The 57,671-nt window shown below is 67.6% G+C and carries 50 protein-coding genes and 1 pseudogene (1 of these 51 running past the window's edge); 25 read left to right on the forward strand and 26 right to left on the reverse strand.

The window, feature by feature from the left end; translation table 11 throughout:
• The 3 genes and pseudogenes from U0R18_RS11360 to U0R18_RS11370 all read left to right on the forward strand — a co-directional run.
• A pseudogene (locus U0R18_RS11360) lies at positions 1-185 on the forward strand (DUF3631 domain-containing protein); the annotation flags it as partial.
• A gap of 996 nt (positions 186-1,181) precedes the next feature.
• On the forward strand, positions 1,182-2,033 hold the full coding sequence (locus tag U0R18_RS11365) for a phage major capsid protein (RefSeq protein ID WP_526368317.1): 852 nt from the start codon (positions 1,182-1,184) through the stop codon (positions 2,031-2,033).
• A gap of 229 nt (positions 2,034-2,262) precedes the next feature.
• Positions 2,263-2,478, forward strand: coding sequence for a hypothetical protein (locus U0R18_RS11370; protein ID WP_526368319.1), 216 nt, complete (start codon positions 2,263-2,265; stop codon positions 2,476-2,478).
• A gap of 406 nt (positions 2,479-2,884) precedes the next feature.
• Here the strand turns inward: U0R18_RS11370 and U0R18_RS11375 are convergent, their stop codons facing one another.
• From U0R18_RS11375 to U0R18_RS11385, 3 genes are all read right to left on the reverse strand, one after another.
• Positions 2,885-5,944: an Eco57I restriction-modification methylase domain-containing protein gene (locus tag U0R18_RS11375; RefSeq protein WP_526368321.1), complete on the reverse strand. Its 3,060-nt coding sequence runs from the start codon at positions 5,942-5,944 to the stop codon at positions 2,885-2,887.
• Positions 5,945-6,094: 150 nt separating this feature from the next.
• Positions 6,095-6,319 (reverse strand): hypothetical protein, encoded by a 225-nt coding sequence (locus U0R18_RS11380; protein ID WP_526368323.1) that lies wholly within the window; start codon positions 6,317-6,319, stop codon positions 6,095-6,097.
• Between the two features lie 345 nt (positions 6,320-6,664).
• The gene (locus U0R18_RS11385; protein WP_526368325.1) at positions 6,665-8,029 is read right to left on the reverse strand and encodes a flavin monoamine oxidase family protein; all 1,365 of its coding nucleotides are present in this window, start codon (positions 8,027-8,029) and stop codon (positions 6,665-6,667) included.
• 100 nt (positions 8,030-8,129) lie between these two features.
• Between U0R18_RS11385 and dcd the strand changes: the two genes are divergently transcribed.
• Entirely contained in the window at positions 8,130-8,705 is a 576-nt protein-coding gene (gene dcd, locus U0R18_RS11390) for a dCTP deaminase (RefSeq protein WP_526368327.1), read from the forward strand.
• Here the strand turns inward: dcd and U0R18_RS11395 are convergent.
• Positions 8,689-9,372, reverse strand: a complete 684-nt coding sequence (locus tag U0R18_RS11395; RefSeq protein WP_526368329.1) for a mycothiol-dependent nitroreductase Rv2466c family protein — start codon at positions 9,370-9,372, stop codon at positions 8,689-8,691. The two genes, dcd and U0R18_RS11395, sit on opposite strands and share 17 nt — an antisense overlap.
• Before the next feature lie 188 nt (positions 9,373-9,560).
• Between U0R18_RS11395 and U0R18_RS11400 the strand changes: the two genes are divergently transcribed.
• From U0R18_RS11400 to U0R18_RS11415, 4 genes are all read left to right on the forward strand, one after another.
• Positions 9,561-11,285: a DUF7159 family protein gene (locus U0R18_RS11400; protein WP_526368331.1), complete on the forward strand. Its 1,725-nt coding sequence runs from the start codon at positions 9,561-9,563 to the stop codon at positions 11,283-11,285.
• A gap of 78 nt (positions 11,286-11,363) precedes the next feature.
• The gene (locus U0R18_RS11405; RefSeq protein WP_526369465.1) at positions 11,364-12,695 is read left to right on the forward strand and encodes a UDP-glucose dehydrogenase family protein; all 1,332 of its coding nucleotides are present in this window, start codon (positions 11,364-11,366) and stop codon (positions 12,693-12,695) included.
• A gap of 10 nt (positions 12,696-12,705) precedes the next feature.
• Positions 12,706-13,425, forward strand: coding sequence for a maleylpyruvate isomerase family mycothiol-dependent enzyme (locus tag U0R18_RS11410; protein WP_526368333.1), 720 nt, complete (start codon positions 12,706-12,708; stop codon positions 13,423-13,425).
• A 6-nt stretch (positions 13,426-13,431) separates the two neighbouring features.
• A complete protein-coding gene (locus U0R18_RS11415) occupies positions 13,432-13,785 on the forward strand; it encodes a nuclear transport factor 2 family protein (RefSeq protein ID WP_526368335.1) in 354 nt (117 codons plus the stop codon).
• Here the strand turns inward: U0R18_RS11415 and U0R18_RS11420 are convergent.
• Both U0R18_RS11420 and U0R18_RS11425 read right to left on the reverse strand, forming a co-directional pair.
• Entirely contained in the window at positions 13,754-14,989 is a 1,236-nt protein-coding gene (locus U0R18_RS11420; RefSeq protein ID WP_526368337.1) for a YibE/F family protein, read from the reverse strand. The genes U0R18_RS11415 and U0R18_RS11420 overlap by 32 nt on opposite strands.
• A gap of 17 nt (positions 14,990-15,006) precedes the next feature.
• A complete protein-coding gene (locus U0R18_RS11425; RefSeq protein ID WP_526368339.1) occupies positions 15,007-16,299 on the reverse strand; it encodes a pyridoxal phosphate-dependent aminotransferase in 1,293 nt (430 codons plus the stop codon).
• Between the two features lie 137 nt (positions 16,300-16,436).
• Between U0R18_RS11425 and U0R18_RS11430 the strand changes: the two genes are divergently transcribed.
• Positions 16,437-16,874 carry a hypothetical protein gene (locus tag U0R18_RS11430; RefSeq protein ID WP_526368341.1) on the forward strand — a complete coding sequence of 146 codons (438 nt, stop codon included), beginning with the start codon at positions 16,437-16,439 and terminating at the stop codon, positions 16,872-16,874.
• Positions 16,875-16,961: 87 nt separating this feature from the next.
• Here U0R18_RS11430 and U0R18_RS11435 read toward each other — a convergent pair whose 3' ends face one another.
• The 3 genes from U0R18_RS11435 to U0R18_RS11445 all read right to left on the reverse strand — a co-directional run bounded on the left by U0R18_RS11435 (position 16,962) and on the right by U0R18_RS11445 (position 24,587).
• On the reverse strand, positions 16,962-19,868 hold the full coding sequence (locus U0R18_RS11435) for a (Fe-S)-binding protein (RefSeq protein WP_526369467.1): 2,907 nt from the start codon (positions 19,866-19,868) through the stop codon (positions 16,962-16,964).
• Positions 19,869-20,061: 193 nt separating this feature from the next.
• The gene (iniR, locus tag U0R18_RS11440) at positions 20,062-22,524 is read right to left on the reverse strand and encodes an isoniazid response ATPase/transcriptional regulator IniR (protein ID WP_526368343.1); all 2,463 of its coding nucleotides are present in this window, start codon (positions 22,522-22,524) and stop codon (positions 20,062-20,064) included.
• The gene (locus U0R18_RS11445) at positions 22,521-24,587 is read right to left on the reverse strand and encodes an Hsp70 family protein (RefSeq protein WP_526368345.1); all 2,067 of its coding nucleotides are present in this window, start codon (positions 24,585-24,587) and stop codon (positions 22,521-22,523) included. The genes iniR and U0R18_RS11445 overlap by 4 nt, the downstream gene beginning before the upstream one ends.
• A 189-nt stretch (positions 24,588-24,776) precedes the next feature.
• Between U0R18_RS11445 and U0R18_RS11450 the strand changes: the two genes are divergently transcribed.
• The 3 genes from U0R18_RS11450 (at position 24,777) to U0R18_RS11460 (ending at position 28,580) form a co-directional block, all read left to right on the forward strand.
• Positions 24,777-25,319: an Rv0340 family IniB-related protein gene (locus tag U0R18_RS11450; RefSeq protein WP_526368347.1), complete on the forward strand. Its 543-nt coding sequence runs from the start codon at positions 24,777-24,779 to the stop codon at positions 25,317-25,319.
• A 174-nt stretch (positions 25,320-25,493) separates the two neighbouring features.
• Entirely contained in the window at positions 25,494-26,663 is a 1,170-nt protein-coding gene (locus U0R18_RS11455) for an IniB N-terminal domain-containing protein (protein ID WP_526368349.1), read from the forward strand.
• An 84-nt stretch (positions 26,664-26,747) separates the two neighbouring features.
• Complete coding sequence (locus tag U0R18_RS11460; RefSeq protein WP_526368351.1) at positions 26,748-28,580, forward strand: dynamin family protein; 1,833 nt, start codon at positions 26,748-26,750, stop codon at positions 28,578-28,580.
• Here the strand turns inward: U0R18_RS11460 and U0R18_RS11465 are convergent.
• Positions 28,570-29,037 (reverse strand): hypothetical protein, encoded by a 468-nt coding sequence (locus U0R18_RS11465; RefSeq protein WP_526368353.1) that lies wholly within the window; start codon positions 29,035-29,037, stop codon positions 28,570-28,572. The two genes, U0R18_RS11460 and U0R18_RS11465, sit on opposite strands and share 11 nt — an antisense overlap.
• A gap of 48 nt (positions 29,038-29,085) precedes the next feature.
• Between U0R18_RS11465 and U0R18_RS11470 the strand changes: the two genes are divergently transcribed.
• The gene (locus tag U0R18_RS11470; protein ID WP_526368355.1) at positions 29,086-30,588 is read left to right on the forward strand and encodes a dynamin family protein; all 1,503 of its coding nucleotides are present in this window, start codon (positions 29,086-29,088) and stop codon (positions 30,586-30,588) included.
• A gap of 10 nt (positions 30,589-30,598) precedes the next feature.
• Here U0R18_RS11470 and U0R18_RS11475 read toward each other — a convergent pair whose 3' ends face one another.
• Both U0R18_RS11475 and U0R18_RS11480 read right to left on the reverse strand, forming a co-directional pair.
• Complete coding sequence (locus U0R18_RS11475; RefSeq protein ID WP_526368357.1) at positions 30,599-31,216, reverse strand: hypothetical protein; 618 nt, start codon at positions 31,214-31,216, stop codon at positions 30,599-30,601.
• A 24-nt stretch (positions 31,217-31,240) separates the two neighbouring features.
• Positions 31,241-32,173 (reverse strand): LLM class F420-dependent oxidoreductase, encoded by a 933-nt coding sequence (locus U0R18_RS11480; RefSeq protein WP_526368359.1) that lies wholly within the window; start codon positions 32,171-32,173, stop codon positions 31,241-31,243.
• Between the two features lie 179 nt (positions 32,174-32,352).
• Here U0R18_RS11480 and U0R18_RS11485 point away from each other — a divergent pair, with 179 nt between their 5' ends.
• Entirely contained in the window at positions 32,353-32,667 is a 315-nt protein-coding gene (locus U0R18_RS11485; RefSeq protein WP_526368361.1) for a WXG100 family type VII secretion target, read from the forward strand.
• Here U0R18_RS11485 and U0R18_RS11490 read toward each other — a convergent pair.
• From U0R18_RS11490 to U0R18_RS11505, 4 genes are all read right to left on the reverse strand, one after another.
• On the reverse strand, positions 32,656-32,904 hold the full coding sequence (locus tag U0R18_RS11490; RefSeq protein WP_526368363.1) for a hypothetical protein: 249 nt from the start codon (positions 32,902-32,904) through the stop codon (positions 32,656-32,658). The genes U0R18_RS11485 and U0R18_RS11490 overlap by 12 nt on opposite strands.
• 5 nt (positions 32,905-32,909) lie before the next feature.
• Complete coding sequence (locus U0R18_RS11495) at positions 32,910-33,200, reverse strand: hypothetical protein (RefSeq protein ID WP_526368365.1); 291 nt, start codon at positions 33,198-33,200, stop codon at positions 32,910-32,912.
• 94 nt (positions 33,201-33,294) lie between these two features.
• On the reverse strand, positions 33,295-34,761 hold the full coding sequence (locus U0R18_RS11500; RefSeq protein WP_526369469.1) for a WXG100 family type VII secretion target: 1,467 nt from the start codon (positions 34,759-34,761) through the stop codon (positions 33,295-33,297).
• Positions 34,762-34,880: 119 nt separating this feature from the next.
• Positions 34,881-35,459 carry a hypothetical protein gene (locus U0R18_RS11505; protein ID WP_526368367.1) on the reverse strand — a complete coding sequence of 193 codons (579 nt, stop codon included), beginning with the start codon at positions 35,457-35,459 and terminating at the stop codon, positions 34,881-34,883.
• A gap of 178 nt (positions 35,460-35,637) precedes the next feature.
• Here U0R18_RS11505 and U0R18_RS11510 point away from each other — a divergent pair, with 178 nt between their 5' ends.
• Complete coding sequence (locus U0R18_RS11510) at positions 35,638-37,302, forward strand: DUF8189 domain-containing protein (protein WP_526368369.1); 1,665 nt, start codon at positions 35,638-35,640, stop codon at positions 37,300-37,302.
• Here the strand turns inward: U0R18_RS11510 and U0R18_RS11515 are convergent.
• Positions 37,299-38,696: a serine hydrolase domain-containing protein gene (locus U0R18_RS11515; RefSeq protein ID WP_526368371.1), complete on the reverse strand. Its 1,398-nt coding sequence runs from the start codon at positions 38,694-38,696 to the stop codon at positions 37,299-37,301. The genes U0R18_RS11510 and U0R18_RS11515 overlap by 4 nt on opposite strands.
• Positions 38,693-39,241 carry a DinB family protein gene (locus U0R18_RS11520; RefSeq protein ID WP_526368373.1) on the reverse strand — a complete coding sequence of 183 codons (549 nt, stop codon included), beginning with the start codon at positions 39,239-39,241 and terminating at the stop codon, positions 38,693-38,695. Before U0R18_RS11520 ends, U0R18_RS11515 begins: the two co-directional genes overlap by 4 nt.
• 110 nt (positions 39,242-39,351) lie before the next feature.
• Between U0R18_RS11520 and U0R18_RS11525 the strand changes: the two genes are divergently transcribed.
• Positions 39,352-39,726 carry a DUF488 domain-containing protein gene (locus U0R18_RS11525; RefSeq protein ID WP_526368375.1) on the forward strand — a complete coding sequence of 125 codons (375 nt, stop codon included), beginning with the start codon at positions 39,352-39,354 and terminating at the stop codon, positions 39,724-39,726.
• 23 nt (positions 39,727-39,749) lie between these two features.
• Here U0R18_RS11525 and U0R18_RS11530 read toward each other — a convergent pair whose 3' ends face one another.
• Together U0R18_RS11530 and U0R18_RS11535 are read right to left on the reverse strand one after the other, a co-directional pair.
• On the reverse strand, positions 39,750-40,136 hold the full coding sequence (locus tag U0R18_RS11530; protein ID WP_526368377.1) for a DUF7715 family protein: 387 nt from the start codon (positions 40,134-40,136) through the stop codon (positions 39,750-39,752).
• A complete protein-coding gene (locus U0R18_RS11535) occupies positions 40,136-40,411 on the reverse strand; it encodes a hypothetical protein (RefSeq protein WP_526368379.1) in 276 nt (91 codons plus the stop codon). Before U0R18_RS11535 ends, U0R18_RS11530 begins: the two co-directional genes overlap by 1 nt.
• Positions 40,412-40,604: 193 nt before the next feature.
• Here U0R18_RS11535 and dnaK point away from each other — a divergent pair, with 193 nt between their 5' ends.
• Genes dnaK through U0R18_RS11555 form a run of 4 tightly spaced genes read left to right on the forward strand, consistent with a single transcriptional unit; the run spans position 40,605 to position 44,701 of the window.
• The gene (gene dnaK, locus U0R18_RS11540) at positions 40,605-42,467 is read left to right on the forward strand and encodes a molecular chaperone DnaK (RefSeq protein ID WP_526368381.1); all 1,863 of its coding nucleotides are present in this window, start codon (positions 40,605-40,607) and stop codon (positions 42,465-42,467) included.
• Positions 42,464-43,081 (forward strand): nucleotide exchange factor GrpE, encoded by a 618-nt coding sequence (gene grpE, locus U0R18_RS11545; RefSeq protein WP_526368383.1) that lies wholly within the window; start codon positions 42,464-42,466, stop codon positions 43,079-43,081. The genes dnaK and grpE overlap by 4 nt, the downstream gene beginning before the upstream one ends.
• Positions 43,082-43,126: 45 nt before the next feature.
• Complete coding sequence (dnaJ, locus tag U0R18_RS11550) at positions 43,127-44,308, forward strand: molecular chaperone DnaJ (RefSeq protein ID WP_526368385.1); 1,182 nt, start codon at positions 43,127-43,129, stop codon at positions 44,306-44,308.
• A gap of 6 nt (positions 44,309-44,314) precedes the next feature.
• Positions 44,315-44,701 carry a heat shock protein transcriptional repressor HspR gene (locus U0R18_RS11555; RefSeq protein WP_526368387.1) on the forward strand — a complete coding sequence of 129 codons (387 nt, stop codon included), beginning with the start codon at positions 44,315-44,317 and terminating at the stop codon, positions 44,699-44,701.
• A 4-nt stretch (positions 44,702-44,705) separates the two neighbouring features.
• Here the strand turns inward: U0R18_RS11555 and U0R18_RS11560 are convergent, their stop codons facing one another.
• The 3 genes from U0R18_RS11560 to U0R18_RS11570 are packed head-to-tail and all read right to left on the reverse strand — an operon-like array spanning position 44,706 to position 46,898.
• Positions 44,706-45,863 (reverse strand): FAD-binding oxidoreductase, encoded by a 1,158-nt coding sequence (locus tag U0R18_RS11560; RefSeq protein WP_526368389.1) that lies wholly within the window; start codon positions 45,861-45,863, stop codon positions 44,706-44,708.
• Positions 45,864-45,901: 38 nt separating this feature from the next.
• Positions 45,902-46,570, reverse strand: coding sequence for a GAP family protein (locus U0R18_RS11565; RefSeq protein WP_526368391.1), 669 nt, complete (start codon positions 46,568-46,570; stop codon positions 45,902-45,904).
• Positions 46,571-46,580: 10 nt separating this feature from the next.
• A complete protein-coding gene (locus U0R18_RS11570; RefSeq protein WP_526368393.1) occupies positions 46,581-46,898 on the reverse strand; it encodes a hypothetical protein in 318 nt (105 codons plus the stop codon).
• A gap of 164 nt (positions 46,899-47,062) precedes the next feature.
• Between U0R18_RS11570 and clpB the strand changes: the two genes are divergently transcribed.
• The 5 genes from clpB (at position 47,063) to U0R18_RS11595 (ending at position 53,207) form a co-directional block, all read left to right on the forward strand.
• Positions 47,063-49,609, forward strand: coding sequence for an ATP-dependent chaperone ClpB (clpB, locus tag U0R18_RS11575; protein ID WP_526368395.1), 2,547 nt, complete (start codon positions 47,063-47,065; stop codon positions 49,607-49,609).
• 100 nt (positions 49,610-49,709) lie between these two features.
• Positions 49,710-51,080 carry an alpha/beta hydrolase domain-containing protein gene (locus U0R18_RS11580; RefSeq protein WP_526368397.1) on the forward strand — a complete coding sequence of 457 codons (1,371 nt, stop codon included), beginning with the start codon at positions 49,710-49,712 and terminating at the stop codon, positions 51,078-51,080.
• Positions 51,081-51,139: 59 nt separating this feature from the next.
• A complete protein-coding gene (ttfA, locus tag U0R18_RS11585; RefSeq protein ID WP_526368399.1) occupies positions 51,140-51,907 on the forward strand; it encodes a trehalose monomycolate transport factor TtfA in 768 nt (255 codons plus the stop codon).
• Between the two features lie 22 nt (positions 51,908-51,929).
• Complete coding sequence (gene pyrE, locus U0R18_RS11590; protein ID WP_526369471.1) at positions 51,930-52,475, forward strand: orotate phosphoribosyltransferase; 546 nt, start codon at positions 51,930-51,932, stop codon at positions 52,473-52,475.
• A 3-nt stretch (positions 52,476-52,478) separates the two neighbouring features.
• Positions 52,479-53,207 (forward strand): hypothetical protein, encoded by a 729-nt coding sequence (locus tag U0R18_RS11595; protein WP_526368401.1) that lies wholly within the window; start codon positions 52,479-52,481, stop codon positions 53,205-53,207.
• A gap of 2 nt (positions 53,208-53,209) precedes the next feature.
• Here U0R18_RS11595 and U0R18_RS11600 read toward each other — a convergent pair whose 3' ends face one another.
• The 3 genes in view from U0R18_RS11600 to U0R18_RS11610 are tightly spaced (each overlapping or abutting the next) and all read right to left on the reverse strand, a layout consistent with a single transcriptional unit that may run on beyond the window.
• Entirely contained in the window at positions 53,210-55,057 is a 1,848-nt protein-coding gene (locus U0R18_RS11600; protein WP_526368403.1) for a putative bifunctional diguanylate cyclase/phosphodiesterase, read from the reverse strand.
• Positions 55,047-57,191, reverse strand: coding sequence for an Rv1355c family protein (locus U0R18_RS11605; protein WP_526368405.1), 2,145 nt, complete (start codon positions 57,189-57,191; stop codon positions 55,047-55,049). Before U0R18_RS11605 ends, U0R18_RS11600 begins: the two co-directional genes overlap by 11 nt.
• Positions 57,188-57,671, reverse strand: the 3' portion of a protein-coding gene (locus U0R18_RS11610) for a hypothetical protein (RefSeq protein WP_526368407.1). The gene runs 263 nt beyond the window's last position; only the last 484 of its 747 coding nucleotides appear in the window; its start codon lies beyond the right edge, outside the window; it ends in the stop codon at positions 57,188-57,190. The genes U0R18_RS11605 and U0R18_RS11610 overlap by 4 nt, the downstream gene beginning before the upstream one ends.

Raw genomic sequence — 57,671 nt, forward strand, 5'->3', positions numbered from 1 at the left:
ATCCCGACTTCTGGGACGCAGGAAGTGGTTACGGGCGTGCCATCAACGCCCAACGGCTAGGTCGAATGCTCAATCAGGCCGCCAAGATCCATAGTGTTCGCGAGCGACGCAACGGACCACGCGGGTTCAAGCGTGCGCAGTTTCAACTTGCATGGACGCGACTGGGCATCGACCGGGGGGTATGACTCGGAGCACTCGGTGCACTCGGACAGCTCGGAGCGCCATTCTTGATCCGAGTGCTCCGACTGATCCGAGTGTTCCGAGTGCGTTGAAGGGGGTCAACATGCGAGAACGTGAAATACCCCTTGAGCGCGCGAATTGTATTATTGATGCGAAAGGAGGTTGTTCGTCAATGGCATCGAACAATTACCAATACGCATTTTCCGGGTCGATATTGAGTGAGGACAGCTCGGTGTATTCCTATGGCAGGGTTCAGATCGAGTTTCCACACGATGCGCTATGTCCTGATTGCACTACCCCAGTCGTATGGGTCGAGGACGACGAGCCTGACCATCCGTACATTGGCCACGTCTATCACGATGCCACTTGCCGCTACGTCCGCGATGGCACAGGCGAGGTTGCGCCAGGTCGGAAGTACCGATGACGTACGACGCCCGACTTCTGCGAGCCGATCACATCAACCTGCAAGACGGAATTGTGCTTGACGTAGACGGCGTCCCGTGCGGTGTGGGCAACGATACGAAGATCCCCCTGAAACCATTCAACCCACTCGACGAGCCCGAGGTCTACGACGTGTCGCTAGAACTTCCCGAGGTGGGACAGGAAACAGTCGACTTTTGGCGCAACGCACAACGGCGCCCACCGAAGGACGATTAGAGCGCCCTCAGTGCGTTTGTGCGCTCCGTTTAATTGCGCGACGAGTGAATAGTCGCACGGGAATTTCAGGCGACCGTAGCGTACACGTCGCTATTGAACCTCGAATTTCGAGCGATTACATTGGTCGTTACGCCCACCGCGCGGCAAGCGGTCGTCCGACAGGACGTTAAACAAGGAATGTGCCGACGGGCCTTGTACGGATATCTCCAATAGAAACTCTCCCATGAGCGCACGCGTGCACTGCGCTATGACCCGCTGACGAACCGGCAGCGCGAGGCGATGGGAAACACCAATCATTCATCGAGTGCGCTGAAGCGTGCTCTCTCCCAAAGGAACACAACATCATGACTAAGGTCATTACCCCTACTAGCCCCGAGGCATGGGCGCTAGATGTACTCGGCGTCGCTCCCGAGCAGACGATTCCACAGTCGATTCTGATTCAGGCGACGACTAAGGCCGGCGAGGTAGAAGGTGACGACGTCTTCGTACGCGTGCCGATGATCAACCTGGATGCCGACACCGGCTTCGTGCCCGAGGGCAACGACATTCCCGAGGCTGACCCCGACCTGTCGGAATTGGTCATCGCCACGGGCAAGATCGCTGTCCTGGTGCGGATTTCGCGTGAGCAGTTGGTACAGCCCGCTGCTTCGGAGGTCGTCAGCAATGAGATTCGACGGTCGGTGCTCAAGAAGGTCGACTGGGCATTGCTGCAACAGCCCGCTCCGACTGCACCGTCCACGTTCCCGCCCGCAGGCCTGATCTCTCACGCGGTGTACGCGGGTGTGGTCCAGGACAACCTGGATGCGGTGGTCGATGCCGTCGCATTCATCGAAGGTCTGGGCGGGTCGTGCACCAACATCATCGCGGCACCGGACGCATGGGCCAAGCTGGTCAAGCTGAAGACGGCTACGGGATCAAACCAGTCGCTCATCGGTGCGGGCACGGAATCGGCACAACGAACGCTGCTCAGCATTCCGGTCAACGTCACCAGTGCGATGACCTCAGGGCAGATCCTCGCGGTCGACAAGACCAAGACCCTGTCCGCTTATGGGTCGATCCAGGTCGCACGAAGTGAGCACGCCTACTTCAACTCCGATTCGTGGGCACTGCGCGCCACGCTGCGATTCGGGGCTGGATTCACCGAAGTGGGCGCGGGCTTGCTGCTCGACGTTGGTCCGGTCGACGAGACGCCGTAACAATTGAATAGCTCCACCCTCGTGCTGCACCAGGCGGTGGTGCGCCGACCTCGAAGGGCGATGCTCCCCAACCTACTGGCATCGCCTTTCTTGGTGGGTGACCCAACATGAGATGTAGCAGTAGTACCTCGCACATGCGCTGCACGCGTATGGTGTGACCTGTTGCAGTGCAGTAAGATTGACGTTCTGTGCTGTTGGGTTGTGATGTCATGTCTCTTACGATTGATGCATGACGAACACGACCAGCCCCCTCGAAATCTATTCGATCAACGATGCCGACGAATCCGACCCTGACCCCATCTACGAAGGCGACCATGAAGGCATGATCAAGGCCTTTGGTGATGTGTCCCTTGACTTTCTGTTTCACGATGACGACATGGGCACGAACGTCTACAACGTCGTACGCGCCGATGGGGTCGTGCTCGGTGTCGCGTACCGCGACTGACCACACACCACCCGACCGCCTGCACCCGCGCCTCACGCGTGCGTGTGGGCGTTCTGGTATGCGCGCTAGGCCAACGACCCTGGCACCCACCCCCTCGTACGGCACTGGCGGGCGCCGCAGGGTCTTTGACGCTCGCACTGTGTACGGGTTACGAAAGTTTAATTGAAAAGGCTTCGTATATATGCGATTTCGGCTACTACCTCGCCGTATTCGCTCTCAAACTCGCTATTGCACCCTCGAATTAATCGCGGTATACGCGTGTGGGCGCGCTCAGAGCGCCTGTGCGTGCTCCGCGCATTGCGCCGCGTGTGGCGCGTCATTGCGCACGTGTGCGGGCGCACACGTTGCCCTCAGGTACCCAAGATCACAAGTCTGCAGGAGCTGTGCGATGCGGTGGTGCTGCCCGTTAGTAGGACCTCATCAGTTTGCCTACACCGAACAGAGTCGCCACCAGATCGGCAACGAGTTGTTCCTTTTCGCCGATCACGTCGGTGAGCTTGCGGTGCTCCAACTCCTTCGAGGTGAACCACTCATGCAGCTCGGCAGCACCATGGACGCTTAGGCCTTTAATCCTCTTCCGAACCTTCGTGAATCCCGCACCAACGAGATCGCCTGTCCGGCTGGGTATGACGCCGTATTCATCGCGCAGGAAGCTGTTCGACGTGTCCGCGAAGGATGATAGCGCGGCATAGGCATCGGTCAGATCGCGCGCCGCCGCGACGATCTTCTTGTGAGCTGGTCGCGAGGAATCGTATGTAACATAGGGCAAGTCGCGGATACCGCCTGGCTTGACATTGATGTACCCGCCCGCCATCGCCTCGCTGTTGTACATCTCCTTGAAATATGCCGTCATCACCGGGCTGTTCAGCAACGCTGTTGCATAGAACAATTCGTCAATATCGTCGGTCGTGACGAGCACCGTCGACTTGCCCGCGTAATACGCCTTGTGCGGGTCGGGGAATGCCTCAATCACGGTCGCCATGCCCGCGATGATGATCCGCGGATGGTGGAGCCACGGCTTCTGTGGCGCGGTGGCTTCGGTGATCACCGGGGCGTCATAGGACTTCTTGATGTACTGCGTACGGTACTTGCCCCACGTCGTCGTGTACCGATCGATGGTGCCAGTGTTGATGAATTTCAACTGCTTGGCTGTGGGATGACGCGAATCGACCAGCCTATCCGCCACCAAATAAGCCTCATTGACCGTTGCCGCGGAATGGACCTCAAGGCTCTGGCCCAGCCGGTCGAATTTCGACAGTGCTGCCAACAGTTTCCGGTCCTTCGCCAGATATTCGGTCCAGTTGACGGTGTAGGTCGGCATGAATTTGCCGGGCTCTTGGACCAGTGGATCCAGGCTCCGGGTCACGGTGACGCGCCGGTCGTCGGCGCCGATGTCGCCACCTTTCCGCACCACCAAGATGACCGGGTACACGTCGGCGTCCGCGAATACCTTCTCGCGCGATACATCAACGATCTCCTCGAGCTGAAAACTCGAATCAATATGCGAACGAAGGGTTTTGGCGTAGTCAGCTCCCAATACCTTGTTCGGGATGATGTAGCTGAACCGGGCGTTCGGCTCATCCTTCAGCATGGACAACGCCTTCTCGACAAATGGTACGAACAGGTCCCAGTTGCCGGAGGCTGTGTCGTAGTGGTTCGCGATCCACTGCCGCTCGGTCGGGATGTTGAGGACCATCGTCTCGGAGTCCACGTAGGGCGGATTTCCGAGCACCACGTCGAAGTACGGAACGTTCGGAAAGGCAGTTTCCCAGTCGAATGCCTTGTCCCCCACGATCCGTGGAGCGTCGATCAGGCTGTTGCCCGCCTTGATGTTGTCGTCGAGGAACGTCAGCGGCTTGTTCTTTTGAGCGGTCTTCAGCCACAGGCTAAGCTTTGTGATCTCGACGGATTCCTCGTTCACGTCGACGCCGAACAGGTTCTTGCTCAGGATGTCTCGGACGTACTCATCGAGGCTGGCGAAGTTGCCGCCGAGGATCAGGTCAACACGTTGATTTTCCGCGAGCAGGTAATCGAAGACGGCCACGAGGAACGCGCCGCTGCCGCAGGCCAGATCCAACACCTTGATGTTCTGCAAAATGTCCTGATAGGCCAAATAGGCTGTCCGCTCGCGGTTCGCGTAGTTTTTCTCGGTCAACCCGCTGTGGAGCCGGTACTCGTCGCGGAGCCTGTTCTCCGCCTCTCGAAGGTATGCACCCACGGTGCTGCGGACCATGTATCGGACGATCGGGTCGGGCGTGTAATAGATACCGTCTCGCCTGCGCCTGCCAAGGGGCTCGGTTTCCGGTAGCTGTATGTCGAACGGGTGGTCGTTGTTCCATATCAGGCGCCGGAGTTCCTCGAGATCGGTAATCGACTGCTCGAAAACGTGGCCAAGGATATTGACCGGCAAATCGTCGGCATAGTTGTAGTTGCCGAGCCCGGCGAGGTGGCGCAGCGGGCCGTCCGAAATCACCAGCTGGTCGAGCGCCGCGTTCTCTTTGAACAGGCCGCCGTTGTAACCGTCAGGGATGCCCAGCCGCTTGCTGCCCTTGTCGATGCGGCTGAAGAAGAGCTTGAATTCTTCCCACATGTCGCCACTGCTGTGGGGCGAATCCTCCGCCCACTGCACGACCCGCGTGAGGGTGTCGTCGGGGAGCAGGCCCCCATCTTCTGCGAAGCAGATGAACATGAACCGGTCGATGATTGTCTGCGCGTACTGGATGGCGTCGTCGAAGTGCGAGTGCATATCGGGGTTGTTGCGCCAGATGTCGCGCAACAGGTCGAGGCGAAGGTCGCGGTAGTCGGCATAGAACCGCTTGCCGATGTCTTCCTGCTCCTGGCGGATGTCGCTCAGCAACAGCTCGGTGTTCGACTTGCCGTGCGCCGCGGTGAAGTTGTCGGCGTGCATCAAGACGTACCAGGTCTTGAACTTCAGGTAGTCGTCCGCCGGGTCGATCAGATCCGCCAGCGTCCAGACCTCGCGGTCGAGCTGGTTGTCGTTGTACAGGCGGAACTCGTAGAAGTTGCTGACGACGACGAAGGGACAGGAGCGGTACTGCGTCTTGTAGTTGAACCCCTGCTGGACCGGACTCTGGTTGCGCTTGCCTTGCTGCGGCCGGTCGAGGTTCACCGACGCGCCTTTCAGCTCGACGACCGCGAAGATGTTGTCGACGCCCGCTGGGGTGTCGGTGTGGCGGATTACCGCGTCGGGGAAGTCGCCAGTGGCCGACGTGTCCTTCGGCTCGAACGTGTACGGGTTGGCCGGCTTCTCCTTGTAGCCGAGGATCTTGATGAAGAAGTCCCTGTTATATGCCTGCTCGCGGCTCGTCTCCTTGTCGGTTTTCAACGAGCCGTGGTGATAGTCGTCGTACCAGGTCCGGACAAGGTCGATCGCCCACTGCACCTGATCGGTCGGAATCTTCTCCGCCCTTTCGCGCAGTCTGTTCTTGCCGAACAACCTCGCCATACCCTCAAGCTTAGAGGGACGGTACGAAGCATCCGCCGTGATCCACGCGAGCAAGTCGCTCGTCGAGTGGTCGGACTCTCTCATGATCCAATCGTCAAGATCGGTGCCGACAATTAAGTGACCGCCCGGTGGGTTATACACACCCCGGAATCACGGCCGGGCCGCCCGAGTGATCTTCGCGGCCTCGCGCTCAGCGGCCCACTTCGTGAACTTGGCCTTCAGCTGCGTGACGTCCTTGGTGGCGAACGAGTAGCGCGACCCCGATCCCACACCTTGCGCTGTGGCGCGCAGGAACACACGCAGCGTCTTCGGGTCGGTGCCCAGGCGTTCGGCGACGGCCTTGGTGGTCAACGAGTTGTCGGCGGGTGTGGTCATTGTGCGCTCCTTAGTTAGATGTGCTTACTAAGCAACGCTAAGAGACTTCGGGAGCGAGTCCAAAATAGGACTTGTGACCTGCGAGGTTGTCACATTCGATGTTGCAACCGACGTCACCAGACTGTGCGAAACGACATCGAACGACACTGAACGCAAAACACGTGAAATGGGCAGCAAGGCAACGACTTTGAACGTACGCAGGGATACGTCATCGGACGCGTCAAGGCAGCTTGGGAAGCTGATGTTCTGCCATTGAACTACATCGGCACTGCTGAGGAAGGATAGCAACCCGCGGTACACCCGCTGCAACGCGCGGGTCCGGGCGGGGGAGCGCCAGACGTGAAGCTATCCGGCCAACCGCAGCTCATGCTCGACCACTTCGGCCGCCGCCCGCTCACCGGAGCGCACCGCGCCGTCGATGAACCCGTACATGACGGGCGAGGATTCCGTTCCGGCCCAATGGATTCGGCCGCACGGCTGCCGCAGCGCCGGCCCGAACTCGGTGAGCACGCCGGGCGGTGCGTGGGCGATCATCCCACCGCCCGAGTAGCGCTCCACCGTCCAGTTGTGTTCGACGTAGTCGATCGGCGACATCGCCTTCTGGCCGAAGCGCTCCGCGACCGCCGCCAGGACCGCCCGGCGGCGTTCGGCGTCGGACAGGGTGCACAGGTGCCGCGCTTCGGGGCCCTCGGTGATGACGGTGAGAACCCCCGGACGGCCGACGTCGGTGCAGGAATCGATGGTCAGGTTGGCCGGCGAGCCCGGCGAGAACGACTGGCCCGAGAGCCCGTCGGCCCGCCAGAACGGCTCGTCGTAGACCAGGGCGATCTTGAAGACCGCACCGCTGGGCATCCGCTGATGCAGGAAGGACCGATCCACCGACAGCATCGGTTCGTACCGGATCTGCGCGGCGATGGAGACGGGCACGGCGACGATGACGCGGCGTGCGCGTACCTCCATCCTCTCGGAGCGCACGGTGGCACCGGCGGCGTCCTGGCTGATCGTGTGCACCGGCTGCGACAGGTGGACGGTGTCACCGAGCACGGCGGCCATCTTGCGGTGGATCGCACCCATGCCGCCCACCGGCCGCGCGTCCTCGGCGGCGTCCTTGACGCCCAGCACGAAGCTGGGGCCGCCGGCCGACGCCATCTGGTGCAGAACGAAGAGCAACGACACTTCCGAGGCCGCCGAGGTGTACAGGCCGGACACGGCCGACTCCAGCAATTGCCGCGCCGGCGTCGATAATGTGTTGCCGTCCAACCACTTCGACCATGTCAGCTGATCCCACTTGCGGGCCTTGGGCGCCTCCCACGGCGCGTCGAGCGGGATCGATCTGCACATCTGCGTGAGTTCCAGGAAGACCGCACCGATGTTGGCGACGGCGAACGGACTCATGGACAACGGGATGGTGCCCTTGTAGCGGTAGGACTTGCCGTCGACGTACATCATCGCCTTGCCGTCGACGTACTGCTTGTAGCTGGGCACCCCGAACTCGTTCATCAGCGCGTAGATGCGGTCCTGGCCGGGCCCGATCCACGCGCCGCCGCGGTCGATCCACGTCCCGTCGTCACGCGTCACCGTGAAGGTGCGACCGCCCACCCGGTCGCGGGCTTCCAGGAGCGCCACCGTGTGGCCGCCCTGCTGAAGTCTCAGTGCGGCGGTCAGACCGGCGAAGCCGGCGCCCACCACGCAATAGTCCACGTCATCCATGACGTCCCCCGAATCGACGCTGTGTACGTATTGTCCGCGGCCACGCGGGCCCTGGTGGCCGAATCCGGATGTTCGAGTGGGCAGCCGATACGCTCACCGGGTGCTGCTCTCCGATCGCGACATCCGCGCCGAACTGGCCGCCGGGCGCCTGGGCATCGACCCGTTCGACGACAGTCTGATCCAGCCGTCGAGCGTCGACGTCCGCCTGGACAACCTGTTCCGGGTGTTCAACAACACCCGCTACACCCACATCGACCCCGCGCAGCGGCAGGACGACCTGACGACGCTGGTCGAACCCAAGGAGGGCGAACCGTTCGTCCTGCATCCGGGGGAGTTCGTGCTCGGGGCGACGCTGGAGCGCTGCACCCTGCCCGACGATCTCGCCGGCCGGCTGGAGGGCAAGTCGTCGCTGGGGCGTCTGGGGCTCCTCACCCATTCGACGGCCGGGTTCATCGACCCCGGCTTCTCCGGGCACATCACGCTCGAACTGTCGAACGTCGCGAACCTGCCGATCACGCTGTGGCCCGGGATGAAGATCGGCCAACTGTGCCTGCTGCGGTTGACCAGTCCGGCCGAACATCCCTACGGCAGTGCGAAAGTCGGCTCCAAATACCAGAACCAGCGTGGCCCGACGCCGTCGAAGTCCTACCAGAACTTCATCAAGCTGGATCAGTGAGTTTGGTCAGGTCGATCACTTCGCCACGATTGATGCTGACCCAGTCCCGGCCGTCGATGTAGGGCTTCAGGCTGCGCCCGATCAGCGCGGCATCGGCGGCCGTCTTGGGCCGCTGCAACTCGTAGACGTGCGGCAGCTCGGCCATCCCGGAGACGACCTCCCACAGTCGCAGGGCTGCCGGTCCGGTCGGCGGATCCACCAGGACGGGACCGAACAGGCACTGATCGCCGAAGAACAGCGTGGGCACGCCGAACCCGCCGGCGTCGATCACGCGCTGATGGTCGGCCCGCACCTCATCGTGGGTGGTCGGATCGGCCAGGGCCGCGTCGAAGACGTCGTCGGCAGCGCCGATCTCCGCGAGGAGCCGCCGCGCGACCTCGGGATCGTGCGGTTTACCGCCCAGCGTGTGCAGCTCGTGGCCGATCGCCGCGTACCACCGGTCCAGCAGCTCCGGATCGATCCGCCGCAACAGCGCGCCGATCCGCATCAGTGACCAGCCGTACGACCAATCACGCTCCCACGGGTGCTTCTTGCCCTCGACCCGGTTGACCTCTTCGAGGCTGAAGAATCGCCAGTCGACCGCGATGCCCAGCTGAGCCCGGACATCGCGGATCCACAACGAGGTCTGGTACGCGAACGGGCACATGGGATCGAAATGGAAATCCACCCGTCCAGCATTGCACGGGTACGGTTGTAGCTACCGGACTTCGGGGGTCCCGGTGGACGCGGGAAACATAGCGGATTCATAGCCGATGCTGCTGTAACGCTGCAGGTGGCGGCGTCGATATAGGTTCAAGGGGCCGTGTGCCCGCAACGTCCGAAGCAGATCATGCAGCAAACACGGATGGAGGGACAGTGGACATCGCACTCGGTGTGTCGATGACGCCCACGACGGTCCGCATAGCGCTGGTTGAAGGGGAAAACGCCGACGGCGTGACGGTTGATCATGATGTCTTCGACATCAACGCCGAGGGGTCGTCGGCAACCGCTCCTGAGCAAGTTGTCGCCGCCATCCAGGGCACCCGCGAGAGCGCCGCGGAGGGCGGGCATCGGCTGGCCGCCACCGGCGTTGCGTGGCGTGATCACGACGACGCGGCCCGGCTTCGCGAGGCCCTGGCCGCCCAGCACATCGACGACGTCCTGCTGGTCTCCGAACTCCATGCCGCCGGTGCGCTGGCCGAGGTCGCGGGTCGCGCCGTCGGCTACCAGCGCACCGCGCTGATGCTCCTGGACGGTGACACCGCCACCGTCGCAGTGGTGGATACCGCCGACGGCTCGATCACCCGGGTCGAGCGGCAGGACCTGCACACCGAGAACGCGGTGGCACGGCTGACATCGATGGTCAGTGCGCTGGAGAACCTCGATCAACCGCCGGAGGGCGTGTTCGTCGTCGGATCCGGGCTCAGCGTCAGCGCGCTGAAGCTGCAGCTGGAATCCGCCACATCCCTGCCGGTCAGTGCCCCCGATGAAGCCGGGGTGGCATTGGCCCGCGGTGCCGCTCTGGCCAGCGCGCGAGCGCCCAAGTTCGAGGCCGCGACCATCGCCGCCGGACATTCACCCGACGACGACGGCACCACCGCCGGCGCGGTGGCACTGGCCTACAGCGATATGGGTCCCGACCCGGATGATCTCGCGCTGGCCGACGAGCCGATTGCCGTCGAACCCATGGCCCTGGAGACGCTCGCTCCGCCGGTACGCAAACCGTTCCTGCTGGTGGGCAGCGCGATGACGGCCCTGTTCGTGGTGGGCGTCGCGGCGTTGGTGATCTCGCTGGCCGTGAGCATCCGCCCGACGGTGGACCAGCGGCCCAACCCGGCCGAGTCCGCCGTCGTCGCACCGCACATCCCGGCGCCCGTCGCCGCGGTGCCGGCCGCGCCCGTCGCGCCGTCGGTGCCCCCCGAGACCATCCCGGCGCCCGTGCCCGTCGTGCAGGAGGCACCCGAACCGCAGGCGCCGCCACGCACGGTGTTCGTCGAAGCACCTGTGCAGGCCGCACCCGCGCCCGCCGCGCCAGCTCCCGCACCCGCTCCCGAAGCGCCCGCCCCGGCGCCCGCCGCAGTTCCGGCTCCAGCCCCGGCCGCGCCCGCCCCGGTGATCGCGCCCGTGCCGGTCATCGCTCCCGTCATCCCGGCGCCGGTGTACATGCCCCGATTGCCGAGCTTCCGGTGGCCGTGGGAACAGCAGCAGACCACGCCGCCGAAACAGCAGTGGCCGGGACAGCAGAGCCCGCCGTCGCAGCAATGGCCCGGACAGCAGACCCCGCCGTCGCAGCAGTGGCCGGGGCAGCAGGGGCCGGGTCAGCAGAGTCCGCCGTCGCAGGAATGGCCGGGTCAACAAGGCTCGTCGCCGTCGCAGGAATGGCCGGGTCAGCAAGGCTCGTCGCCGTCGCAGCAGTGGCCTGTGCAGCAGAGCACGCCGAAGCAGACTGCGCCGCAATGGGATCCGCCCCAACAGCAATCGCCCAGCCAACAGTGGCCAGGCTCCAGCTCAGGTAGCCACGGTTCCGGCGGCGGAAGCGGGCCCAAGGGTGGAGGTTCGGGCAGCGACAGCCCGTTGTGGCCCTGGAACTGGGGACGCTAACCGGCTGGTCACCTGGCGTTAGCCTGGTGATCAGTGTCCCGACGCGATCAGCTCACCCGGCGCGCCTATACAGGAGCCATGCGTTGCACCGTCTTCGGTACGGGCTACCTGGGGGCCACCCATGCAGCCGGGATGGCCGAACTCGGTCATGATGTGCTCGGTGTCGACATCGACGCCGGCAAGGTCGCCAAGCTGGCCAGCGGTGAAGTGCCGTTCTTCGAACCGGGTCTGCGAAAGTTACTGGGCGACAACATCGCTGCCGGCCGGCTGCGCTTCACCACCGACTACGACCTGGCTGCCGAGCATGCCGACTTGCACTTCCTGGGCGTCGGGACGCCGCAGAAGAAGGGCGAATACGGCGCCGACCTGCGCCATGTGAACGCCGTGATCGACGAACTGGTGCCGCGGCTCACCCGGTCGTCGGTGATCGTGGGGAAGTCGACGGTGCCGGTGGGCACCGCGTCCGACCTGGCTCAGCGGGCGCGGGCACTGGCCGCCCACGGCGTGGACGTGGAAGTTGCGTGGAACCCGGAGTTCCTGCGCGAAGGGTACGCCGTTCAGGACACCTTGCACCCGGACCGGATTGTGCTTGGTGTGCAACGGGATTCGATCCGGTCGGAAGCGGCGGTGCGCGAACTGTACGCCACCATCCTGGCCGACGGTGTGCCGTTCCTGCGAACCGACCTGCAGACCGCCGAACTGGTCAAAGTGTCCGCCAACGCCTTCCTGGCGACCAAGATCTCGTTCATCAATGCGATCTCCGAAGTGTGTGAGATCGCCGACGCAGACGTGACACTGCTGGCCGATGCGCTGGGTTTCGATCCGCGCATCGGCCGGCGTTTTCTCAACGCAGGACTGGGTTTTGGGGGCGGCTGCCTACCCAAGGACATCCGCGCCTTCATGGCGCGCGCCGGTGAACTCGGGGCTGGCAACGCGCTGGCGTTCCTACGCGAGGTCGACAGCATCAACATGCGCCGGCGCACCCGGATGGTCGAGCTGACCGCGGCTGCCTGCGGCGGTTCGGTGCTGGGCGCTAACATCGCGGTGCTGGGGGCGGCATTCAAGCCCGAGTCCGACGATGTGCGCGACTCGCCGGCACTCAATGTGGCAGGCATGCTGCAACTCAACGGCGCCGCCGTCAACGTGTATGACCCTCAGGCGCTGGAGAATTCACGACGGGTGTTCCCCACACTGAACTACTCCACGTCGGTGGCCGAGGCCTGCGATCGGGCCGATGCCGTGCTGGTCCTGACCGAATGGCGCGAGTTCGTCGACCTGGACCCCACCGAACTCGCCGACGTGGTGTCGGCCCGGGTGATCGTCGACGGACGGAACTGTCTGGACGTGGCGCGCTGGCAGTCGGCCGGCTGGCAGGTGCATTGTCTGGGTCGGCGGCTGGAAAGCGTCTAGCCTCTACAGAGTGGACTTCGCAGCCGAGTTCCTCGACCAGAACCGATTGTTCAGTGAACTGATTGCCGCCGGCGATCCGGCCACCCCGGTGCCGACGTGCCCGGGCTGGACACTCAAACAGCTGTTCCGCCACGTCGGCGGGGGTAACCGCTGGGCCGGGCAGATTGTCAGTGATCGGATGCAGGAGGCGCTGGCGTTCGACGCTGTGCGTGATGCCCGCGCGCCGGCCGACCCCAGGGCGGCCATCGACTGGCTGGACGCGGGTGCACGCATCCTGGTCGCCGCCGCCGCGGCAGATCCAGACATCCAGGTGTGGACGTTCACAGGCCCACAGCCGGCCCGCTGGTGGGTCCGGCGCCGACTGCACGAGGTGGTGGTGCACTGCGCGGATGCGGCCATCGCCATCGGTGCGCCCTTCGATCCGTATCCGGCGCTGGCGGCCGATGCGCTCAGCGAATGGCTGGACCTGGTGATCACGCGGATGCCCGACCTCGGTGGGAAGTCGATCCACCTGCACGCCAACGACGACGGCCTGGGGCAGGCAGGCGAATGGACCATCGCGAACGGGGCGCTGACCCAGCAGCACGGCAAGGCCGACGTGGCCCTGCGCGGCCCGGCCACCGACCTGCTGCTGGTGACCACGCGGCGCCGCCAGGTCGACGACACGAGGGTCGAGGTGTTCGGCGATGCCGCCCTGCTACACAGCTGGCTGGCCGGGATGGCATTCTGACCAGTCATGAGCACATCCGAGATGGCCACCGTGCTGGCGTGGAACGACGCATTGAGCGAGAAGAACCTGGGCACGCTGGTCGATCTGTCCAGCGACGATATCGAGATCGGCGACTCGGGCGGCGCGGCCCAGGGGCTGGATGCGCTGCAGGAGTGGGCGCGGACGTTTCCCTCGACCATCACGGTGGGCCGGGTGTTCGTGCACGACGGCACCGTGGTGGCCGAGCAGACTCTGGGTGACGGCAGCACCGTCGCATCGGCTTTCCGGGTGGTGCACGACCAGGTGACGGCGGTATTCCGGCACGACGATCTCGAGGCGGCGCTGGCTGCTACCGATCTGACCGAGGACGACCAGGAGTAGCCAGGGCGGCGGCGATGGCCGTGGTCAGCGGTACCGACAGCGCCAGGGCGATCCCGCCGACCGCCGAGCGGGCGATCTCGATGGCCACACTCTCGCTGGTCAGCACATCACCCAGGGACCGGTTCGCGACGCTGAACAGCAGCAGCAGTGGCAGGGAACTGCCGGCGTAGGCCAGCACCAGGGTGTACACCGTGCTGGCAATGTGGTCGCGCCCCACGCGCATGGCGCCCGTGAATACCGTTCGGCGCGAGACATTCTCACCCATCGCGGCGAGTTCGAACACCGCCGAGGCCTGCGTCACGGTGACGTCGTTGAGGACACCCAGCGAGCCGATGATGAAGCCGGCCAGCAGCAGCCCGGTGATCGACACGTGGCCCAGATAGGCGGCCACCTCGTTGTTCTGGTCTTCCGACAGGCCCGTCAGATGCGCCAGTTCGATTGCACCCCAGGATAATCCGGCCGCCAATAGCAGCGCGGTCAGCGTGCCCAGCAGGGCCGCGCTGGTGCGCAGGCTGACGCCGTGGGCCAGGTAGATGACCGCGTAGAGGATAGCGGCCGAGGCCACCAGCGCGACCGGCACGGCCGGTGCGCCGTCGCGCAGGGCCGGCAACAGGAACACGACCAGGACGCCGAAGGCGACGACGATGCCGATCAGCGCACGCAGGCCGCGCCACCGCGCCACCGCCACGATGACGATCGCGAAGGTCAGCGCCAGTGCGATCAACGGCCAGGTGCGCTCGTAGTCGTAGAACCCGTAACTAGTGGTGCCCTGACCGTCGACCTGGCGGATGATCCGAACATGTTCACCGGCAACCAGATTCGGCTGGCCCGGTCCCGGGGTGAATTCGAGCTGGGTGGTGGCGCCGCGATTCGGGCCGGAATCGATCCCAATCTGGTTGAACACGCACTGACCGCTGCCCGGGATGCCGGGTGCGGGCGCAGCGGTGAGCACCTGGCCGGTGGACGGGCTGCCGCAATCGCCGAGTGTGCTGGAGATGACGTGGCCCGCCTCGGTGGTGACCGCACCGCCCGACGCGTTCTGGAACGGCAGCGGGATGTCGACCTTCTGCTGACTGGGCCACAGCAGGGCGGCACCGGCGACGACGACGAACCCGATGGCGACCAGCAGACCGACGACTACCTTGGCGGCCAACGGCCCCAACGGAATTGGGCCGTCGTGGGAATGCGAGTGCGAGTGGGCCACGCTACTGGCGGTCGGTGTTATTGGTGGTAGGAAGCCAGGAAGTTGCCGAGCCGCTCGATCGCCTTGGCCAGATCGCGCGACCACGGCAGGGTCACGACGCGCAGGTGATCCGGATTGGGCCAGTTGAAGCCGGTGCCCTGAACCACCAGGATCTTCTCCTGCAGCAGCAGATCCAGCACGAGCTGCTCGTCGTCGTGGATGTCGTGGACCTCGGGGTCCAGCCGCGGGAACGCGTACAGCGCGCCTTCGGGCTTGACGCAGGACACCCCCGGGATCTCGTTGAGCTTGGTCCATGCGACGTCGCGCTGCTCGAGCAGCCGTCCACCGGGCAGCACCAGGTCGTCGATGCTCTGATGGCCACCCAGGGCCACCTGAATGGCATGCTGCGCAGGCACATTGGGGCACAGGCGCATGTTGGACAGCAGGTTGATGCCCTCGATGAAGCTGCTGGCGTGCTCCTTCGGGCCGGTGATGACCAGCCAGCCGGACCGGTATCCGGCCACCCGGTACGCCTTCGACAATCCGTTGAACGTCAGGGTGAGCAGGTCCGGGGCGACCGACGCCATGCAGACATGCTTGGCGTCGTCGTAGAGGATCTTGTCGTAGATCTCGTCGGCCAGGATCAGCAGCTGGTGCTTGCGGGCCAGCTCCGCGATCTGCTCGAGAACCTCGCGGCTGTACACCGCGCCGGTCGGGTTGTTCGGGTTGATCACCACCAGCGCCTTGGTGCGTTCGGTGATCTTGGATTCAAGGTCGGCGATGTCGGGCTGCCAGCCCTGGGTCTCGTCGCACAGGTAGTGCACCGGTGTTCCGCCGGCCAGCGAGGTCGACGCCGTCCACAGCGGATAGTCGGGTGCGGGAATGAGTACCTGGTCGCCGTTGTCGAGCAGGGCCTGCAGCGTCATGGTGATGAGTTCGGAGACGCCGTTACCCAGGTAGACGTCGTCGATGTCGAACCGGGGGAAGCCCTCGACCAGTTCGTAGCGGGTGAACACGGCCCGGCGGGCGCTGACGATGCCCTGGGAATCGGAGTAACCCTGCGCATTGGGCAGGGCCTGGATCATGTCGCGCATGATCACGTCGGGCGCCTCGAAGCCGAACGGGGCGGGGTTGCCGATGTTGAGCTTGAGGATGCGGTGACCTTCGGCCTCGAGGCGGGCGGCCTGGGCGTGCACCGGCCCGCGGATCTCGTAGAGGACGTCCTGCAGCTTGGTGGACTGCGTGAAGACCCGCTGACGGTTGGTGTGGCCGGTGTTTTGCCACGGCAGCTGGTGTGTGGTCACGCGATCGATTCTCCCATGGTGGGCCAAGTGGTTTTTCCACACTTGCCGCCGTTGGTCGCTGCCCGGTTTCGATTCGGCGACGTCCGGGATACAACGCGGCGTTTCGTTTGCTCGACGGCTTTTGCAGCGGAAATGGCCTGCTAATTTCAGCTAACAATAGCCACATGAGTCGCAGGGGACCCACGGTGAACGTATCTCGAATGCTCGTCGCAACGCTGGGCGCGGCTTGTCTGGCCGCCGTCGGTTCGCCTGCGATCGCCCAGGCGGACGCGGTGCTCAACGGCCAGTACACCGTCGTCGGAGGCGACGAGGCCACCTTCGGCTGGACCGTGGCCTCCGCGTGCGGCGGCAACGGCTGCACCGCCAACGTCGCCAGCAATCGCGGCTGGACCAGCGTCGGGACCTACACCAACGGCCGGCTCGCCTTCACCGTCACCAAGCCCGACGGGTTCGTGTGCGCCGACGGCAGTTCTGCGCCGGTACTGATCTCCTACGAGGTCGATGCGGTGTCGTTGGCGGGTATCGGCACGGCCGACTCCAACGGCCAGTGCCCGGGCGGCGTGATCAACCGGGTGCCGTTCCAGCTCCGCAAGGTCGCCTGACCGCATCGCTGTAGTTCCAGTCAGCGTCCTCTGCGGGATCTACTCGCACGTTGTCGCAGGGACGGCTGACTCGATGTCGACGAAGTGCTAGCGCTTGCCGGGCCGGCGGGTGCCGGGGGCGATACCGAGCCCGACCACCGGCGCCTCGTCGGCGACCACCGCAGGCTCGGCTGCTGGTGCCTCCGCTGCGGGCTCCGGCTCAGCCGCCGGGGCGGGATCGGCGGCCGGTGCGGGCGCCGCAGCAGCAGGTGCGGCCTTCTTGGCGCCGGGTCGCTTGGCGCCGCTGGCCATGCCGAGTCCGACGACGGGCGCCGCGGGCTCGGCCGGCGCAGCGGGTTCCGCGGCCGCAGCCGGTGCGGCGGCCGGAGCAGCGGCAGTCGGCGCGGCGGCTGCTGATGCGCTCTTCTTCGCACCGGGACGCTTGGCGCCGGTCGCCATACCCAGTCCGACGGCGGGCGCCGCCGGTGCCGATTCCGCGGCGGGCGCTGAGGCTTCAGCAGTGGGAGCCGCGGCCGCCTTCTTGGCGCCCGGTCGTTTGGCTCCACCGGCCATGCCCAGACCGACCGCGGGTGCCGCCTCGGCGGCCGGTGCCGCGGCCTCAGCGGCTGGAGCGGCCGGCTTCTTGGCGCCGGGACGCTTGGCCGCACCGGCCATGCCCAGGCCGGTCACCGCCTTCGTCGCTGCGGCGGGCGCGGCTGCGGCCTTCTCGGCGACCGGCTCGGTGATCGTCTCGGTGACCACCGGCGCGGCGGCCTCGACCTCGGCGGCCCGCGCGGCCGCAGCTGCCGCAGCGGTTCCCTTGGCGGGCAACGTGATCGACGTCAGATCCAGCGAACCCAGCAGCAGCTGAGCCACGTCCAGAACCTCGACCTTCTCGGTATCCCGAGCGGCGGCCACTTCGTCGACGCCGTCGGTCATCATCACGCGGCAGAACGGGCAGCCGGTCGCGATCTTCGCCGCACCGGTGTCGATCGCCTCTTCGGTGCGCTCGGTGTTGACGCGCTTGCCGAGGTGTTCTTCCATCCACATCCGGGCACCGCCGGCGCCGCAGCAGAAGCCGCGGTCGGCGTGCCGGGGCATCTCGGTGAGCGTGGCACCGGCATCGCCGATCAGCTCACGCGGTGCGTCGTACACCTTGTTGTGCCGGCCCAGGTAGCAGGGATCGTGGTAGGTGACGTTCTGTTCCAGCGAGTTGACCGGGACCAGCTTCTTGTCGCGGACCAGCCGGTTGAGCAACTGGGTGTGGTGCAGAACGGTGTAGTTGGCGCCGATCTGCTTGTACTCGCGGCCCATCGTGTTGAAGCAGTGCGGGCAGGTGACCACGATCTTGCGGTCCACCGTCTCGACACCCTCGAACAGGTCGTTGATGGTCTCGATGTTCTGGGCGGCCAGCTGCTGGAACAGGAACTCGTTGCCGGCGCGGCGCGCGGAGTCGCCGGTGCAGGTCTCGCCGTCGCCGAGCACCAGGAACTTGACCCCGGCCACCGAGAGCAGCTCGGCCACGGCCTTGGTGGTCTTCTTGGCGCGATCCTCGTAGGCGCCGGCGCAGCCGACCCAGAACAGGTACTCGAAGCCGTCGAAGCTCTCGACGTCCTTGCCGTGGACGGGGACGTCGAATTCGACCTCGTCGATCCAGTTGAGCCGCTCCTTGGCGTTCTGACCCCAGGGGTTGCCCTTGTTCTCCAGGTTCTTGAACAGCACACCGAGCTCGGAGGGGAACTCCGACTCCATCAGCACCTGGTAACGGCGCATGTCCACGATGTGGTCGATGTGCTCGATGTCGACCGGGCACTGCTCGACGCAGGCGCCGCAGGTGGTGCAGGACCACAGCACGTCGGGGTCGATCACACCGCCCTGTTCGGCGGTGCCGACCAGCGGGCGGACGGCCTGCTCGGGACCCGAGCCGGGAACGCGGCCGAAGCCGGATTCGGGGACGTGGTGACCCTCTTCCTTGACCGTCTCCATGTCCAGACCCTCGAGTTCATGGGTCTTACCGCCGATGATGTACGGCGCCTTGGCGAACAGGTGGTCGCGCAGGTCCATGATGACGAGCTTGGGCGACAACGGTTTCCCGGTGTTCCAGGCCGGACACTGGGATTGGCAGCGACCGCACTCGGTGCAGGTCGCCATGTCGAGGTTGCCCTTCCAGGTGAAGTCCTCGATCTTGCCCTTGCCGAGGATGGCGTCCTCCGGGGGATCGTCGAGGTCCAGCAGTTCGCCGTGGTACTCCAGTGGCAGCAGGGGGCCGAGACCGTTGGGCAGGCGCTTGAAGGTGACGTTGATGGGCGCCAGGCCGATGTGCAGGTGCTTGGAGTGCAGCACGATCAGCAGGAAGGCCAGCATGACGCCCAGGTGCGCCATCAGGGCGCCGGATTCCAGCCACACGTTGGCGGTCTCACCCAGGGGGTGCAGCAGCTTTGCCATCCCGTCGGAGAAGAACGCCCCCGACTGGTAGGGGAAGTCGTTGCCCAGCACGTTCACCGCGGCACCGCGGAACACCGCATAGGTGGCGATGACCAGGAAGATCATGATCAGGATGGTCCAGGCGCCACCGTTGTGCGAGCCATAGAATCGCGACTGCCGACCGAGTTCCTCGGGATTCTTGCGGATCCGAATGGTCGCGAACACGATGATGCCGGCCAGCACAGCGACGGCGAAGAAGTCCTGGAGGAAGCCCAGCGCCGCCCACCTGCCGACGAACGGGATGTGGAACGTGGGGTTGAACAGCACCCCGTAGGCCTCGAGGTACACCGAGCCCAGGATGAAGAAGCCCCACATCGTGAAGAAGTGCGCGATGCCGGGGATCGACCATTTCAGGAGCTTCGTCTGCGCGAAGACCTCCTTGTTCTGGTTGATCATCCGCTTGACGAATTCGTTCTTGCGGCCCTTCTCGTCCTTGACGGGCTGTCCGGAGCTGATCAACGTGGTCAGCCAGAGGACGCGCTTGGCGGCGAACGCGAGCACGATCACCGTCGCGGCCAGGGCGAGGATCATTCGCCACAGCCCCAGGGTGTGTTCGAGATTCTCGAGACTCTCCACCGAACGCCTCCATATCGCTGGTTACCCGTGGGTAACTTAAGCATGGTTACTCGCGAGTAACTTGGCTTCTGTCAGCTCATAGTGACATTTGTGAATATCGGGGCGCTACCGAGGCTTACCTAAGTTAGGGCCGAATGTGGTGGCCGTCTCAGGATTGCGTCACACCCACGGGGGCCAGGATCGCCCGCAACATCGACAACATCTCGGACCGTGACTCGGCGCCGAGCCGGCGCCGGATCCGGGCGACGTGATGCTCGACGGTCTTGGCCGAGATGAACAGCTGGGCGCCGATGTCGCGATACGGCATGCCGAGCAACAGCAACTCGGCCACCTCGCGCTCGCGCTCCGACAACGGCGACTGTCCCGGCGGCGCCGGCCGGTGGGCACTCGGGCCGGCCGGACGGCCGGGCTCCTCGGGCAGATCGGCCGCCAGCTTCATGTCCCGCGCGATCTGCAACATCGACCCGGACGTGCGGGCGTCGTCGGCCTGCAGCGCGGCCTCTCCCGCCAACCGGGTCGCGTCCCAGGTCAGGCCATGGGCCGCCAGGCCCTTGGCGGCGGCGCCGACGGCGTCGGGGTCGACCTGGCGGGCCAGCACGCGCAACCAGGCGCGACCGGCCGTCGCCAGGACCGTCGCGAATCCGCTGTCCGTGGCGGCGCCCGCCAGCGCCTGCCCGTGCGGTGCCATCGCGCCGGGCGAGCCCGCCAGGATCGCCGCGTGCACGCCCGCCCAGTGCAGCGGCAACGACCACGCCGGCGGGTCGCCCAGCGCGTGCAGCACCGCGAACGCCTGATCCACTGCGTAGTGGATCCGATCGCTGTGCTGCAGCCGCTCGGCGCAGATCCACAATTCGCCCAGGGGCAGCAGGCAGTACAGGTCGACGGAATAGTCGGCCAGCTGCTCCATGGCGCTGAACCAGTGCTGCGGCAGCGCGCCCGTGTCACCGGTGCGCCTCGCCAGGGCGGCCCGCAATGTCGACAACCACAGGGCCTCGCGCCGATGCAGCGTGGCGGTGCCGGCTTCGGCTGCCTCGACGTCGAGCGCCGCGGCGCCCAGTTGGCCGTCCTGCATCCGCATCCAGGCCCGCAACAGCCGATGCCGCGGCCCGAACACCGGATCGTCATCGCTGAGCTCCACCGCCCGGCCGATCACCGCCCGGGCCCGCACGGCGTCACCGGCATGCAGCGCGGCCAGAGTGGTCAGCGCGGCGGCACTGTCGGGCATTGCCAGGTCCGCTGCCGCCGCGGGCCCCAGCGCCTGTCCCAGCCGGGCCGCCGCGGTCGAGTACGGCTGGTCGAGGGTCATCAGCAGACCGTCGGCCAGGCTGCGGACGGCCCGCGCCGTCGATGTCGGCGGTCCGGAGCCCGTGCCGGCGGCGAGTTCCCGGGCCGGGCCGGGCTGGCCCGCGCCGACCAGGACGACGACGCCCGCGGCGCTGGTCTCCGGGCCGGGCGCGCCGCCGTTGGCGGCCAGCCAGTCGAACAGGTCGGCGGCGTGGCCGGTGTTGCCGTCGTGGGCCGCGACGCTGGCGGCGATCCGGACCGCCGCGCCCCGATGCGCACCCTCGGCGGCGAGCAGGCCGTCGGCCAGGACGGCCGCAGCGGTGCAGTCGCCGCTGCGGGCCAGGGCATCCGCCAGGCGGACTTCCAGGTCCGGCCCGTCGGCCCCGGCCCGCACGGCGGCCCGCAGCAACCGAGCGGTCGCGGCGGGCCGGGTGGTCTGCCGGGCGCGGTCCTGCAGGGTCTGTACCAGGTGGGGGTCGCGCAGTCCGTGCTCGGCCAGCGCGAGCGCCAGATCCGTTGAGAGAGAATGCTTTTCGATCTGAGTCCGCAGGAGTTCCGACTCGATCGCCCGGTGTCTGGTGGCGCCACACACCAGTGTCGCGCAGCGGTGCACCATCGCCGCGAACCGGGCTCCGTGCAGCGGATCGAGCAGGCCCGTCGCGTGGCAGCGGTCCACCACATCGGCCGCCGTGTCGGCCGGCAGCTCCAGCGCCGCAGCCACGTCCGCCGCGCCCAGGCCGGATGTCAGCGACAGGATCACCAGCGCCGAGAGCGCATCGGCATCGAGTCGCCGCAGCCGCTCGGTGAGTGCGGTCTCCACCACGCGGGCCGGCCCGTCGGATGTCCAGCCGGCCGCGGCGGCCGTCACCAGGAACGGCAGGCCCGCCGTCAGCGCCATGACGTCGTCCATCGCCTCGGGGTCGGTGGTCGCCAGGCGGCGGGCGACCTCGGGGCGCGGCCACGGGACCAGGGGGATTCGGGGCTGCTCGCGTTCGATGGCCGACATCAGCGCCCGCAGTTCGGGGTGCTGCTCCCGGGGTTCGCTCGCGACGATCACGGTTGCCGCGGGATCCTCCACCGACTCCTCGAGGTCGCGCAGCTGGGCGGCGGTGAGCAGCTGCGCATCGTCGATCACGGTCGCCGCGGCGGCGTCGCCCGGGTGAGTGCGCACGGTCCGCCCGGCGGCTCGCAGCGCTTCCCGCACAGCGGCGACGACCGTGGACTTGCCGGTGCCGACCCCGCCGGTGATCAGGAGCTTGACCGGAGCGGCGGGATCTGCCGTGAGCGCGCCGAGCAGTGCCTGCGCGGCCGGCGGCAACTCGGTCACGCCGGTAACTCGACCCCGGGCAAGGTCGTCACGATCTGCGGGGCTTGGACGGTGGGGGCGGCAGGAACCGTCAGCTCGGGTTTCGGCATCGAGATCGTCGTGACGGGCGCCTGGGTGGTCACCGGTGCCTGCGTGGTCACCTGCGCCTGCGTGGTGACCGGCGCTTGCGTGGTGACGGGTGCCTGTGTGGTGACCGGCTGCGTGGTGGTCGGGGGCGCCTGCGTCGTCGTCGGCGGGGCCTGCGTGGTGGTCGGCGGTTGCGTCGTGGTCGGCGGCTGGGTGGTGGTCGGTGGCGTCGTGGTGGGCACGGTCGTGGTCGTTGTCGTGGTCGGGGTGGTCGTCGTTGTCGTCGTCGTGGTTGTGGTGGTCGTCGTGGTGGTCGTTGTCGTCGTCGGCGTGGTGGTTGTCGTGGTGGTCGGCTGCGTCGTGGTCGGCACGGTGGTGGTCGTGGTCGGCGGCGGTACGACCGACGAGGTGACCTCGCCGTTGGTCCCGGTGTACGTCATGGTGGCGCTGGTCGCGGAATCGAAGACGGTGGTCAACACCTCGCCGTTGGGCAGCGTGATGGTGGTGGTGACCGGACCCGAGATTCCACTGCTGCCGGAGGTGAGTGTCACGGCGAGGCCGCCGCCCGCCAGCAGTGCGGCCGCAGCCGCGGCGCCGAACAACAGCGCGGGCTTGCGGTACCAGGCGAGCGAGTCGGTGCCGGTGGCGTACTTCTCGGTCTCCTGCTCGAACTCCATGGGCGGGCGGGCGGCCGCGGTCCCGGTGGCTGCTTCGTAATCGAAATCTGGTTCAGGGCCCTGAAAATCATCGAATTCGCCCGGGTAGGGCGGTACCGGCGGGCTGCCGGGTTCGTCATCCTGGGACCACGCCAGGGCGCGGAACGTCGCGGACGGCGAACCGTCGCTCGAGGACTGTGAGGCGGCGGCGCCGGCCGTGCCCGCGGCCCATGCCGCACTGGACAGTCCGGTCGGCATGTCCGCGGCCTGCGCGAGCCCCGTCGGCGCGTCCGGCGAGACGGCGGGGTCGGCCATCGCCGCGGCGCCCAGTGCGGCAGCCAGGCCGGGGTCGGGCAGGGTCACCACCGGCGCGCGCAGTTCCTCGGACAGCCGCTGGGTGATCAACGGGATCGCGGCACCGCCGCCGACCGTCGCCACCGCAGAGAGGCTGGCGGCCGGAATTCGGTTGCGCTCCAAGGCATCTGCGAGCGCATCGAGGAAACCGGCCAGCGGTTGTTCGAGCAGGGCTTCCAGCTCGGGCCGGGTCATCCGGAAATCCGTTGTCACGCCCGGTAATTCGACCGGGATGACGGTAGCGGTCTCCGCGGACAGACGCTCTTTGGCGGCCCGGCACTCGCCACGCAACCGGGTCAGCGAGCCCACCGCGGCGGTGCTGGCCGGGTCGGCGTCCGTGGCCTCGGCGGTGCCCTCGAGGACGTAACTCAGGATGGCCTGGTCGATCTGCTCACCGGAGAGGTCGCCGTACCGGACGATCTCCCCGATGGGCTGCAGCTGCGCACCCGCGTCGGCCAGCGCGATGGTGGTGCCGCTGCCCCCGAAGTCGCACAGCACGACGACCCCGTTGCCGGGCAGGCCCGGGCCCGCCTGCAGGGCCGCCAGCGCGGCGGCGGAATCGGGGACCAGCACCGGGTCGGCACCGTTGACCACCAACGCCCGCCGGGTGCGCAGCGCGCCGCGCAGTGCACCCACGGTGGCCGGACCCCAGTGCGCGGGCACCGCGACCGTGATCCGGTCCGGTTCCGGGGGGGCGCCGGCGCCGACGTAGGTCCCCATCGCGGCCAGGGCGTCGGCGGCCAGTGCGTCACCGCGATACGAGCTGCCGTCCTGCGCGACGAGGGGGATGGGGTCGCCGACTCGCTCGACGAACCCCCACATGACGCGTCCGTGTTCGGTCAGACCCGGGTTCTCGCTGGGCAGGCCGACCTCGGGGGGCCGGTGATCGAAGAGGGTCAGAACGGACCGCCGGCGGATCGGCGCGCGCCCGGCGCGGGCCGCGGCCAGGTTGGTGCTGCCGATCGACAACCCGAGTGTGTCGCTCATGCTGCGATTGCCCCTAACGTCATGTCCCGACACGCCACGATAACCGGCCGCGGGCCGTACCCATGGGAACCCGGACCTTCATCCCCCTATGTGGCGACACCCCCTAACGGGCAATCCCCTAACGCGATGTCGACGGGGATGGGTTTCGCACCGATCCCTCGGGCGACGATGATCGCTAGCATTCGTGCCATGGCCAACGAGTTGCTGGACTTCGTGATGTCGCTGGTACGCGACCCCGATGCCGCTGCCCGTTACCACGCCGACCCCGCCCAAGCCATCGCCGATGCCCATCTCAACGGTGTGACCAGCGCGGACGTCAACAATCTGCTGCCGATGGTGTCGGAGTCCCTCACCTCCACGACCCCGACCCCGGGGCTGTCCGGTCACGGCGACGCGAGCGTGTGGACAAGCGGCGCGGCCACGGCCGCGTTCGACGCGTTCACCCCGCTGGTTCCTGCCGGCCACGACATCGTCGCGGTATCGGCGGTCGTGGACCCGGGTGTGCAGCCCGCCGAACTTCCTGTCGGCCACGACCACGCCGCACCGTTCAGCGACGTCGCGGCGGTGCCGGCCGGGTTCGACAGCGATTCCTACCAGCCCCCCGCCGACGGCCCGGACGCCGGCCATCCGGCGGACGGCGGCTGGGAGGCCTGGGAGCACGATGGTGCCCAGGCGGCCGATTGGCCGGGTACGCACCACGCTGCCCACCCCGGTTTCGACCACTTCGCATAGCCTCCGAGCTGCCTGAATTCGCCATTTCCCCCATGGCATAGCTCTGCCCCCAGCAATCCCCTAATCCCCTAATGCACATCGCCGCAATGCCCCTAGGGATGGCCGTCGACGAGGGGCGGGAACCCCGTTTCAGCAAACTCCCGGCGCCCATAGCGTGGGTTTCACCGACGCCGGATGAGCCGGCGCAACCCGAAAGGCACTCCCGTGATCAACCTCATCGACTGGATCCTGAACCTCTTCCGGCACGAGGACGCCGCCCGGGCGTTCGTCGCCGCCCCCGAGCAGACCCTGCGGGACGCCGGCCTCGGCGGCGTGAGCCCCGCACAGCTCTCCTCGGTCGCGGCCACCGCGGTTCCCGGCATGATGCTGGGCGGCGGCGACCCCGTGGTCGGCCTGCAGCGCGCCGTGTCCAACCACTACGGTTTCGCGCCGGCCACCGAATGGGCCTCGAACAACGACTGGGCGCCGAACCTGCTGTCGCCCACCTATGCGCCGTCACCCACCTTCGCGCCGCAGACCGATCTGGCCAGCCACAACCAGACCGACCTGCTGAGCCACAACGCCACCTCGATGCTCAGCCCCGAGCAGACCTCCGGTGCCAACGCCCAGCAGGGTGCGTTCAACCTCGGCTTCGGCGACGTCACCCTGTTCGGCAGCAAGACCACCGCCAGTGACGGTTCGGTCGTGGTCAGCGGACAGGCGCACGGCGACATCGTCAGCGGCGACGGCGCGGTTCTGGGCAACGGCAACGACGTCAACAACGGCCACATCTCGGCCGGCACCGGATCGAACGTCGCCGTCGGGCACAGTGCCATTCACGATCAGGGCACCACCAACACCGGCAGCGGTTCGGTGATCAAGGACAACGGCGGCCCGGTGTTCCAGGACGTCGACGCCAGCGGCGGGTCCGGCGGCAGCGCCAGTGGTGGCGACAGCCTGCTCGGCCTCGGCAGCGGCAACGCGCACGCCGGCAACGCCGGCGGTGGCGGGATCGTCGTGGTCAGCAAGGAGACCAGCAACTCGACCCACGTCGGTGGCAACAGCACCAACGACAGCGGCAACACGTCGAGCTCGGTGATCACCCACTCCAGCACGTCGGCGAACACGTCGAGCAACACGTCCAACATTGCGTCGAACAACACCACCGACACGCACACCAGCGTCGATTCGCACACCACCGCGGTGACCGACTTCTCGGATCACTCCTCCTCGACGGTGGTCGACAACTCCACCCAGCACAGCGCGTCGCTGTTCGACGGCGGCCACGACACCTCCTTGGTGAACAGCACCGTCGACGCCAGCCATGACATGGCTGTCTCCGGAAACCATTTGCTCGGTTTCTGAGCGACACGCACCGCGGCGGCGGGGACTCCAACACGGGTCCCCGCCGCCTTCGGCCTACCGTGAACCAGACAGATAGGACGACCAGTGACGCAGCCCGACGACCCCCGGCGGGTCACGGTGATCGTCGAGTTGATCGACCACACCGCCCGGATCGCCGACCTCAACGAGCGCGGCGATCTGCGGACCCGACTCGACATCGCCCGGACGCGCATCACCGACCCGCAGATTCGGGTGGTGATCGCCGGACAGCTCAAACAGGGCAAGAGCCAGCTGCTCAACTCACTGCTCAACATGCCGGTCGCCCGGGTGGGCGACGACGAGACCACTGCCGTGGTGACCATCGTCGGGTACGGGCCCACCCCGTCGGCGCGCATCGTCGTGAACGCGGGGGACGGGCAGACCGAGTCGATCGAGATCCCGATCGAGGACGTCGCTCGCGATCTGCGCAATGCCCCGCAGGCGCGGGGCCGCCAGGTGCTGCGGGTGGAGGTCGCGGCACCCAGCCCGATGCTGCAGGGTGGGCTGGCGTTCGTCGACACCCCCGGGGTGGGTGGGCACGGTCAACCGCACCTGTCGGCGACGCTGGGCCTGCTGCCCGACGCCGACGCGATCCTGATGATCTCCGACACCAGTCAGGAGTTCACCGAGCCCGAACTGCGGTTCATCCAGCAGGCCGTCGAACTGTGCCCGGTGGGCGCGGTGATCGCCACCAAGACCGACCTGTATCCGCACTGGCGGCAGATCGTCGAGGCGAACTCCGCGCACCTGCGGCGGGCCCGGGTGGAACTGCCGGTGATTCCCGCCTCGTCGCTGTTGCGGTCGGCCGCGGTTGCCGCCGAGGACAAGGAACTCAACGCCGAATCCAACTTCCCGGCCATTGTGTCCTTTCTGTCCGAGAAGGTGCTCGGCCGGGAGAATGACCGGATCCGTGATCAGGTTGTCGACGAGATCGGTGCCGCCGCAGAGCATCTGACGTTGATGGTGCAGTCCGAGCTGGCGGCCATCAATGACCCCGACGACATCCGCAGGCTCACCGAGGACCTGGAGCGCCGGAAGCAGGAGGCCTCCGATGCCCTGCAGCAGACCGCGCTGTGGCAGCAGGTGCTCAACGACGGCATCGCCGACCTGACCGCCGACGTCGACCACGATCTGCGCGCCCGGTTCCGGGCGATCGTGCAACACAACGAGACGGTGATCGACGGGTGCGATCCGACGATGCACTGGGCCGAGATCGGCGCCGAGGTGGAGGACGCCGTGGCCACCGCGGTCGGCGACAACTTCGTCTGGGCCTACCGGCGGGCCGATGCGCTGGCCCGCGAGGTGGCCACCACGTTCGTCGACGCCGGTCTGGATGCGGTCAAGATGCCGGACGTCAGCGCCCGCGAGATGGGGGCCGCATTCGGCGGTCTCAGATCGCTGGCCCGCCTGGAGTCCAAACCCAGCGGCCTGGGCCACAAGGCGATCACCAGCATGCGGGGGTCCTACGGCGGGGTGCTGATGTTCGGCATGCTGACGTCGGTGGCCGGGCTGGGCATGTTCAACCCGATCTCACTGGGTGCCGGGCTGTTGCTGGGCCGCAAGTCCTACCGCGAGGACATGGAGAACCGGATGCTTCGGGTGCGCAACGAGGCCAAGACGAATCTGCGCAAGTTCGTCGACGACACGTTGTTCGTGGTGGGCAAGGAATCCCGGGACCGGCTCAAGGCCATCCAGCGCAAGCTGCGGGACCACTACCGCGAGATCGCCGACCAGACCACGCGTTCGCTCAACGAGTCGCTGCAGGCCGCCGTCGCCGCGGCGCGTCTCGAGGAGACCGAACGCAACACGCGCGTGCGAGAACTCGAACGTCAGCTCGACATCCTGACGCAGGTGCGCGATAACGTCGTGAAGCTCAACGCGGCCAAGCTCAGGGGCTGAACGTCCGGGTCTGATTGAGCCGCGGCCGTTTTCGGGTGGTGGTCTGCTCGTCGCCGGGGGTCGCCGGTGCCGCCGATGTGGTCGCCGTCGTTGCGGTGGTGGTCGTGGTCGTCGTGGTCGCGCTCGTCCCGCTGGTGTCCGAGGTCGTCGTGGTGGTGGTCAGGTCGGTGGGTCCGGCGATCTCGGTGGTGGACACGGGGACGCTGGTGGTGAACGTGGTCGAGGTCCCCGAGGGCGTGATGACGAACGGCGCCCGGCCGCTCTCGGTGCTCGGGGCGGGCGGGGGAGTGCCCACCGTGGTCAGCATGGTGGGCGCCGGGTTGGTCCAGTCGTCGGAGAACTGCACGATGGCGTACACCAGTGCGGCCAGCAGCACCGCGCCCAGACCGCCCGCGGCGACGGTGGCGGCGGTGGTCCGGTACCAGGGTTGATCGCCCTGTTCGCCATGTCGCGCCACGGGCGCCGATCCTAGCCGGGGCATCTGCGTCCGTACACTCGACGACCGATGAGCACGAGCGATCAGGTGCGCGCCATCCTGGGCGGCACCCTGCGCGCCTACCAGGACGATCCGGCGTATCAGCGGCGTGGCGACGTCTTCGCCGAACTCGATCGGATCAACGCGCGGTTGGCCGAGCCGATTCGTATCGCGCTGGCCGGCTCGCTCAAGGCGGGCAAGTCGACCTTGGTCAATGCGCTGGTGGGGGAGTCGATCGCTCCCACCGACGCCACGGAGGCCACCCGCATCGTCACGTGGTTCTCGCACGGGCCGACGCCGGCCGTGACCGCCGTCCACTACGGCGGCGCCCGCAGCAACGTGCCGATCACCCGGGACCCCGGCGGCGCACTGGGCTTCGACCTGGCCGAGATCAACCCCGCCGACATCGCCGACCTCGAAGTCCGTTGGCCGGCCGCCGAACTCGCCGACGCGACCATCGTCGACACGCCCGGCACATCGTCGCTGTCGCGGGACGTCTCGGCGCGCACGCTGCGGTTGCTGGTGCCCGACGACGGGGTGCCGCGCGTCGACGCGGTGGTCTTCCTGCTGCGCACCCTCAACGCCGCCGACATCGGCCTGCTCAAACAGATCGGCGAACTGGTCGGCGGGTCGGCGGGCGCGCTGGGCGTGATCGGGGTGGCCTCCCGCGCCGACGAGATCGGCGCCGGGCGGATCGACGCAATGCTCTCGGCCAACGACGTCGCCGCACGGTTCACCGCGGAGATGAACAAGACCGGGATCTGTCAGGCCGTGGTGCCCGTCGCGGGACTGCTCGCGCTGACGGCGCGCACCCTGCGCCAGGACGAGTTCGTCGCACTGCAGAGACTGTCCGCCGTCGACGCGGCCGAGCTGAGCAAGGCGATGCTGAGCGCGGACCGCTTCGTCCGGCCCGTTGTCAGCGCTGATGTCACACTGCCCGTCGCTCCCGAGGTCCGGGCCAGGCTGCTGGACCGATTCGGGATGTTCGGGATCCGGATGTCCGTGGCGGTGCTGCGTTCGGGGGTGTCCGACGCCGACGGGTTGGCCGACGAACTGCTGGACCGCAGCGGGCTGGTGGCGCTGCGGGACGTGATCGACCAGCAGTTCGCCCAGCGGTCCGAGTTGCTCAAGGCCCACACTGCGCTGTTGTCGCTGCGCCATCTGGTGGAGGTGAACCCGATTGCCGCGACGCCGCGGATCATCGCCGACATCGACCCGCTGCTGGCCGATACCCACGCGTTCGAGGAACTCCGGATGCTGTCCCAGTTACCTTCTCGCCCAACAACTTTGAACGAGGAGGAGATGGCGTCGCTGCGCCGGATCATCGGCGGCTCGGGAACGGACGCGGCCAGCCGGCTCGGTCTCACGCCCGAGGCGCCCTACGACGGTCCGCGGGCGGCGTTCGCGGCGGCCCAGCGGTGGCGGCGCCGCGCCGAACATCCCCTCAACGACCCATTCACCACGCGCGCGTGCCGGGCGGCGGTGCGTAGTGCCGAGGCGATGGTCGCCGAGTTCGCGGCGCGCGGCAGGTAGCGGCTTCCGCTCACTGCCCGTCGCGTGGCATGCGCGGCAGCGTCGGGAGCGTCCACGTCGGGCGGGTCTGCGTGACGGTCTCGGTGACGGTGCTCGTGCTGGTGCTCACCGACGGTGTGGTGGTGGTCGGTGTGGTGGTGGTCGGTTCCGTTGTGGTCGGTTCGGTGGTGGTTTCGGTGGTGGTCGGTGTCACCGTCACCGTCTCCGTGGGGCCGGGCGGCGGAACCAGCGGCGTCTCGGTCGGGGCCTCGGTGGTCGTCGTGGTTTCGGTGCTTTCCGCGGGGGCGGTGGTGGTGGTCACCGACGTGGTTCCGGCCGGTGTGGTCGGGCTGGAACGTCCGAACAGACTGACCAGCGCGTAGATCACCAGTGCCGCGATCACCACCGCCAGAGCCCCGAGCGCCATCAGGCCGGCCGGTTTGCGGTACCACGGGTCGGCCGGGGGCTGGTCGGGGTAGGGCGTCGGGCCGGTCGGGTACGGCGTTTGGCCGGTGGCGGGGGAGTGGTCGGGATATTCGCTGTAGGCGCGGCCGGAGCTGTAGTCGGCGGACTGGGTGGGTTCGCCGTAGCCGGCGTACTGCGTCGGCTCGCCGTAGAAGTCGTCGTCGGGGTTTCCGTTGCGCGGCACGGGTCCCGATCCTAACGCGGGTCTCTATGAGAGCTGACGGACGACGTCGCCGGCGAACAGGTCCAGATGATCCAGGTCGGCCAGGTCCAGCAGCTGCAGATAGACCCGCGTGACGCCGGCCTCGGCGAACGGTGCGAGCTTGTCGACGATCTCGCCGGGCGTCCCCACCAGCGGGCTGTTGGACCGCAGCTCGTCGACCTCGCGGCCGATGGCGGCGGCCCGGCGGACGATCTCGTTCTCGTCGCGTCCGGCGCACACCACGAAACAGGCCGAGTAGGTCATCGAGTCGGCGGGGCGGCCGGCCGCAGCGACGGCGTCGCGCACCCGCTGGTACTGCGTGGTGACCGTGTCCAGCGGCGAGAACGGAACGTTGAACTCGGCCGCGTACTTCGCCGCCAGCGCCGGGGTCCGCTTGGCGCCCTGGCCGCCGATGATGATCGGCGGATGCGGATCCTGCGCGGGTTTGGGCAGTGCGGGCGACGCGGTGACGGTGTAGTGCGAGCCGGCGAAGTCGTAGGTCTGCCCGGCCGGCGTGGTCCACAGTCCGGTCAGGATCTCGAGTTGTTCGGTGAGCCGGTCGAACCGCTCGCCCAGGGGCGGGAACGGGATGGCGTAGGCCGCGTGCTCCTGTTCGAACCAGCCCGCGCCGATACCGAAATCGACTCGGCCACCGCTCATTTCGTCGACCTGGGCCACCGAGATGGCCAGCGGACCGGGGTGCCGGAAGGTCGCCGAGGTGACCATGGTGCCCAGCCGGATGGTCTCGGTCTCGCGAGCCAGCGCACCGAGGGTCACCCAGGAGTCCGTCGGCCCCGGCAGGCCGGCACCGCTCATGGCCACGTAGTGGTCGGACCGGAAGAACGCCGAGTAGCCCAGCGCTTCGGCCGCTCTGGCGACGGCGAGTTGATCGGCGTAGGAGGCACCCTGCTGCGGTTCGACGAACACCCGGAAATCCATGGGCCCAGCCTACTGAGAACGCGTGCCGTGGCCGGTGGCGTCGTTGGTGAACCGGGTACCGCTCGGGTCGGCCGCGATGGTCCCTCCCGCCGCGGGTGCGCGTGACTACCGCCCGCACACCGGACCGCCTAAAATTCCACGGTCCGTCGTTGTGAGGGTTGTCGTTGTGAGGGGGTGCCATGGCTGAGGAGTTGAACGTCGATGTCGACGGCTTGACCCGCGGCAGTTCCGACATCGGTGAGCAGGCGACCGCCCTGTCGGCGTCGCATCGGCAGTCCATGATCGGCCTGAGCGACGCCGAAACCGGATGGGTGGGTTCGTCTGCCGACGCCCTGGTGCAGATGGCTGACGCCTGGCAGCAGGTGGCCGACGGGCACCACGCTGCGCTGACCCGGCAGGCCGGTCATATCGCGAAGGCCGCCCAGCGGTTCCAATCGTCGGACGAGCACAGCGCCGCCGAACTCGAGCAGCTCCGGGCGCCGTCAGCTCAGTAAGAGAAACGGCACGAAGACCACCTCGAACACCAGGATGCCCAGGCATGCGTAGGCGGCGCCGCGAGCGACCAGCCGATGGTTCTTGAAGGGCAGCACGAAGGCGATCGCCGCGAGCATCGCGGGGAACAATGGGGCCACCGGCCACAGGTATCCGAGCGTCAAGATGATCGATGCGAAGCCGGCGAACAGCCCGGCCAGCAATGCAACCGGGCGTTGTTCGGCAGTCGGTGCACTCATCGTCGTCACCCTCTCCACGAGATCGCTTTGGACAACACACCGAGGACCCATACAGCGAGAACCGGTGCCACACCGGTCAAGGGCGCAAGAATCAGACCAACGCCGACGGCCAGAGTCGGCGGACGACCACCGCGCCGAAACAGCAACGTGCCCACGATCAGCAGGGCGGCCGCGGCGATAACGATCGCAATGACGGCGGCGGTCGAAGCCTTCGCGGCGTAGATCACCCCGGCGGCCAGACCCCAGAAGACGCCACCGGCCAGCGCACCGATCAGGGTGGCCCTGTGCCAGTCCATGAGCGGGCCTGAAACGTCGGTCTCCGTAGAACTTGCCATCATCGGCAGAACCTCCTCGGTACATGTCAACGCTGAGCAGTGCGGGGTGGCCAGGTCAGTGCGCCGGCAGGAACTCGTTGCCCTGCAGGGGCTGGTAACTGCGTACCACCGGGGCGTCAGCCACGGTCGGCGGCCCGAACGGGGTGAAGTTGCCCGGCGGCACGATCGACATCGGCGGCATGATCTGGATGGGCTGGGGGCCATGGGTGGGTCTGAGGGGCGCCTCGAGCTGCGGGACGACGCTGTTGAAACTCGGGACAACGCCGGAATCGCCGACATCCTTGTGAGGCAGCAGGCCGATCATCGGCCCCGATGCGTCGTCGGTGAAGCTGGGCCACGACTGCAGCAGCGGGGTGACTCCGCCGTTGCGGTCGCTGTAGACCTCGAGGGCAGGGAAAGACGTGACCTCGCCGCCGACCCGCGGACCGCCGGCTCCAGGGGCGATGCCCAGCGATCCGTTGACGCTGAACGGGATGGCTTTGGCCAATCCCTGGCCGCCTGGGGAAAACGGGTCCGCCGCGTTGTAGTGCAGCAGCACCGCGCCGTTCGCCTGCTGGACCGCCGATATGTCGGGTGTGCCGGTCTTTACCTGTCCGGTGTCGGCGTTCACCGAGGGGTTCTGACGGGCGACGATGATCCCGTTGTCGAAATCGGTGTAGATCGAAACGCGCGAGTCCTCGGGTCCGGCGTAGGGGTCGAAGCCCCGGTTGTCGCCGAGGTTGTTGTCGTAGGGCAGCAGCTGGCCGTTGCCCATGTCCGGAATCTCGAGGGCGGGAGCCCATACATCCTTGCTGGGAATGAACATGTTCGTCCGCACGACGCCCTGGCCGGGTACGGGCTTGATGCGGGCGACGACGATGTTCGGCGGCCATCCCTTGTTCTTCGGGTTGTAGCTGTGCGGGTCCAGGGCGGCGGCCGTCGTCCAGTCACTGTCGCTGACCGGGTCGCGGCCGAAAGCCTTCCGGAATGCCTCGATCTGGTTGCGACGCCGAACGGAGTCCGGAGCCTGCGGTGTTTCGTCGGCAGAACCGGCCGCCATTTCGGAGGTCGCAGCGGAAACCGCCGCGGCCAGGTGCCGATCGGTCGCGTCAGCGCGGCGCAGTAGGTCGACGATTGCGTCGTGGACGATCTGGAGGTGGTGCTGGTTCTCGGCCTCCTGCGCGGGATCCGACGAGCCCGAGCAGTGTAGCGAGTCGGTGGCAACGTCGATCGTGATGCCCCAGCGGTCGGCCATCCGCTGAATGCGGCCCCATTCGGCCTTGATGGACTCCACTTCGGACGCGGCCGAGGAGACGTCACGTGCGGCCTGATCGCATTCGTCGGCGTGCCCGAGCAGGCTGGTGCTGATGGCCTGAGCGCGTGCGGTAGCGGCTTCCTGGGATTCGCCCTGCCACACCAGCTTCGCGACGATTGCGCGCTGGTCGTGCGCAACATCGCGAAAGTGGGAGGCGCGGGTGGTCGCTGCCGAAGCGACGGCGCGGATCGACCCCGGATCCCACCTGCCCAGGTCGGCCAACGACATCGTCACGGGTGGCAAGTTACCGGTGTCTGCGCGACGGCGAAATTCACGCGGGTGAAGGGGGTCGCCGTAGTTGTCGTTTGTCGACTGTGAACTGGCGATTCTCACCAGCGCTGGTTGGCTCAGAACGCGTCGACACCCCCGGTGGCGACGAACATGCCGTGGCCGGTGGCGTCGTTGGTGAACCGGGTACCGCTCGGGTCGGCCGCGATGGTCCAGCCCGCGGCCTCGTAGGTCTGGTAGTCCAGCGTCACCGCGGGGATGGCCCCGAGGTTGCCGACGACCCAGGTGAGGTCCCCGCCGGCGGTCACCTTGACGCCGTTGGCGGGTTCGCCGTCGATCTCCGGTGAGTTCTCGAACTCGGACTCACACCCGACGGCGTCGCTGCTGAGTTGGCATCGGGTCTTGCCCGATTTGGTCTCGACGTAGACCAGGCCCGATTCGTCGGTGGGCAACGTCTGCTCGCCACCCGGCCCCGGGGCGGCGGTGGCGGTCGGCCCGGCGGTCGGCGTCCCCGGGGTGGTCGGGGTGCTGGGTGTCGACACCGACGGAGCCGGCGTGCCGAAGCTCGGTTCGGAGGCGGTCCCGCAGCCCGGGCAGACTCCCCGCCCGGTGACGGTGCTACTGCAGCTGACCAGGCCGGACACCGCGATGGCGGTGACACCGATCAGCGCCAGGCGGGTGGTGATGGGTGCGCGCACAGAAACTCCTCGAGCCGTGGCCCCACGATACCCAGCCTGTTGTCCAAGTGAAACAAGTGACAGTCGATGTTTATGAAGCTGTGAGGAAGTGAGTAGCGGGCTACGCGTGCCCGCACGCAGCAGGCAGACCTACCTTCGGGCACAGCAAATTGTCCGCACTCTCACAGGGAGAAAGTTCATGGAGTTCATGGAGGTAGGCGTTCGGGTACAGCTCGACAAGCTGAAGGTCAGTCGGGTGGACGACGGCTTTCTGGCGGGGTCGGCCGACGAACCGTATCTGTGGTTGATCGCCGCCAAGGTCGACGGCACAACGATCTTCGAGAATTCACCGGGCACCGCCACCGTCGCGGTGCTGAGCACGTCGGCGGCACCGGGCAACCTCGGACCGGCCAGCCAGGGTGTGGAAGCGGGAAGGACGATCGCGATTCCCAAGTCGGTCGGACGGATCGACACCACCCTGCGCGGCACCACCGGCGGCGTGCTGACGCTCACGCAGTTCGCCACCCTGGTGGTCGCGATCGCCGCGCTCGAGCACGACGACAGCAGGGTCGGCGACATCGTCGATCTGCATGACGTCGTCATTACCGAGTCGAAGCGGCGGCTGGAGACCGAGCTGCGCGAGATCGTCGCGGAAGTACTCGCCGGCGACATTCCCACTGCATCCGAGGTGCGCAAGCGCCTGGAGGCGCAGATCGACGAGGAGACCCTCGAGGACATCATCGACGATTTCGGGCACGGCCTGATCGGTGCGCCGGTGAATTTGTTGAATCAAGATGTATTCGTGGGTCACAACGTGGACACCGTGCTCACTTTCCCTCGGGTGCTGGCCAATTCGATCGACGGCTTCCCCATCAAGGCCCGGCTGCGCCGCGGAAAGCCGGACGAGGACCGGCCGGTGTACTGGGTGACCGGCGGCGTCACGCGTACCGATATCCAGGAGCCGCCGACGGTCGGCCTGGTCCTGCTCGGCGACAACCGGCTGCGGCTGTGCGGCCGCAGCATCGGCAAGCGGGTGTTCCTGCACGAGCGCACCGCCGCCGGAGAATGGAAGGGCGACAAGCCCTTTGGCAACGGTGTGATGACCTCCGGGGTGACGATGGCCGCCAGCGCCGACGGTGCCCGGATGTACGCGGTGGCGCGCGGCGTCGACAACAGGCTGCATTTCAAGCACCCCGAGTCCGGGGACACCTGGCCACAGCTGTTCAGTCGGACCTTCGCGACGGGCGGTGGCATCGCCTGCTCGTCGGACGGCCAGCAGGTCTTCGTCGCCGGTACCGGTACGGACGGCAAGGTGTACGTCAGCACTAGCACCAACGGCGGCAAGGGATTCCAGGGCGACTTCACCTCGATCGGCGTCACCAGCGTCGCCTCGCCCGCACTGGCCTGCAGCGCCGACGGGCGCACGTTGTTCATCGCCACCCTGGGTGCCGACCGCAAGATCTGGCAGACCATCGTCGACGTGACCGACGGCAAGGTGCACCCGAAGATCTCCCTGCCGCTCGACAGCCTGAGGTTCAAATCGGCACCGGCGGTGGCCTGTTCGGACGATGGCAAGCGGGTGCACTTCGCGGGCCTCGGTGAGGACGGCGTCATGCGCATCCTCGAGCCCGAGGTGACCAAGGGCAGCACGGACTTCTGGCGGGAGCTGGACAAGGCCCACGACGACTGGCACGTCTCGGCGCCCGCGCTGGCCTGCTCGCCGGACGGCAAGACCATTCACATTGCGGCCATCGACCATTCGCTGCGCCTGACGCACCGGTTCTCGCCCGACGGCGGGAAGACCTGGCCGCACCAGGACGGCGAGCGCTGGCACGTCGTGCGGGAGAACGCCGCCTGGTACTAACCCAGATTCAGCGCTCGGCCCGCCGCGGTGGCCACCTGACCGGCCAGCTTCGTGATCGGCGGACCGCCGCGCTGGTGAATCACGTTGGCGAGCACCACGACGTAGGTGTCCGAGGCCGGATCCACCCACAGCGACACCCCGGTGAATCCGGTGTGGCCGAAGCTGCCGACGGGGAAGATCTGGCCGCGCGGTCCGGACAGTGGGGTGTCGATGTCCCAGCCGAAGCCACGTTGATCCGAGATATTCCCGGGTTGCTGGGGGGTGGTCATCGTGAGCACCGACGACTGGGTCAGCGGGAACGGACTGGCGCGGCCGGCGCGGCGATCGAGCAGTGCCTGCGCGAACCGCCCGACGTCGTCGGCCGTCGAGAACACCCCGGCATTGCCGGACACCCCGCCCAGTCGGCGGGCCGTCGGGTCGTGCACCGTGCCGCGCAGCGGTCGGCCGAAGTCGGGGTTCAGTGCCGGGTCGGCCTGGTTGTCCTCATCGAGCGCCGTCGGCGCGATCCGGGCGAGCAGGTCGGTGCTCCAGGAGCCCGGCGGGCAGTCGGCCGGCCGCGGCAGCTCCTGGTCGAGGGCTAGCGCGGCACCCCGGATGCGTTGTGGTCCACAGGCTTTCGACGGTGGCAGGTAGCGAGTTTCGGTCATGCCCAGCGGCCCGAACACGTGCTCGGCCACGTACTCGTCCTCCGGCTGGCCGGTGATCTGTTCGAGGATCTGGCCCAGCAGGATGAAGTTGATGTCGTTGTAGTGGAATCCCTCGCCGGGGCCGAACTCCAACGACGACACCTCCGCCAGGTGGATACCCGCGGCCTTGTCGGCCGGGTTCAAACCCCACGGGCCCTGCATGCTCAGATCGCCGCCGATCCCGGAGGTGTGGGTGAGCAGCATCCGGATGGTGACCTGAGCGCGGCGCGGATCGTCGGTCGGGTTGAATCCCGGCAGGTAGTTCTGCACGGGCTCGTCGAACTCGATCCTGCCCTGTTCGTGCAACTGCATGATGGCCGTCGTGGTCGCCAGGGCCTTCGTCATCGACGCCAGGTCGAAGATCGTGTCGGTGGTCATCGGCTCCGCGGGGGCGGGCTTGCCGTCCAGCCCCGGCTCACCGGGCAGCTTGCGATCTCCGAAGGCCTGGCGGTACACGACCTGACCGTCGTGGCCGACCAGGACCACCGCTCCGGGCAGGCGATGGTCGGCGATGTCGGCGTCGACCAGGTTGGCGATGGGTGCGAACTCGCCCGGGGTGATCGGGGGCGGCGGGGGTAGCGCCGGCGGCGGCGGCGGTGTCGTGGTGGTGGTGGCCACCGACGTGCTGGTGCCGACCGGCTCCTGGGTCGCATGGCCGCAGGACGTCACCGCGACCGCGACGAGGAACAGCGCGCGGGCCCGGATCACGCCGTCGACGGGTCGAGGCCGACATCGACGCGGTGATGTTCGAGGTCGTGCAGGGCGTAGGCGGCGAACGATTCCACGGTGAACGCCGAGCCGTTGCTGCGCAGTCCGCGACGGTTCCACTGGTCGCCCCGCACCGCACCGTAGGCGAGCGCGAATTCCGCTGCAGCGGTGCCTATTTCGTCGGCCACCACGGCCGGATCCTGTTCGCTGTACCGGTCATCGACGGCAGTGGCGTCCTGATCCCAGTTCTCGAACGTCGCACCGTCGGCGCTGGCCTGGTCGTAGGCCAGCATCAACCCGAGACGGGTGCGCATGATCCGGAGCACGTCGCGCACGTGGCAGCCGTACTCGAGGACCGACCAGGTGTGGTCGTCGGGCCGCACCCGGACGTCGGGGCGGGCGAGCGTGTCGGCCCAGCCAGCGGCCGAACGCGCGATCCGGTCGGCGACGTCGGCGTGGCGGACGGCCGACGGATTGAATCCGCACTCCGGGCAGGGCTGCGTCATCACCCATGTCCAGTCCTTGGTGTCCGGCGGGATCGCCACGTCGGTCACCCTATCGGTTGTCGAGCAGCGCGAGCGGGTTGCGCAAGGGACTCCCGGAATGACCCGCGGCGGATAATCGAATCGACGGGCGATGTGAGGAAAGGGTCGCAATGGGAACCGCGCAGCCTCATGTACAGGTCAAACGGATCTACGAGGCGCCCGACGGCGCCGACGGCACGCGGGTCCTGGTGGACCGGCTCTGGCCGCGCGGTATTTCCAAGGAACGCGCCGCGCTCGACGAGTGGTGCAAACAGATCGCGCCGTCCACCGAGCTGCGCAGGTGGTATGCCCACGACCCGGCGAAATTCGCCGAATTCACCACGCGCTATCAGGCCGAACTCGCCCAGGCCGAGCGGTCGGAAGCTCTGACGCACCTGCGCGAACTGGCCCGCACGTCGACGATGCTCACGCTGTTGACGGCTACCAAGGACTTCCGGATCAGTGAGGCCGCGGTGCTCGCCGAAGAGATCGAGCGAATGGGGTAGTCGTTGTTCGTGCCACGGGCTGCTCATCCGTTGAGCCTGACCGCGCGCAGAAGGAATCCGTCGAGCCGGCGACCGATGACGGCGCCCTCGGGAAGGTCCATTGCGATGGCGAGGTTCTCGTCGGCGACGGCGTCGGCCCAGTCGATCGGCCAGCCACCGTCGGCCAGGCTGGTGCGGAAGGCCAGCACCAGATCGGCGCGGCTCATCGGTGACTCCACGACGGTGGCCGTCGTTGTGGCGCGGTGCGACGCCGCTCCGGCGAATCCGCGGCCGCAACCACAACTGCCGTCGGGATCGTCGGCACCCCGGTCGCAGGGTTCCTGGATCCACACCAGTTCGCCCTCGACGCAATAGTGGTAGTCGTTCGCGTAGGCACCCTGCGTAAGCCTGGTCGCGACAAGGATTTTCATCAGAACGGTGGCGGATCGTCGTGATCGGACGCCGCCGGCGGAGGGGGCGGCACCCAGCCGGCGCTGATCTGTGCTTCTTCGGGCGGATCATTCACCCATGTGCACCAGGGACCGGTGCTGGGATGGCCGCCCCCGAGGACGAGGAGCTTGGCCCGCATCTCGTTGCGCCACTGGAGGAGATCGATCCGCTGACGCCGTCCGTCGTTGATCCGGCGTTGTTCGTGGGTTTCCTCGATCTCGCCGAGGAGGGCCCGGGAATCTATTGATTCGAACATACTTTCGATCTTACTGTGGCCGTACGACAATTCTGGTGGCGGCGGGAATGAAATCCGCGACCCCGCCGTTGACACCTTCGACAAATTGAGCGGACTAGACTCAACTATGGCTTGACAGCCCACCGGCTGACGGGGCAATCTTGAGCGAGGTTCACTCAGACCTAACAATCAGGCTAATCAGGAGGCAGTAACTATGGCTCGTGCGGTCGGTATCGACCTCGGGACCACCAACTCATGCGTCGCGGTCCTGGAAGGTGGCGATCCCGTCGTCGTCGCCAACTCCGAGGGTTCCCGGACCACCCCATCGGTCGTCGCGTTCGCGCGCAACGGTGAGGTGCTGGTCGGCCAGCCCGCCAAGAACCAGGCAGTGACCAACGTCGACCGGACCATCCGTTCGGTCAAGCGGCACATGGGCACCGACTGGTCCATCGAGATCGACGGCAAGGACTACACCGCTCAGGAGATCAGCGCGCGCGTGCTGCAGAAGCTCAAGCGCGATGCCGAGAGCTACCTCGGTGAGGACATCACCGACGCGGTCATCACGGTCCCCGCGTACTTCAACGACGCCCAGCGTCAGGCCACCAAGGAAGCCGGCCAGATCGCCGGCCTGAACGTGCTTCGTATCGTCAACGAGCCCACCGCGGCCGCGCTGGCGTACGGCCTGGACAAGGGCAGCAAGGAACAGACCATCCTGGTCTTCGACCTCGGCGGCGGCACGTTCGACGTCTCGCTGCTCGAGATCGGCGACGGTGTGGTCGAGGTCCGCGCCACCTCCGGCGACAACCACCTCGGCGGCGACGACTGGGACGACCGGATCGTCGAATGGCTGGTCGACAAGTTCAAGGCCACCGCGGGCATCGACCTGACCAAGGACAAGATGGCCATGCAGCGGCTGCGTGAAGCGGCCGAGAAGGCCAAGATCGAACTGTCCAGCTCGCAGAGCACGTCGATCAACCTGCCCTACATCACCGTCGACGCCGACAAGAACCCGCTGTTCCTCGACGAGCAGCTGACCCGCTCGGAGTTCCAGAAGATCACCCAGGATCTGCTGGACCGCACGCGCCAGCCGTTCCAGTCGGTCATCAAGGACGCCGGCATCGCGGTCGGCGACATCGACCACGTCGTGCTGGTCGGCGGTTCCACCCGGATGCCCGCGGTCACCGATCTGGTCAAGGAACTGACCGGTGGCAAGGAGCCCAACAAGGGCGTCAACCCCGACGAGGTTGTTGCCGTGGGTGCCGCGCTGCAGGCCGGTGTGCTCAAGGGTGAGGTGAAAGACGTTCTGCTGCTGGACGTTACGCCGCTGAGTCTCGGTATCGAGACCAAGGGTGGCGTGATGACCAAGCTCATCGAACGCAACACCACCATCCCGACCAAGCGCTCGGAGACGTTCACCACGGCCGACGACAGCCAGCCGTCGGTGGAGATCAAGGTCTACCAGGGTGAGCGCGAGATCGCGGCGCACAACAAGCTGCTGGGTTCGTTCCAGCTGACCGACATCCCGCCGGCTCCGCGCGGCGTGCCCCAGATCGAGGTGACCTTCGACATCGACGCCAACGGCATCGTGCACGTCACCGCCAAGGACAAGGGCACCGGCAAGGAGAACACGATCAAGATCCAGGAGGGCTCCGGCCTCTCCAAGGAGGAGATCGACCGGATGATCAAGGACGCCGAGGCGCACGCCGACGAGGACCGCAAGCGTCGCGAAGAGGCCGATGTCCGCAACCAGGCCGAATCGCTGGTCTACCAGACGGAGAAGTTCGTCAAGGATCAGCGCGAGGGCGAGGGTGGATCCACCGTCCCCGAGGACACGCTGGCCAAGGTCGACGGCGCGATCGCCGAAGCCAAGTCGGCGCTCGAGGGCACCGATATCGCGGCCATCAAGTCCGCGATGGAGAAGCTGGGCACCGAGAGCCAGGCCCTGGGCCAGGCGATCTACGAGGCCACCCAGGCCGAGCAGGCCGCCGGTGGCGGCGGCGCTGGCAGTGCTGACGGTCCCGTTGACGACAACGTCGTCGACGCCGAAGTTGTCGAGGACGACCAGGAGAACAAGTGAGCGAGAACGATTCGCACGAGCCGGTGACCGTCACCGACAAACGGCGCATCGATCCGCAGACCGGCGAGATACGTGAGACCGCCTCCGCTCCGGCCCCCAGTGGGCCGGAGCCGGAGGTGATCTCCGATGCGTCCCAGGATCAAGCGGCCGAACTGATCGCCGATCTGCAACGGGTGCAGGCCGACTTCGCCAATTACCGGAAGCGGTCGTTGCGTGATCAGCAGGTGGCCACCGAGCGGGCCAAGGCCCACGTCGTCACCCAACTCCTGCCGGTGCTCGACGATCTGGACCGGGCCCGCGCGCACGGGGATCTGGAATCGGGCCCGCTCAAGTCCGTCGCCGACAAACTCGTGACCGTCCTCGAGGCGCTCGGCCTGTCGTCCTTCGGCGCCGAGGGGGACGCGTTCGACCCCGAGTTGCACGAAGCCGTGCAGCACGAGGGAGACGGCTCGAATCCGGTGCTGGGCACCGTCATGCGACAGGGATTCAAACTCGGCGATCAGGTGCTGCGGCACGCGATGGTCGGAGTCGTGGACGAAGTGCCCGCGGCCGAATCGCCCGACACGGCCGGCAGTGCCGCCGCTTCGGCCGAGCAGGTCCCACAATCGGAATAGCGAGAACGACATCGACACGAACACAGCTGAGGAGGTGACGCGGTAATGGCCCAACGTGAGTGGGTTGAGAAGGATTTCTACAAGGAGCTCGGCGTCTCCTCCGATGCCGACGAGAAAGAGATCAAGCGAGCCGCCCGCAAGATCCTCGCCGACAACCATCCGGACCGCAACCCCGGCAACACCGCGGCCGAGGAGAAGTACAAGGCGGCGTCGGAAGCCAAAGAGGTGCTGACGGATCCGGCCAAGCGCAAGGAGTACGACGAGACCCGCCGGCTGTTCGCCGGCGGCGGTTTCGGACGTCGCTTCAACAACGGCGGCGGCGGTTTCGGCGGATTCGGCGGCGACGGTGCCGAATTCAACCTCGGCGACCTGTTCGACGCCGCGGGTCAGACCGGTGGCGCCAACATCGGCGACCTGTTCGGTGGGCTCTTCGGCCGTGGAGCGCAACAGCCCCGGCCGAGTCGGCCGCGCCGCGGCAACGACCTGGAGACCGAGACCGAACTCGACTTCATGGAGGCCACCAAGGGTGTGGCGATGCCGTTGCGGCTCACCAGTCCGGCCCCGTGCACCAACTGCCACGGCAGCGGCGCACGCCCGGGGACCAGCCCGAAGGTCTGCGCGAACTGCAACGGCGCCGGCGTGGTCAACCGCAACCAGGGTTCGTTCGGGTTCTCCGAACCGTGCCCCGACTGCCGGGGCAGCGGCTCGATCATCGAGCATCCGTGCGACGAGTGCCACGGCACCGGCGTGACCACGCGCACCCGCACCATCAACGTCCGGATCCCACCCGGGGTCGAGGACGGTCAGCGGATCCGGCTGGCCGGTCAGGGTGAGGCCGGGCTGCGCGGTGCGCCGTCCGGCGATCTCTACGTCACCGTGCATGTGCGTCCGGACAAGGTGTTCGGCCGCGACGGCGACGACCTGACGGTCACCGTCCCGGTGAGCTTCACCGAACTGGCTTTGGGGACAACGCTTTCGGTGCCCACTCTGGACGGCAAGGTCGGCGTTCGAGTGCCCAAGGGCACGGCCGACGGCCGGATTCTGCGGGTCCGCGGCCGCGGGGTGCCCAAGCGCAGCGGCGGGCACGGTGACCTGTTGGTCACGGTGAAGGTTTCGGTGCCCTCGGAACTCGAGGGCGAGGCGCTGGAGGCCCTGGAGGCCTACGCCGCCGCCGAGCGGGCCAGTGGATTCGATCCGCGTGCCGGCTGGGGCGGGAATCGAGTGTGATGCGTCATGAGCAAGTCCGATTCATCGCGTTCTGAGGTCACCCGCACGTTCCTGATCTCGGTGGCCGCCGAACTCGCCGGTATGCACGCGCAGACGTTGCGCACCTACGACCGGCTCGGCCTGGTGTCGCCCACCCGCAGTTCCGGTGGGGGACGGCGGTATTCGGAGCGCGACGTCGACCTGCTGCGCGAGGTGCAGCGGCTGTCCCAGGACGAGGGCGTCAACCTGGCCGGGATCAAGCGCGTCATCGAACTGACCAATCAGGTCGAGGCGTTGCAGTCGCGGGTGGCCGAGCTCTCCGCGGAGGTGGATCGGCTGCGGGCGCAGCGCCGCGAGGCGCCCTCGACCAGCACGGCGCTGGTGGTCTGGCAGCCGCGCCAGCACCGCCGCTGACCCGCTACTTCAGTGGGTCGTGCTGAATCCGTTGGGGCGGAGCACCTTTGGCGATCAACGCCGATCGGGTCGCTTCCACCATCGGGGTACTGCCGCAGATCAGGATCTGCCGATCCCCCCACCCGCCGTAGCTGGACACCACTTCGGGTAGCCGCCCGCGCTGCAGCACGTGCAGACCGCGGGGCGGCCATACGTCCGGATAGTCGGCGGCCCAGGCGGGGTCGGGGAACTCCGCCACCGGCGTGACCGACAGCCACGGATTGTGCGCGGCGATCTGCCACAGGGTGCGCAGGTCGTAGAGTTCACAGGCGTAGCGCGCCCCGACGAACATGTGCACGCGTGGGTTGGACCCGAACCGGGCCATGTCCATGATGATCGCGCGCAGCGGGGCCAGGCCGGTACTGCCCGCCACCATCAATACATCGCCGCCCTCGCGGTCGATCTCCATCGCGCCGTGTGGGCTGGACAGTCGCCACCGGTCACCCACCGTCGTCTCGTTGACGATGGCACTGCTGACCAGTCCGCCGGGCACGGCACGGATGTGGAATTCGATGCCGCCGTCGTCCTGCGCGGGAATGGCCGGCGACAGGAACCGCCATCGGCGGGGGCACTGCGGGATCTGCACGTTCACGTACTGCCCCGGCAGGTAGGGCAGCGCGCGGTCCAGTTTCATCCGCACCACGGCGAGATCCCGCGACACGCGGTCGTGTTCGATCACGGTCCCGCCCCAGTGGGCCGGCCCGCGTTCGGCCTCGGCGGCACCGCGCATCACCGCCGTCATGAAGTTGATGGCCTGCCTGCCCGCGGCGTCCACGCGCGGCGTCCACTTCTGCCCGAGTTCGGCCTGGAGCGTCGCGTAGAGGGCGGTGGCCACACTGGTGTACTGCTCGGCGGTGACGCCGTACTTGCGATGATCGCGCCCGAGCTGCGTCAGGAACTCCACCGGTTCGTCCGACCGCTGCGCGACGAACTCGCCGATGACCCAGTCGAGAACCTCGAGGAAGACCGCCCGCTGCTCGTTCATCGACGCCGGGAACAGGTCCCGCACCGTCGGGTCGATGGCGAACCAGCAGGTGTAGAAGTGGGCGACGATCGTGCTGCCGGTCGGCCCGCGCAGGGCAGAGCGGATCACCTCCAGTGCTTCGCGGTCCTCTAACCCCACGCAGCAAATCTTAGGGTGTCGCCCGTCGTGGCCGACGATTACAGGCCGTGAACGCCCTTGTAGAGGACCAGGAGCCCGATGATCAGCAGGATTGCGGCCATCAGGGCGGCGCTGTGGGTCTCCATCCATTCCTTGACGCGGGCCAGGGTGGGATCCGATCGTTCACCGGTCACCGCGTACGCCAGGATCGGCAGTGCCACCGTGGATGCCGAGACGACAACGAAAACGATTGCCGCCCAGTATCTTCCGGATCCTTCGGTCGAAGTGCCGATGGCCAACCCGGCGGCCAGGCAGATGAAGAGCACCTTCGGGTTGATGACCGTCAGCGCGGCCCCGACAACCAGGGCCTTGCCCGGCCCGGCCTCGGTCAGGTGCCGGGTACCGGGCATCTCGTGGGGTTTGCTGTGCCGGGTGAACCAGCGGTAGACACCCCAGATGATCAGTGCGGCGCCGACGGCGATGCGGGCCCAGTGGGTCCAGACCGGCGGGCCGTCCGAGCGTTGCGCGAGCAAGTTCGAGGCGCCGATGAACACCCCCGTCAGCGCGGCCAGGCCCAGCGCCCAGCCGGCCAGGAACGCCAGCCCGCCGGGCCGCGGCCGGGGGGACTGCAGGATCAGGACCGCGGGGATGATCGACAGCGGCGAGAGCGCGACCACCAGGGCCAGCGGGATGATCTCGGTGAGTTCGAGATGGGTGCTGGACTCCATGTCGGGAAACCTACCGGCTGCGTCCGGCCCGGGGGCGCAGGACGAACGCGGGCACCCAGTGGGTCACCGCTCGGTGTCGCGATCCGTAGGCGATGTCGTAGGTGACCAGGCCCCACCAGTCGCCCTGCTCGCAGACGCCCCAGCAGCTCAGTCGGCCCTCGACCACCTTGTGCAGCTGCAGGCCGTTCGGGTGGTACCGCCCGTCACGGTGTGGGCGGCGGGGGAACAGCACGGTGAGATCGACCAGGACCGCGACGGGCGGGCGGACGGCGCGGAACGCGTCGCGCGCGGGTTGTCCACCCCAGCCGATGGGCTGCATCGCCGCCATCCTTCGATCATATGTTCGATTAAATCGGCTTGACGAGCTAAGCGCGAGACGGGTCCCAGATTTTCAGAGTTGAGCGGAATAGACTCAACCTTGACGACGCTGAACAACACGACAAGCATTTGTGGGGCCAGAGGCTGGCCCCTTCTCACTGAAATGGAGGTGTCGTGGACTCGTTCAACCCGACCACGAAGACCCAGGCGGCGCTGACGTCGGCGTTGCAGGCGGCAACCACCGCAGGCAACCCGCAGATCACCCCCGCCCATCTGTTGATGGCGTTGCTGACGCAGAACGACGGCATCGCCGCACCGCTGCTCGAAGCGGTCGGAGTTGATCCCGCGACCATCCGGACCGAGGCCCAGCGCCTCATCGACCGGCTGCCCAGCGCCAGCGGCGCCAACTCGACACCGCAGTTGAGCCGGGAATCGATCGCGGCCGTCACCGTCGCGCAGAACCTGGCCACCGAGATGGACGACGAATACGTCTCCACCGAGCACCTGCTCTACGGCCTGGCCTCGGGTGACTCCGACGTCGCCAAGCTGCTTGCCGGGCACGGCGCATCGCCGGAGGCCCTGCGTGAGGCGTTCGTCAAGGTCCGCGGCAGCGCGCGCGTCACCAACCCGGATCCCGAGGGCAGCTATCAGGCGCTGGAGAAGTACTCCACCGACCTGACCGCGCGCGCCCGCGAGGGCAAGCTGGATCCGGTCATCGGCCGCGACACCGAGATCCGGCGTGTCATCCAGGTGCTCTCGCGCCGGACCAAGAACAACCCGGTGCTCATCGGTGAGCCCGGCGTCGGGAAGACCGCCATCGTCGAGGGCCTGGCCCAGCGCATCGTCGCCGGCGACGTCCCGGAGAGTCTGCGCGACAAGACCGTGATCTCCCTGGACCTCGGATCGATGGTGGCCGGCGCCAAGTACCGCGGTGAATTCGAGGAACGCCTCAAGGCTGTCCTCGACGACATCAAGGACTCCGCCGGTCAGGTCATCACGTTCATCGACGAGCTGCACACCATCGTCGGCGCCGGCGCCACCGGCGAGGGCGCGATGGACGCCGGCAACATGATCAAGCCGATGCTGGCCCGCGGCGAACTGCGGCTGGTCGGCGCAACCACGCTCGACGAGTACCGCAAGTACATCGAGAAGGACGCGGCCCTGGAACGCCGGTTCCAGCAGGTGCTGGTCGGTGAGCCCTCGGTCGAGGACACCGTCGGCATCCTGCGCGGCCTCAAGGACCGCTACGAAGTGCACCACGGCGTGCGCATCACGGACTCCGCGCTGGTCGCCGCGGCCACCCTCAGTGACCGGTACATCACATCGCGCTTCCTGCCGGACAAGGCCATCGACCTGGTCGACGAGGCTGCGTCGCGGCTGCGGATGGAGATCGACTCCCGGCCCGTCGAGATCGACGAGGTCGAGCGCGTGGTCCGTCGCCTCGAGATCGAGGAGATGGCACTCGCCAAGGAGGAGGACGATGCGTCCAAGGAGCGGCTGGAGAAGCTGCGCTCCGAGCTGGCCGATTACAAGGAGAAGCTGGCGGAGCTGACTACGAGGTGGCAGAACGAGAAGAACGCCATCGACGTCGTGCGTGAACTCAAGGAACAGCTCGAGGTGCTGCGCGGGGAGGCCGACCGGGCCGAACGCGACGGCGACCTGGCCAAGGCCGCCGAGCTGCGGTACGGGCGCATCCCGGAGGTCGAGAAGAACCTCGACGCCGCCATCCCCCAGGCCGAGGCCCGCGAGGATGTGATGCTCAAGGAGGAGGTCGGCCCCGACGACATCGCCGATGTGGTGTCGGCGTGGACCGGCATTCCGGCCGGCCGGATGATGGAGGGCGAGACCGCCAAGCTGCTCCGGATGGAGGAGGAGCTGGGCAAGCGGGTCATCGGGCAGAAGGCTGCCGTGCAGGCGGTGTCCGACGCGGTGCGCCGCAGCCGGGCCGGGGTTGCCGACCCGAACCGCCCGACGGGCTCGTTCCTGTTCCTCGGACCGACCGGTGTCGGCAAGACGGAGTTGGCAAAAGCGTTGGCGGACTTCCTGTTCGACGACGAGCGCGCCATGATCCGGATCGACATGAGCGAGTACGGCGAGAAGCACTCCGTCGCGCGTCTGGTCGGTGCGCCCCCCGGGTACATCGGCTACGACCAGGGCGGTCAGCTGACCGAGGCGGTGCGCCGCCGGCCCTACACGGTGGTGCTGTTCGACGAGGTCGAGAAGGCCCACCCGGACGTGTTCGACGTCCTGCTGCAGGTGCTCGACGAGGGCCGGCTGACCGACGGTCAGGGCCGCACGGTCGACTTCCGCAACACCATCCTCATCCTGACCTCGAACCTGGGGTCCGGTGGCACCGAGGAGCAGGTGATGGCGGCCGTCCGCGCGGCGTTCAAGCCGGAGTTCATCAACCGCCTCGACGACGTGCTGATCTTCGACGCGCTGAACCCGGAGGAATTGGTCCAGATCGTCGACATCCAGCTGGCCCAGTTGCAGAAGCGGCTGGCCCAGCGGCGGCTGACGCTCGAGGTGTCGGCTCCGGCCAAGACCTGGCTGGCCGAACGGGGCTTCGACCCGCTCTACGGCGCCCGTCCGCTGCGCCGGTTGGTGCAGCAGTCGATCGGCGACCAGTTGGCCAAGATGCTGCTGGCCGGTGAGGTGCATGACGGCGACACCGTGTCGGTGGACATCAGCGCCGACGGTGACGGCCTGGTGCTGGGCTGAGTTTCCACGCCCAGCAGACGCAGTGGCCCCCTTCTCCGAGCGAGAAGGGGGCCACTTGCGTCTGCTCGCCAGGAGGCGAGGCGCCTGCTATTGAAGAGGGGTGACTCTTACTCTCGTACCCGGGCGGCCGAACCTGCTGCTGGGCGCCTTCGAGCTGGCCAGCCTGGGCTACCAGGCGCAGGAGTACTTCGTCTCGGGCTCCGCGAGGTCGTTCGGCCCCGCGGCCGGACCGCCGGCGGACTACACCACCCGCATCGTCGTACTGCGTCCACTCGAGCCGGCCGCCGGCGCCGACACCGCGATCGTCGAATGGCTCAACGTCAGCGGGGGCATCGACGCGCCCGCGTTCTGGCTCATGGCGCACCGCGAGATCGCCCGCGCGGGCCATGTCCATGTGGCCGTGTCGGCGCAGCGGGTGGGGGTGGAAGGTGGCGGGGTCAGTATTGCGCCCGGAATGTCGCTGAAAGAACTTGACCCACAACGGTATTCAGACCTGAGTCATCCGGGCGACGCTTACTGCTACGACATGTTCAGCCAGATCGGTCGGCTGGTGCGCGACGGGGCGATCGAGGGCGTCGACGCGCGGACCGTGCTGGCGGCCGGGGAATCGCAGTCGGCGATGTTCCTGACCACCTACATCAACGAGGTGGACGGGCGGTCCGGCGACGGTGAGGTCTGCGAGGTGTTCGATGGCTTCCTGGTGCATTCCCGATTCGGGTCGGCGGCGCCGCTGGACGGCGTCAGCATCCTGGACGAGCACGGTTCGCCGTCCGGGCCGCCCGCGCCGTACCGGGCCGACCTGCGTGTCCCGGTCCTGACGGTGATCACCGAGACCGACGTACTGGGCGCGATGCTGCCCGGCTACCGGCTGGCGCGCCAGCCCGAGACACCCCGGCTGCGGGTCTGGGAGATCCCCGGCTCGGCGCACGCCGACATCTACACGATCCGGGTGGGATTCATCGACAACGGTTCCCTGACGCCGAGTGAGCTGGCCGCTGCCTATGCGCCCACCGATGTGCTGATGGGTGAGCAACTGCCGTACTTCATCAACTTCGCGCCGCAACATCACTACGTCCTGCAAGCGGCCATCCCGGCGCTCCGCGAGTGGGTGCGCACCGGTCGGGCCCCGTCGTCGGCGCCGCCGATCCAGCTCACCGACTCCGACCCGGCCGAGATCCGGCGTGACGAGCGCGGTGTGGCCGTCGGCGGCGTCCGCACGCCGTGGGTCGACGTGCCGACCGCCGTGACCACCGGGACCGCCGCCGGCGACCAGATGCTGGCGTTGCTGTTCGGGACCGGCGAGCCGTTCGACCCGGCGACGCTGGCGGAGCTCTACCCCGGCGGTGCCGACGAGTACCTGCGCCGGTTCACCGAGTCGCTGGACCGGACCATTGCGGCCGGGTTCCTGTGCGCGGCCGATCGCGCGGAGATCCTGCAACTGGCCGGGGAGACCTTCCGCGGAACGCCGTAACGCGCTTGTGACCTGCAGTCGTTCTCGCATCCGGGCCCATACCAGATAGGCTGTCCGCGATGGTCCCGCTCTGGTTCACGCTGTCCGCACTCTGTTTCGTGGGTGCGGCGGCACTGTTGTACGTCGACATCGACCGTCGGCGGGGTCTCGGACGTCGCCGCAAGTCGTGGGCGCGGTCGCACGGATTCGACTACGAGCCCGAGTCGACCGAGATCCTGAGCCGGTGGAAACGGGGCGTGATGTCCACCGTCGGCGACGTCACCGCGCGCAACGTCGTCCTCGGCCAGATCCGCGGCGAGGCGGTGTACGTCTTCGACCTCGACGACGTGGCCACCGTGATCGCGCTGCACCGCAAGGTGGGCACCAACGTCGTCATCGACCTGCGGCTCAAGGGTGTCAAGGAACCCCGGGAGGACGACATCTGGCTGCTGGGGGCCATCGGTCCCCGGATGGTCTACTCCACCAACCTCGACGCCGCGCGGCGTGCCTGCGACCGCCGGATGGTGACGTTCGCCCACACCGCCCCGGACTGCGCCGAGATCATGTGGAACGAGGAGAACTGGACGCTGCTGTCCATGCCGATCGCGAGCACCCGCACCCAATGGGACGAGGGGCTGCGCACCGTGCGCCAGTTCAACGACCTGCTGCGGGTGCTGCCGCCCACCGCTCAGGCAGCCATCGCGGCGCCGCCGCGGCAGCGTGGACCGTTGGGAGCCATGCCCGGGCGCCCGTCGGCGACACCGGACCCGGCCACTGTGCGGCAACGTGGCGCCGTACCGCCTGGATCCCCGCGCAATGGCCACCAGGCGCCCAACTATCAGCGATAGCTAAGCTGACCGCGTGCCTGATCTGACGCCCGCGGACCGTGACGAACTCGCCGAACTGGTACGACAGCTCTCCGTGGTGCGGGGCCGGGTGACGTTGTCCTCGGGCCGGGAATCCGACTACTACGTCGACCTGCGGCGGGCCACGTTGCACCATCGCGCCGCCCGGTTGATCGGCTCGCTGATGCGGGAGCTCACCAGCGACTGGGACTACGCGGCGGTGGGCGGACTGACCCTGGGCGCCGATCCGGTTGCCACGGCCATCATGCATGCACCCGGGCGCCCCATCGACGCGTTCGTCGTGCGTAAGTCCGCCAAAACCCATGGCATGCAACGACTCATCGAAGGTTCCGACGTCGCGGGCCAGCGGGTGCTCGTGGTGGAGGACACCAGCACCACGGGCGCGTCACCGTTGACCGCGGTCCGCGCGGTGCGAGAGGCCGGGGGGGAAGTGGTCGGCGTGGCGACGGTGGTGGACCGGGCGACGGGGGCGGCCGAGGTGATCGAGGCCGAAGGTGTGCTCTACCGCAGCGCGCTGCAACTCGCCGACCTCGGACTCGGCGATGGCTGAGGCGTGATCCTCACCGACCTCGACGGCCGCGACTGGGCCGCAGATGAGGTGGTCGACCTCATCTGCGTGGGCACCGGCGTCGCGGTGCTCGCCGTCGCGATCGCGGCCGATCGGGCCGGCCTGGATGTCCTGCTGACCGCCGACACCGGTACCGCCACGAGCCTCCCGCACGGACCCAACCTGGCCGCCGACGCGACGGCGTTCCTGCACGAGGTGTCCGACGACATGGTCGACCCCGCGGAACCGGGGCCGCAACCGTGGATTCGCCGGGCCGGCGAATCGGGGCCCCAGCTGCGGCCGGGTGTCACGTTTTCCGGTGCGGCACTTCGCAATTGGGCCGGTAGCTGCTTGTCCTCGCCGTACGGCCTGCTGAGCACCGAGGTGGCCGGGATCGACGCGGAACCGATTCCGGTGGCTCCGGTCCCGAGCGGCGGGTCCGTCGACCTCGACGCCTGGCTGCCCGAGCTCGCCCGTGAGCACGGGCTGGCGAGTGACGACGACATCCTGCGTGATCTGGTGCTGGCCGGTGGCCGCGTCGTCGGGGCGGTGATGGGCGTCGAGGGCTCGCCGAGCGCTCGGACCGTCGTGCGCGCCGTGGCCGGCGTGGTCTTCTCCACGAGCGCCGCCGTGCCGGCAGGCACGAACCCGGTGACCGATGCGGACGTCACCGAGCTGGTCATCCAGCCGCGCCCGTTCAGCCGATTCGCCCGGCTGCAACTGCTGGCTCCCTGAGGTCAGCGCACCTTGCGCTGGGCGGGGGCGAATGGAAGTTCGATGTACTTGCGGGCGAACAACTTCGACATCGCCGAGCTGCTCAGCGGGCGCGACAGCAGGAAGCCCTGGGCCCGGTAGCAACCGTGCCGCAGCAGGATCTCGGCCGCGGCAGCGGTCTCCACGCCCTCGGCCACCACGGCGAGGCCGAAGGCATCGGCCAGTGCGATGACGGCCCGCACGATCGCGAGGTCGCCGGCGTTGTTGCCGAGGTCCTGCACGAAGCCACGGTCGATCTTGAGCGTGTCGACCGGCAACGACTTGAGATGGGTCAGCACGCTGTAACCGGTGCCGAAGTCGTCGATCGCGATCTGGACGCCGACTTCCTTGAGCGCGGCCAGCGTGATGCGGGCGGTCTCGATGTCCTGCACCACCAGGCTCTCGGTGATCTCCAGGCAGACCGATTCGCCGGCCAGGCCGAAGTCCGCCAGCGTCTCGGCCACCACGTCGGCGAAACCCTCCGACACCAGCTGGACCGGGGAAACGTTGAGGCGCAGGGTCGCGTCGGTGCCGATGCCCCGCGAGCGCCAGCCGCTGAACTCAGCGCACGCCCTCCGCATCACCCAGCGTCCGAGTTCCCCGGCGAGGTTGATGGATTCGGCGACGCCGATGAAGGAATCCGGTAGCAGCAGCCCCCGGGTCGGATGTTGCCAGCGAACCAGCGCCTCGGTGGCGAGCACCTGCCCCGTGCGCATGTCCACCTCGGGGAGGTAGTGCAGCATCAGGGCGCCCGATTCGATGACGCCCTGCAGGTGCAGCTCGATGTCGTTGTGCAGCGCGCTCTTGAGCGCCAGATCCTCCGAAAAGACGGCGACCACGTTGCCCCCGTCGTTCTTCGCGTCGAGCACGGCCTGATGGGCCTTGCGCAGCAGGTCGGATGCGGAGTCGTGACCCGGAGCGCCGATCGCGACGCCGATACTCACGGTGCGCGTCAGCATTTCGCCGTCGATGGGGACACGTTCGTTGAGCGTCGCCTGGATCTTGCCGGCCAGCACCATGGCGTCCTCGGCCGTGGTCGCGTGTTCGGGGACCACGATGAACTCGTCGCCCCCCAGCCGGGCGATCAGGCAGTCCTCTCCGACCGTGTCCAGCAAACGGTTGGCGAACACCCGGATGAACCAGTCCCCGGCGTTGTGGCCCAGATAGTCGTTGACCGCCTTGAGGCGGTCGAGATCGAGGTAGAGCACGGCCACCGGGCCGCGGCGCCTGGGCCTGAGGCGGTCATCGAGGTGGGCCAGCAGCGCGCGGCGGTTGTAGACGCCGGTCAGGTCGTCGTGGTCGGCCAGGAACCGCAGTTGCTCCTCGGCGGCGATCCGGGCCTGCACCTGGGCGAGCAGCGACGCGATTGCCTCCACGGCGGTGAGTTCGGTCGGAAGCCACTCGCGGTCACCGGATTTGACGAACCCCAGGCTGCCGGTGGTGACGTCGCCGTTCAGCAGCGGGGCGGCGGCAAACGTACTGACGTACCCGCCGGACTCCTCCAGCAACTGCTGGTATTCCTGGGTCGAGGGATCCGGGCGATTCACCATCGGCCGCTTGGCGTGCTCGGCGATCGCGAACACCGGGTCGTCGGCGAAGTACACCAGGCCGAGGGGATCGGGATCCGGGATGTTCTGCCGGGGTGGCCATTCCGCAATCAGCCGGGAGGCGCGGATGGTGTGGTCGTTGTACCGCAGGAATGCCACATCCACGGAGAACGCCGCGACGAGGTCGGCGAGCACCGACTCGAGCACCTCTACCGTGTTGGTCGACGTGGCCGCCATCAGCTTGGTGGCAACGGCGGTCACAACGACGTCGAGGCTATCGGGCATCGCGGTCCCGCACCGGTCGTCTGCGGCTGCGTACCGTCGGGGGTGCGGCCCGGCTGAATCGCAGCACGATGATCATCGAATGACCCGGGTGGGTCGCGACGAGATCATTGAACTCATGGGCCAGAGTATCCACCGTATCGGCGAATTCCGGTGACAGAGCGCGACGATCGTTGCCGGATTGTGCATGTACGAACAGCGGCGAGCAGGGATGGACGGCGAGGCCGAGCCGGTTGGCGGCGATCCATACCGCTTCGAGCGCGGATCCACCGCGGGCGTGGTCGCGCAGGGTCGCCCCGGTGGTGGTGATGACACCCAGCGCGGAACTGGCCAGCACCCGGTTGCGGGTGGATTCGCCGAGGGCCGCGCCGGTGTCCCAGCTGGCCAGCAGGTCCATGACGTCCGGACGCCGCAGGATGTCCAGGGCGGCCAGGTCGGCCGGGTCGAGTTCGAGGCTGCGAACGTCGATCCCGGTGTCCTGGTCCGGGTCACCGGGCCAGCGCATCTCGTCGCGCATCTCGCGGTGCACCGCCGGCGTCAGGAATCGGATGCGATCACACGCGTCCAGGATGCGGGCGGCCCGATCGAGGTCCGCGGGCGCGGTCAGCAGGGTCAGGTCGGCGCCCTCGGATCGGGCAGCGACCGTCAGCGCCTGGATCGTGTCGTCGTCGAGTGGTTCGGGAGTGCCGATGCGCCGGTTGGTCTCCCGGGCGTGCATCGGCCCGTAGAGCGCGGCCAGGGTGGGATCCTGGAGCGCGTCGTCGTCGCTGAAATGGAGAACGCCCCGGAGCGGGGTGTCCGGGGTGGCGGCGAACCACTCGACCGGACCGAGGATCCCGGCGGCCGCGGCGGCCACCCGGGCATTGAACATGGCGGCCCCCACCGCGACTGCGCTGCCGCGGTATTCGACGTCCATCGTGACGCTGCGCGTGGGGTCGAGCGACAGTGTCAGCGCGTGATCGTCGAAGTCGATCCGCCATGGCTGGGCGTTGCCACCCGACGGCGCGCGGGCGGCCGCCTCGGCCACCGTCTGCGCGGGGGTGCCGTGCCGCGCCGGGTCGCCGGCGACCTCGGGCTCGGTTGCCGCCGGCCCGGTCGGGCCCGGTCCGGTCAGTCCGCCCAGGACGTCGCCGACGTCGATGCGGGCCCGGCCGGAGGGAAGTTCTTCGCCCAGACCGATCCGTCGCACCGCTTCGGCGGCGGCGGCCGCACCCACGATGACATCGGAGGCCAGTTGCGGCCAGGTCGAGATGGTCCGTCCGACCTCCAGCATCGACGCGGCTCCACGTGCCGACCCGTGCGCGGCATCCACGAGGCGGAGCACGTGGGGGATCTTGTCGCGAGCCGTCAGCCCGGCCAGTGCTTCGATGCCGGAGTCGCCGATCAGACCGTGCAGGATCGGCCGGTCCGGTTCCAGATCGAACCTTTCGACGTCGACCATTCCGCGGTCGCTGGTGGCCATGACAACCGGAATACCCGCCGCGCGGGCCGATAATCGGACCAGGGCCTTGATGTCCAGCGCGTCGCACTCCTCGATGACCACGTCGAGCCCCGAGAGGAATTCGGCTGTCGAGTCGGCGGTCAGGCCGCCGGTCAGAACGCGGACCTCGAGGTAGGGATCCAATTCGGCGATACGCCGGGCCGCGATGACGGCCTTGTTCTCGCCGAGGTCGAGAACCGTCGCGGGCACCCGATTGAGGTTCGACACTTCGAGCTCGTCGAAATCGGCGAGAACCAGGCTGCCGGCCAAGCCCTCGGCGGCCAGCGTATGGGCGATGACGTGACCCACGCTGAGTCCGACGACGCCGACCCGCAGACGACCGAGACGGTCCTGCTCGGCGGCGGTGATCATGTTGTGGTTGCGGTCGAGCCGGAGCCGGCGGAACGCCCGGGGGCCCAGGAGATGCACCACCGAACGTCGCCACGGGTAATAGATCCAGCGGGACGACTCGCTCAGCAGGTCGTGGTCGGGTGCGGGAACCAGCCGGGCGAGGCTCTCCCGCTGGGCGGCGAGGCTGTCGACGACCTGGATACCGGCCGCGCTGCACAGCGCTTCGAAGGCGTCGCGCCCCTCGGGGGCACGGGTGTCGAGAATCTGGGGGTGATAGAGATGATCGGCGACTGGCAGGCCAGTCACGACGTGCTGCCGTAGCGGAGGGCGGCCTCATCGCGCCCGAACATGTCCATCAGCGCCATACTCTCCTTTCGCATCTTGATGATCTGTTGCGGCTCAGAGTGTTTCATGAACGTGTGGCGATCCCACCACATCATCTTGGTCTGGTACCGCTCGTCGGGGTAGGGCGTCGGGGGGATGTGGTTGGCCACCAGGCCGCCGGAGGACTTCCAGCGGTTCAGCACGTAATCGCCCGCGGTGGCCATGCAGAACTGGATGTCCAGGAGGGCCATCGAGTGTGAACCCGAACGGGCCAGCACCTCGGTGAGTGAGCGGTTGCGTTCCCGATCGTCGATGACCCACGCCGACTTCATCTCGAGAATGCCGAACGGCGCGCGGTCGTTGATCATCTTGCGCACCGCCGCCAGACCGGGCCGGCCCGCCCACTCGATCACCGCGTGCGAGTCGTCGGCGTCGCGCAGCGGTCCCTTGGCCCGGGAGCCC

This window comes from Mycobacterium sp. (assembly GCF_046330795.1).
Classification (GTDB): domain Bacteria; phylum Actinomycetota; class Actinomycetes; order Mycobacteriales; family Mycobacteriaceae; genus Mycobacterium.

Excerpts from the sequence above, each read along its gene's own strand:
- U0R18_RS11370 (WP_526368319.1), top strand. The coding sequence starts at position 2,263 with ATGACGAACACGACCAGCCCCCTCGAAATCTATTCGATCAACGATGCC.
- U0R18_RS11535 (WP_526368379.1), bottom strand. The coding sequence starts at position 40,411 with ATGTTCGAATCAATAGATTCCCGGGCCCTCCTCGGCGAGATCGAGGAA.
- dnaJ (WP_526368385.1), top strand. The coding sequence starts at position 43,127 with ATGGCCCAACGTGAGTGGGTTGAGAAGGATTTCTACAAGGAGCTCGGC.
- U0R18_RS11570 (WP_526368393.1), bottom strand. The coding sequence starts at position 46,898 with ATGGCGGCGATGCAGCCCATCGGCTGGGGTGGACAACCCGCGCGCGAC.
- U0R18_RS11365 (WP_526368317.1), top strand. The coding sequence starts at position 1,182 with ATGACTAAGGTCATTACCCCTACTAGCCCCGAGGCATGGGCGCTAGAT.
- U0R18_RS11510 (WP_526368369.1), top strand. The coding sequence starts at position 35,638 with ATGGAGTTCATGGAGGTAGGCGTTCGGGTACAGCTCGACAAGCTGAAG.
- U0R18_RS11415 (WP_526368335.1), top strand. The coding sequence starts at position 13,432 with ATGAGCACATCCGAGATGGCCACCGTGCTGGCGTGGAACGACGCATTG.
- U0R18_RS11600 (WP_526368403.1), bottom strand. The coding sequence starts at position 55,057 with ATGCCCGATAGCCTCGACGTCGTTGTGACCGCCGTTGCCACCAAGCTG.
- U0R18_RS11530 (WP_526368377.1), bottom strand. The coding sequence starts at position 40,136 with ATGAAAATCCTTGTCGCGACCAGGCTTACGCAGGGTGCCTACGCGAAC.
- U0R18_RS11490 (WP_526368363.1), bottom strand. The coding sequence starts at position 32,904 with ATGAGTGCACCGACTGCCGAACAACGCCCGGTTGCATTGCTGGCCGGG.
- U0R18_RS11525 (WP_526368375.1), top strand. The coding sequence starts at position 39,352 with ATGGGAACCGCGCAGCCTCATGTACAGGTCAAACGGATCTACGAGGCG.
- U0R18_RS11375 (WP_526368321.1), bottom strand. The coding sequence starts at position 5,944 with ATGGCGAGGTTGTTCGGCAAGAACAGACTGCGCGAAAGGGCGGAGAAG.
- U0R18_RS11500 (WP_526369469.1), bottom strand. The coding sequence starts at position 34,761 with ATGTCGTTGGCCGACCTGGGCAGGTGGGATCCGGGGTCGATCCGCGCC.
- U0R18_RS11495 (WP_526368365.1), bottom strand. The coding sequence starts at position 33,200 with ATGGACTGGCACAGGGCCACCCTGATCGGTGCGCTGGCCGGTGGCGTC.
- U0R18_RS11565 (WP_526368391.1), bottom strand. The coding sequence starts at position 46,570 with ATGGAGTCCAGCACCCATCTCGAACTCACCGAGATCATCCCGCTGGCC.
- U0R18_RS11380 (WP_526368323.1), bottom strand. The coding sequence starts at position 6,319 with ATGACCACACCCGCCGACAACTCGTTGACCACCAAGGCCGTCGCCGAA.
- U0R18_RS11445 (WP_526368345.1), bottom strand. The coding sequence starts at position 24,587 with ATGAGCGACACACTCGGGTTGTCGATCGGCAGCACCAACCTGGCCGCG.
- U0R18_RS11485 (WP_526368361.1), top strand. The coding sequence starts at position 32,353 with ATGGCTGAGGAGTTGAACGTCGATGTCGACGGCTTGACCCGCGGCAGT.
- U0R18_RS11385 (WP_526368325.1), bottom strand. The coding sequence starts at position 8,029 with ATGGATGACGTGGACTATTGCGTGGTGGGCGCCGGCTTCGCCGGTCTG.
- U0R18_RS11450 (WP_526368347.1), top strand. The coding sequence starts at position 24,777 with ATGGCCAACGAGTTGCTGGACTTCGTGATGTCGCTGGTACGCGACCCC.
- dnaK (WP_526368381.1), top strand. The coding sequence starts at position 40,605 with ATGGCTCGTGCGGTCGGTATCGACCTCGGGACCACCAACTCATGCGTC.
- U0R18_RS11430 (WP_526368341.1), top strand. The coding sequence starts at position 16,437 with ATGAGTCGCAGGGGACCCACGGTGAACGTATCTCGAATGCTCGTCGCA.
- U0R18_RS11405 (WP_526369465.1), top strand. The coding sequence starts at position 11,364 with ATGCGTTGCACCGTCTTCGGTACGGGCTACCTGGGGGCCACCCATGCA.
- U0R18_RS11435 (WP_526369467.1), bottom strand. The coding sequence starts at position 19,868 with ATGATCCTCGCCCTGGCCGCGACGGTGATCGTGCTCGCGTTCGCCGCC.
- ttfA (WP_526368399.1), top strand. The coding sequence starts at position 51,140 with ATGGTCCCGCTCTGGTTCACGCTGTCCGCACTCTGTTTCGTGGGTGCG.
- U0R18_RS11455 (WP_526368349.1), top strand. The coding sequence starts at position 25,494 with ATGAGCCGGCGCAACCCGAAAGGCACTCCCGTGATCAACCTCATCGAC.
- U0R18_RS11470 (WP_526368355.1), top strand. The coding sequence starts at position 29,086 with ATGAGCACGAGCGATCAGGTGCGCGCCATCCTGGGCGGCACCCTGCGC.
- U0R18_RS11555 (WP_526368387.1), top strand. The coding sequence starts at position 44,315 with ATGAGCAAGTCCGATTCATCGCGTTCTGAGGTCACCCGCACGTTCCTG.
- U0R18_RS11480 (WP_526368359.1), bottom strand. The coding sequence starts at position 32,173 with ATGGATTTCCGGGTGTTCGTCGAACCGCAGCAGGGTGCCTCCTACGCC.